The sequence below is a fragment of the Methylomonas sp. LWB genome, from assembly GCF_001856095.1.
Taxonomy (GTDB): Bacteria; Pseudomonadota; Gammaproteobacteria; order Methylococcales; family Methylomonadaceae; genus Methylomonas; species Methylomonas koyamae_A.
Window position 1 is genome coordinate 288,358 of record NZ_MKMC01000045.1, and the last position, 57,671, is coordinate 346,028.

Annotated in this window: 51 protein-coding genes (2 of these 51 only partly in view); 24 read left to right on the forward strand and 27 right to left on the reverse strand. The window is 53.5% G+C overall.

Going from position 1 to position 57,671, the window contains the following annotated elements; all coding sequences use genetic code 11:
- The 14 genes from BJL95_RS17555 to BJL95_RS17615 all read right to left on the reverse strand — a co-directional run.
- Window positions 1-1,302, reverse strand: partial view of a hypothetical protein gene (locus tag BJL95_RS17555; RefSeq protein WP_071159766.1) — the 5' portion only. The gene continues 567 nt to the left of window position 1, outside the view; 1,302 of the gene's 1,869 nt are visible here — the first part of the coding sequence; its start codon is at window positions 1,300-1,302; its stop codon lies beyond the left edge, outside the window.
- Between the two features lie 9 nt (window positions 1,303-1,311).
- Complete coding sequence (locus BJL95_RS17560) at window positions 1,312-3,069, reverse strand: glycosyltransferase family 4 protein (protein WP_083386135.1); 1,758 nt, start codon at window positions 3,067-3,069, stop codon at window positions 1,312-1,314.
- A gap of 3 nt (window positions 3,070-3,072) precedes the next feature.
- Window positions 3,073-4,029: a glycosyltransferase gene (locus BJL95_RS17565; RefSeq protein ID WP_071159769.1), complete on the reverse strand. Its 957-nt coding sequence runs from the start codon at window positions 4,027-4,029 to the stop codon at window positions 3,073-3,075.
- Window positions 4,026-6,005 (reverse strand): class I SAM-dependent methyltransferase, encoded by a 1,980-nt coding sequence (locus BJL95_RS24170; RefSeq protein WP_217631702.1) that lies wholly within the window; start codon window positions 6,003-6,005, stop codon window positions 4,026-4,028. Before BJL95_RS24170 ends, BJL95_RS17565 begins: the two co-directional genes overlap by 4 nt.
- 192 nt (window positions 6,006-6,197) lie before the next feature.
- Window positions 6,198-7,409, reverse strand: coding sequence for an ABC transporter ATP-binding protein (locus BJL95_RS17575; protein ID WP_071159773.1), 1,212 nt, complete (start codon window positions 7,407-7,409; stop codon window positions 6,198-6,200).
- 134 nt (window positions 7,410-7,543) lie between these two features.
- On the reverse strand, window positions 7,544-8,362 hold the full coding sequence (locus BJL95_RS17580; RefSeq protein WP_071159775.1) for an ABC transporter permease: 819 nt from the start codon (window positions 8,360-8,362) through the stop codon (window positions 7,544-7,546).
- 3 nt (window positions 8,363-8,365) lie between these two features.
- Entirely contained in the window at window positions 8,366-8,911 is a 546-nt protein-coding gene (gene rfbC / locus BJL95_RS17585; protein ID WP_071159776.1) for a dTDP-4-dehydrorhamnose 3,5-epimerase, read from the reverse strand.
- 23 nt (window positions 8,912-8,934) lie between these two features.
- Complete coding sequence (locus tag BJL95_RS25525; protein ID WP_217631703.1) at window positions 8,935-9,168, reverse strand: hypothetical protein; 234 nt, start codon at window positions 9,166-9,168, stop codon at window positions 8,935-8,937.
- A 100-nt stretch (window positions 9,169-9,268) separates the two neighbouring features.
- Window positions 9,269-9,451, reverse strand: coding sequence for a hypothetical protein (locus BJL95_RS25530; RefSeq protein ID WP_217631704.1), 183 nt, complete (start codon window positions 9,449-9,451; stop codon window positions 9,269-9,271).
- A 334-nt stretch (window positions 9,452-9,785) separates the two neighbouring features.
- Complete coding sequence (gene rfbA / locus BJL95_RS17595; RefSeq protein WP_071159778.1) at window positions 9,786-10,670, reverse strand: glucose-1-phosphate thymidylyltransferase RfbA; 885 nt, start codon at window positions 10,668-10,670, stop codon at window positions 9,786-9,788.
- A gap of 2 nt (window positions 10,671-10,672) precedes the next feature.
- The gene (rfbD, locus tag BJL95_RS17600) at window positions 10,673-11,569 is read right to left on the reverse strand and encodes a dTDP-4-dehydrorhamnose reductase (protein WP_071159780.1); all 897 of its coding nucleotides are present in this window, start codon (window positions 11,567-11,569) and stop codon (window positions 10,673-10,675) included.
- A 4-nt stretch (window positions 11,570-11,573) separates the two neighbouring features.
- Complete coding sequence (gene rfbB, locus BJL95_RS17605; RefSeq protein ID WP_071159782.1) at window positions 11,574-12,644, reverse strand: dTDP-glucose 4,6-dehydratase; 1,071 nt, start codon at window positions 12,642-12,644, stop codon at window positions 11,574-11,576.
- A gap of 271 nt (window positions 12,645-12,915) precedes the next feature.
- A complete protein-coding gene (locus BJL95_RS17610; protein ID WP_064030824.1) occupies window positions 12,916-13,599 on the reverse strand; it encodes a sensor histidine kinase KdpD in 684 nt (227 codons plus the stop codon).
- 3 nt (window positions 13,600-13,602) lie between these two features.
- Entirely contained in the window at window positions 13,603-15,231 is a 1,629-nt protein-coding gene (locus tag BJL95_RS17615; protein ID WP_071159784.1) for a tetratricopeptide repeat-containing response regulator, read from the reverse strand.
- 127 nt (window positions 15,232-15,358) lie between these two features.
- On the opposite strand from BJL95_RS17615, the gene htpG reads away from it, so the two are divergent.
- The 5 genes from htpG to BJL95_RS17640 all read left to right on the forward strand — a co-directional run bounded on the left by htpG (window position 15,359) and on the right by BJL95_RS17640 (window position 20,854).
- A complete protein-coding gene (htpG, locus tag BJL95_RS17620; RefSeq protein WP_071159785.1) occupies window positions 15,359-17,299 on the forward strand; it encodes a molecular chaperone HtpG in 1,941 nt (646 codons plus the stop codon).
- Between the two features lie 334 nt (window positions 17,300-17,633).
- Window positions 17,634-18,452 carry a hypothetical protein gene (locus BJL95_RS17625; protein ID WP_071159787.1) on the forward strand — a complete coding sequence of 273 codons (819 nt, stop codon included), beginning with the start codon at window positions 17,634-17,636 and terminating at the stop codon, window positions 18,450-18,452.
- A 186-nt stretch (window positions 18,453-18,638) separates the two neighbouring features.
- The gene (locus BJL95_RS17630; RefSeq protein ID WP_071159789.1) at window positions 18,639-19,190 is read left to right on the forward strand and encodes a transposase; all 552 of its coding nucleotides are present in this window, start codon (window positions 18,639-18,641) and stop codon (window positions 19,188-19,190) included.
- A gap of 264 nt (window positions 19,191-19,454) precedes the next feature.
- Window positions 19,455-19,937 carry a metallophosphoesterase family protein gene (locus BJL95_RS17635; RefSeq protein ID WP_071159791.1) on the forward strand — a complete coding sequence of 161 codons (483 nt, stop codon included), beginning with the start codon at window positions 19,455-19,457 and terminating at the stop codon, window positions 19,935-19,937.
- A 107-nt stretch (window positions 19,938-20,044) separates the two neighbouring features.
- Window positions 20,045-20,854, forward strand: coding sequence for an arylamine N-acetyltransferase (locus tag BJL95_RS17640; protein ID WP_071159793.1), 810 nt, complete (start codon window positions 20,045-20,047; stop codon window positions 20,852-20,854).
- 105 nt (window positions 20,855-20,959) lie between these two features.
- Here the strand turns inward: BJL95_RS17640 and BJL95_RS17645 are convergent, their stop codons facing one another.
- From BJL95_RS17645 to mutL, 6 genes are all read right to left on the reverse strand, one after another.
- A complete protein-coding gene (locus tag BJL95_RS17645) occupies window positions 20,960-22,990 on the reverse strand; it encodes a reprolysin-like metallopeptidase (RefSeq protein WP_071159795.1) in 2,031 nt (676 codons plus the stop codon).
- A gap of 219 nt (window positions 22,991-23,209) precedes the next feature.
- On the reverse strand, window positions 23,210-24,364 hold the full coding sequence (locus tag BJL95_RS17650; RefSeq protein ID WP_071159797.1) for a carboxynorspermidine decarboxylase: 1,155 nt from the start codon (window positions 24,362-24,364) through the stop codon (window positions 23,210-23,212).
- Between the two features lie 2 nt (window positions 24,365-24,366).
- Entirely contained in the window at window positions 24,367-24,615 is a 249-nt protein-coding gene (locus BJL95_RS25795; RefSeq protein WP_254786836.1) for a 5-formyltetrahydrofolate cyclo-ligase, read from the reverse strand.
- Between the two features lie 26 nt (window positions 24,616-24,641).
- Complete coding sequence (locus BJL95_RS25800) at window positions 24,642-24,959, reverse strand: 5-formyltetrahydrofolate cyclo-ligase (protein WP_254786837.1); 318 nt, start codon at window positions 24,957-24,959, stop codon at window positions 24,642-24,644.
- Window positions 24,952-25,887: a tRNA (adenosine(37)-N6)-dimethylallyltransferase MiaA gene (gene miaA / locus BJL95_RS17660; RefSeq protein WP_071159799.1), complete on the reverse strand. Its 936-nt coding sequence runs from the start codon at window positions 25,885-25,887 to the stop codon at window positions 24,952-24,954. The genes BJL95_RS25800 and miaA overlap by 8 nt, the downstream gene beginning before the upstream one ends.
- The gene (gene mutL / locus BJL95_RS17665; RefSeq protein ID WP_071159801.1) at window positions 25,887-27,737 is read right to left on the reverse strand and encodes a DNA mismatch repair endonuclease MutL; all 1,851 of its coding nucleotides are present in this window, start codon (window positions 27,735-27,737) and stop codon (window positions 25,887-25,889) included. The genes miaA and mutL overlap by 1 nt, the downstream gene beginning before the upstream one ends.
- A gap of 152 nt (window positions 27,738-27,889) precedes the next feature.
- Here mutL and BJL95_RS25265 point away from each other — a divergent pair, with 152 nt between their 5' ends.
- Window positions 27,890-28,036 carry a hypothetical protein gene (locus BJL95_RS25265; RefSeq protein WP_175463745.1) on the forward strand — a complete coding sequence of 49 codons (147 nt, stop codon included), beginning with the start codon at window positions 27,890-27,892 and terminating at the stop codon, window positions 28,034-28,036.
- 32 nt (window positions 28,037-28,068) lie between these two features.
- Here BJL95_RS25265 and BJL95_RS17675 read toward each other — a convergent pair whose 3' ends face one another.
- Window positions 28,069-28,527, reverse strand: a complete 459-nt coding sequence (locus tag BJL95_RS17675; protein WP_064030837.1) for a GNAT family N-acetyltransferase — start codon at window positions 28,525-28,527, stop codon at window positions 28,069-28,071.
- A 186-nt stretch (window positions 28,528-28,713) separates the two neighbouring features.
- On the reverse strand, window positions 28,714-29,613 hold the full coding sequence (locus BJL95_RS17680) for a MerR family transcriptional regulator (protein WP_064030838.1): 900 nt from the start codon (window positions 29,611-29,613) through the stop codon (window positions 28,714-28,716).
- Window positions 29,614-29,701: 88 nt separating this feature from the next.
- Between BJL95_RS17680 and BJL95_RS17685 the strand changes: the two genes are divergently transcribed.
- The 15 genes from BJL95_RS17685 to BJL95_RS17755 all read left to right on the forward strand — a co-directional run bounded on the left by BJL95_RS17685 (window position 29,702) and on the right by BJL95_RS17755 (window position 43,280).
- Window positions 29,702-30,946: an RNA polymerase sigma factor RpoD/SigA gene (locus BJL95_RS17685; RefSeq protein ID WP_071159805.1), complete on the forward strand. Its 1,245-nt coding sequence runs from the start codon at window positions 29,702-29,704 to the stop codon at window positions 30,944-30,946.
- Between the two features lie 52 nt (window positions 30,947-30,998).
- A complete protein-coding gene (gene hflK, locus BJL95_RS17690) occupies window positions 30,999-32,165 on the forward strand; it encodes an FtsH protease activity modulator HflK (protein ID WP_064030840.1) in 1,167 nt (388 codons plus the stop codon).
- Complete coding sequence (hflC, locus tag BJL95_RS17695; RefSeq protein ID WP_064030841.1) at window positions 32,162-33,025, forward strand: protease modulator HflC; 864 nt, start codon at window positions 32,162-32,164, stop codon at window positions 33,023-33,025. The genes hflK and hflC overlap by 4 nt, the downstream gene beginning before the upstream one ends.
- A gap of 15 nt (window positions 33,026-33,040) precedes the next feature.
- Window positions 33,041-34,939 carry an ATP-dependent zinc metalloprotease FtsH gene (ftsH, locus tag BJL95_RS17700; RefSeq protein WP_071159807.1) on the forward strand — a complete coding sequence of 633 codons (1,899 nt, stop codon included), beginning with the start codon at window positions 33,041-33,043 and terminating at the stop codon, window positions 34,937-34,939.
- Between the two features lie 67 nt (window positions 34,940-35,006).
- Window positions 35,007-35,453 carry a hypothetical protein gene (locus tag BJL95_RS17705; RefSeq protein ID WP_071159809.1) on the forward strand — a complete coding sequence of 149 codons (447 nt, stop codon included), beginning with the start codon at window positions 35,007-35,009 and terminating at the stop codon, window positions 35,451-35,453.
- A gap of 96 nt (window positions 35,454-35,549) precedes the next feature.
- Window positions 35,550-36,032, forward strand: a complete 483-nt coding sequence (locus BJL95_RS17710; protein ID WP_071159812.1) for an SRPBCC family protein — start codon at window positions 35,550-35,552, stop codon at window positions 36,030-36,032.
- 52 nt (window positions 36,033-36,084) lie between these two features.
- Window positions 36,085-36,546, forward strand: a complete 462-nt coding sequence (locus BJL95_RS17715) for a PAS domain-containing protein (protein ID WP_064030845.1) — start codon at window positions 36,085-36,087, stop codon at window positions 36,544-36,546.
- A 17-nt stretch (window positions 36,547-36,563) separates the two neighbouring features.
- Complete coding sequence (locus BJL95_RS17720; protein WP_071159814.1) at window positions 36,564-37,397, forward strand: sterol desaturase family protein; 834 nt, start codon at window positions 36,564-36,566, stop codon at window positions 37,395-37,397.
- 10 nt (window positions 37,398-37,407) lie between these two features.
- A complete protein-coding gene (msrP, locus tag BJL95_RS17725) occupies window positions 37,408-38,331 on the forward strand; it encodes a protein-methionine-sulfoxide reductase catalytic subunit MsrP (RefSeq protein WP_071159816.1) in 924 nt (307 codons plus the stop codon).
- Window positions 38,331-38,954 carry a sulfite oxidase heme-binding subunit YedZ gene (locus BJL95_RS17730; RefSeq protein ID WP_071159818.1) on the forward strand — a complete coding sequence of 208 codons (624 nt, stop codon included), beginning with the start codon at window positions 38,331-38,333 and terminating at the stop codon, window positions 38,952-38,954. The genes msrP and BJL95_RS17730 overlap by 1 nt, the downstream gene beginning before the upstream one ends.
- 24 nt (window positions 38,955-38,978) lie before the next feature.
- Entirely contained in the window at window positions 38,979-39,890 is a 912-nt protein-coding gene (locus BJL95_RS17735) for a TIGR01777 family oxidoreductase (RefSeq protein WP_071159820.1), read from the forward strand.
- Window positions 39,891-39,905: 15 nt separating this feature from the next.
- Window positions 39,906-40,415 carry a hypothetical protein gene (locus tag BJL95_RS17740; RefSeq protein WP_071159822.1) on the forward strand — a complete coding sequence of 170 codons (510 nt, stop codon included), beginning with the start codon at window positions 39,906-39,908 and terminating at the stop codon, window positions 40,413-40,415.
- 3 nt (window positions 40,416-40,418) lie between these two features.
- On the forward strand, window positions 40,419-41,819 hold the full coding sequence (locus BJL95_RS17745) for a deoxyribodipyrimidine photo-lyase (protein ID WP_071159824.1): 1,401 nt from the start codon (window positions 40,419-40,421) through the stop codon (window positions 41,817-41,819).
- Window positions 41,812-42,339, forward strand: a complete 528-nt coding sequence (locus BJL95_RS17750) for a lipocalin family protein (RefSeq protein WP_071159826.1) — start codon at window positions 41,812-41,814, stop codon at window positions 42,337-42,339. Before BJL95_RS17745 ends, BJL95_RS17750 begins: the two co-directional genes overlap by 8 nt.
- Window positions 42,336-43,280 (forward strand): DUF523 and DUF1722 domain-containing protein, encoded by a 945-nt coding sequence (locus BJL95_RS17755; protein WP_071159828.1) that lies wholly within the window; start codon window positions 42,336-42,338, stop codon window positions 43,278-43,280. Before BJL95_RS17750 ends, BJL95_RS17755 begins: the two co-directional genes overlap by 4 nt.
- A 111-nt stretch (window positions 43,281-43,391) precedes the next feature.
- Here the strand turns inward: BJL95_RS17755 and BJL95_RS17760 are convergent, their stop codons facing one another.
- From BJL95_RS17760 to BJL95_RS17770, 3 genes are all read right to left on the reverse strand, one after another.
- Window positions 43,392-45,812 (reverse strand): TonB-dependent receptor, encoded by a 2,421-nt coding sequence (locus BJL95_RS17760; protein ID WP_071159830.1) that lies wholly within the window; start codon window positions 45,810-45,812, stop codon window positions 43,392-43,394.
- 279 nt (window positions 45,813-46,091) lie between these two features.
- Window positions 46,092-47,069, reverse strand: a complete 978-nt coding sequence (locus tag BJL95_RS17765) for a FecR family protein (protein ID WP_071159832.1) — start codon at window positions 47,067-47,069, stop codon at window positions 46,092-46,094.
- Window positions 47,070-47,156: 87 nt separating this feature from the next.
- Entirely contained in the window at window positions 47,157-47,657 is a 501-nt protein-coding gene (locus BJL95_RS17770; RefSeq protein WP_071159926.1) for a sigma-70 family RNA polymerase sigma factor, read from the reverse strand.
- Between the two features lie 355 nt (window positions 47,658-48,012).
- Between BJL95_RS17770 and BJL95_RS17775 the strand changes: the two genes are divergently transcribed.
- Both BJL95_RS17775 and BJL95_RS17780 read left to right on the forward strand, forming a co-directional pair.
- A complete protein-coding gene (locus BJL95_RS17775; RefSeq protein WP_071159834.1) occupies window positions 48,013-48,567 on the forward strand; it encodes a PAS domain-containing protein in 555 nt (184 codons plus the stop codon).
- Window positions 48,568-48,944: 377 nt separating this feature from the next.
- Window positions 48,945-52,211, forward strand: coding sequence for a chemotaxis protein CheB (locus BJL95_RS17780; protein WP_071159836.1), 3,267 nt, complete (start codon window positions 48,945-48,947; stop codon window positions 52,209-52,211).
- An 804-nt stretch (window positions 52,212-53,015) separates the two neighbouring features.
- Here BJL95_RS17780 and BJL95_RS17785 read toward each other — a convergent pair.
- Window positions 53,016-56,186 (reverse strand): hypothetical protein, encoded by a 3,171-nt coding sequence (locus BJL95_RS17785; protein ID WP_071159838.1) that lies wholly within the window; start codon window positions 56,184-56,186, stop codon window positions 53,016-53,018.
- A gap of 301 nt (window positions 56,187-56,487) precedes the next feature.
- Here BJL95_RS17785 and BJL95_RS17790 point away from each other — a divergent pair, with 301 nt between their 5' ends.
- Window positions 56,488-57,174, forward strand: coding sequence for a lectin (locus BJL95_RS17790; RefSeq protein WP_071159840.1), 687 nt, complete (start codon window positions 56,488-56,490; stop codon window positions 57,172-57,174).
- 387 nt (window positions 57,175-57,561) lie between these two features.
- On the opposite strand, the gene BJL95_RS17795 is transcribed toward BJL95_RS17790, so the two are convergent.
- A protein-coding gene (locus tag BJL95_RS17795; protein WP_071159842.1) for a patatin-like phospholipase family protein crosses the window boundary here: on the reverse strand, window positions 57,562-57,671 show its 3' end. 2,404 nt of this gene lie beyond the right edge of the window; the window shows 110 of its 2,514 coding nt (coding positions 2,405-2,514); its start codon lies beyond the right edge, outside the window — the gene reads right to left on this strand; its stop codon occupies window positions 57,562-57,564.

A 57,671-nucleotide genomic window follows, 5' to 3' on the forward strand; every position in this document is an offset into this window, starting at 1 on the left:
CAATATAAGCACTTCCGGATGATATTTTTTTATTAAATCAGCATCCTCAAACTTTCTATTGAGAAAAGAGCCATCCAATACTTTTCGCTTCGAATAATAAGCTGGATTACCCCACATCGTATATACAACAAAAGTATCCGGTGTATTTTCCGCAACCCAACGCCCAGCCTCAGCTCGATCAAATTCATGATGTGAGGCAAACATCTTGATATTTGTAGTCCCAAATATTTCAGAACGAATAGTTGCGAAAAAGATTAAAATCAAAAACGACACGGCGATGATTTTTGCCCCCCAGGCTCTACCCAAAAAGTAATAACCCCCTATTTTTACTGGCAATCCCAATCCAATTGATGCAGCAACCAAAAGCGTAAAAAGTGCAGGCATCGCATACCAATTATATGGCTCAAAAGGATATTTGATGGTATAGGCTACCAAATGCACAATCAATATACCTCCCAAAAAAACCATAAGTGGCAGTAACTCACGACTTTTACGCCACAGAGTAAACACGGATAACCCTGTCAACCACTTATGAATTCCAACCCAAAACACGAAACCTGCAAACCAAGTCCAGTCGATAATTTTAGGTTGGTTATCTTGATGCAACGACTTAGTTAAAAATGAGTTGGGTACCGGCGCACCAAAATACCACCAGGCAAAGCCATACCAAGCCAGAGCGATAGCGGCAGCAATTATGACAGCGACTTTAGGAAATCTTTTGTCTTGCAGCCAATGAGACAATAACAGCAAGCCGCCAACAGGTACCAAGTCCAGTTTATTGACCATCAATAGGCCTGCAGCCAGCCCAACACCCCAAGCAGGTGATTCGTATAACAAAGTCCACAATGCAAACGTCAGTAAAGCCAAAGTAAGCGGAGTTTCCAAGCCGGCACCGGAAAAATACATTATTCCGGTATCCAGTGCGGAAAAAAGCAAGAAAGCCAAACCGACGATGACTCCAAATCGGTGACCCAACATCAACACTGTCGCCGCAAGGCTAACAGATGCGCAGGCTAACCCGGAGGCAACAATAGCCGCCTCCGGTGGCAGCCCTAGCGCCATCGGGATTGCAACAATCAACGGGTACAGAGGGGCAGAGGCGCCCCACACCGGCGCTTCGCCAGAGTTCCATACCCAAAACTGGCCTTTTAGCATGTTTTCTGCGTAACGCAGGAAGAAAGCACCATCATCGGCCACTTCCAATCCTAACCGACTATGCATGGCAAAAAGAAACACCAAAACAATGCCGGAAAACAAGGCGAGTATTTGCAGCGAGGATATACGATTAGTTTGTAAATTCATGATAAAAGGTCATTCTATGATATTCCGTATTAAGTATTCTTGATCCAACCCAAGCCATAACTGGCTTTCAAGAAAAACAGATTGCCCAATCTGGAGCGATTCATAGGGAACGCAATACGTGTTACCATCCATGGCCTCAATCTGTAAGAAAGTTAAATCGCCATCTACTGTTTGAGTAAGGTTAATAATGAACCCCAAATTAATCGCGTCAATCTTCACACCAGAATTTCTTAATCCATCTCGAACGTCAGGCCTAGGCAAAAATTGTGTTGTCTTACCTATTTCTTGATTATTACTGATCAAACCAATTCGCTTTGGTGCATTTGCACCGATGCTTGCCCAACCAACGACATAACCTCCCTGGTTAGCTGGTATATAGGCGTCAAGCTCTTGTTGTCCCACCAGTGGAAATTTAGGCGCATGCTGCTTCTTCTCGTACAGATCAAGCAGTTCATCGACGTAAGTAGCGATGGATTTCGGAGATTGACAATTATCGCTCAAGCTAATCAGCAACGTAGGCTCTTGATACAACCGTTTAAAACAGTCGGCAAGCGCTATACTGTTACTCGGCTCGAATAACAGACCATTCCATCCATCTCTCACCACTTCTGACATTCCCGGAAAATCAGAGGCAATCACCGGACATTTAGCCGCCAAAGCTGAATAGACAACCAGCGGAGTATTCTCGTACCAAACAGACGGCACAACCAAAATATCAATACCCGACAAAACATCAGCTATTTGATTATTCGGAAAAGTTCCACAAAACTCAATAGAATCATTACCCTTTGCAGTTGAATATAAGCCAGCCACATATTCAGGAAACTCCTTGGGGTTGCCATAAATTTTTAAAGACATTCCACAACGTTCTAGCCTTGTGAATGCATCAATCAGAATATGACATCCCTTATGAGGAGCGAGAGTGCCAATATATCCAATTGTGACAGAGCGATCGACAGAATACGAACGATTGAAATCTTCGAATCCTGTAATATTGATACCATAAGCTGATTGCGTAATCAGTTCCGGCTTCACCCCATTGCTTGTCAAAACATCAGCCATTAGTTTTGTTGGAGCAACGATACCTTGAAGAGCATTAAGCCGTTCGATATTAAAGTGTTTTCTGCCACTAAGTGCTGCAATCTCACGACTGAAAGGGAAATTTATATTAAGACCTGATTTTGCAAGGACAGCGATCTTATCTATCATGCCATCGGGCAAATAATGAACAATAGAGGAATAGTGTCTCCAATGTGTAATCATAGCCACATGCTTGATACAATTACCGCCTTGAGATGTGGGGCCTAAGCATGTTTGACCATCTGCAAGTAACAATTGACTGGTGGGACACACCGCCCAAAAATCGGTTGGTGTGTAATAAGCGGAGATGTCTAACTGCCTAATTACATCAACCAACGCTGCACCAAGCCTTGAAAAATGAAAGAAATGGACAATATCTGGCGCTAATTCATTGAGTAGACCTTTAAAATAAGACGCCGCCAATTGATTATTATATTCAATTTCTGACACAACCTGCTGCTGCCCCATTGGCACAAATCCATGATAAAAACGGTATACCTGTATGCCATTAATTTCGTATTTATCAAAACGTCGCGCATCAGTCATCAATTCCCGCGCTGGATAGCCCGTAAATACTGATACTTCGTGACCACGAGCCAATAATTCCCGCGCGACACTATAGGTCAGCACTTCTGTACCGGAAAAATATTCGGGATAAAATTGATGGACCGTAAGAAGAAATTTCAAAATTTAAACTCCATTAATTTTACGAACTTTACTAGCCATTTCATCCTTTGCAGCATAATACTGGGCTAGAACACTTAACAAACTTAATATGGGAATTTTTATCAATACCCGAAGCTTCTTTGGCAATTCATCTTCCTGAGATTCTATATATTTTGCATCTTGCCAAATATGATTTGGCCATGATCTCATGGCTATCCACAAATTAGGAACGAGTTGCAATCCAAATAGTTGAAATAACTTTCGATGACATACATATGTTCGCTTGAACTCATATGCAATAGATCTTTCATGAGAATGCACAACCACTGCTTTAGGTTCATAAACAATTTTTTTACCGGACTTTAGTATTCTTTCAGCCCAATCAATATCTTCCCCAAAGCTTATATTGCCAAACTTATGCTCTTTCCATACCGATTTTCGGATGGAAGAGCAGACATTATCAAAATTGCAGAAAAAGTATTTTTCAATCGGTTCCAACGATTCATACCATTCAAGACTTTTCATCTTACGAACTTCTGCAGTTGTTCGCCCAGTAAGCCAACAATTTAAGTTACGTTTAGTGAGTGAATCGGCATTCAGTTGAGGTAACTGGCGAGCATAAACTCCGGCAACCTCTGAATCGCCAAATGGTGCCAACATTGCATTTATCAATTCATTATCATATGGAACGGCATCCTGAACCAGAAGAATGACATGCTCGCTTGTGGCAAGCGATATTCCAAAATCGCGTGTCGCACCATGATTAAACTCCTCGGCTGAAATTTCAAATACTCTTGCGCCCGACGCACGGGCGATATCAACAGTATCATCCGTCGACCCAGAGTCGATGACAATTAATTCAACTTGCGACCAAAGTTTTTGAGTGGCTAATTTCTGAATGACACTCTTAAAAAGAGCGCCGCCATTTTTTGTGGGTATAACGATAGAGCAAAGTAAAGAATTACCATCAGAATGAATCATCTTGCTTTTCCTTCAAATTTTCCAGTAACTCTTGCTAATACAAGCCCAATCAATTGATTCCATAAAAAATAGATGCTGGATAATTCATGCAGACGCTCTGAAGTGATACGAAGGAGTTCACTAGCCTGTTGTGCGACTTGCGACTGAGCCTTTTTCAATTCATTTTCCTGATATGCAATGTGCGACTGGGCCTTTTCCATTTCATTTTGTAGCGCCGTTATTTGACGGGAAAACTCGGCAGCCTGTTCGCCATATTCTTGCAGTTCACTTTGTAGTTCGATTTTTTCAATAGCCTGATATTCAATATGGGACTGAGCCTTTTCCAATTTATTTTGTAACGAGGCAACCTGTCGGCTAAATTCTGCTGCCTGCGAGCGATAGTTATATAATTCAGAAGACAGCTTAACTGATGTCTGATAGACTAAAGACCGTGAAGCATTTATCACATTCTCCTTACTTGTGAATTCACGAATGTAATCAGTATCTTCAAAAGTTACGAATGAGCAAATATCTGGCAGACATGCATTCGAACAAATAGCTAAAAACGCTAATGGCTTAACCCCATTGTTACTTGAATCATGCCAATCATTAGCTATGTTTTTATATGATATAATAGCCTCTTGCTCTTCGAATGATATACCTAAGAGAACCTTTTGATTTATGACTTTAATGTATAAAAAATGCTCCGCAAGTATTTCAACAAACTCAAGCTCATTCATTTCTCTGAGATGATAAGGATTTTCACCATATAATTGCGTTACTTCAGGATTAGGTGTCGATATTATTAAAATACCGTCGCTTTGAAGCAATCTAGAAATGCTTTTGATTGTGGCAGTTTGCGTAATCTGATCTACATGCTCAATCATTTCAAAACAAGTTATCAGATCGAAGGAGCCTGATTTCAACCCCTCACCTAAATCGTCACACAAATGAAATTTCAAATTAGAATTATAATGCGTATTGCATGCCCATTTATTGGCATTAATATCTATATCTAAACCTATTACTTTTTCAGCCACTTCCGAAAGCATTGCGGCACCATATCCAGTACCACAACCAAAATCTAAAACGTTTTTCCCTTGTGCAAATAAACATGCAAACTTATAACGAGGAATGTGCTCGTATTGGGCCACTTTTGACCAAGTTCCTGGCACATATCGTTCACGCATAAACTCTGTAAAATTACTGCCAAGCGCTTGCGCTTCTAATCCAGCAAATGAAAGAAAATCATCATCATTTTTCGAGCCATCAATTGGATGACTACCTTTTACCAAAATATTAGTAAACTGTAGCCTTTCTAGCACAAACCGAAGTGAATTTGCAGTATAAAAAACCAAGTGTGAAGGCGGATGTCTATATTCCCATTGCACTGGATTGTCACAAGCTAACTTTGAGCCCGCATTGGGAGTGGTAATTATAACCCGAGTTTTTGGAACAATTGCTCCCATAGAAAATAGATCATAAAACAATTCGTATGGGGAACACACATGCTCGATAACATCAAACATCAGTATTAAATCAAACTCATGTGGAATTAGTTCAGAAAGCGAACTGACAATCATCGCGGCGCCTTCAAGCCGTGATGACGCCACTTGACGTGCATGTGTGCTTGGCTCAACTCCAAAGCATTTCCAACCAAAACGAGCAGCCAGAGCCAAGTGATTGCCATAGCCACAACCAATATCAAGCACAGACAAACCTGTTCGCCCTGCATATTCTTCTAGCAATGATCGGAAGGTAATAAGACTACCTTCAGTTTGGCTATCATAGTTATCGTAACCACCATGCTCCCCTCCTTCAAACCACTCAGGTCGGTTGTAATAAGCAGTTAGCTCTTCGGACGTTGGCGGGTTATCAACGAAATCAGTATTACAATTTTCGCAAGTAAGTATCTGAAAATTATCCACCAGACAAAGTTGAATGATAGAATCTCGATGCATACAGATGGGGCAAGCGTGAACTTTACGGTCATTCAAAGGCTTTGTGATCATTATTTACTTAGAAAAATATAATTCAGGCAAGAGAGCTTGAGGTTTTTATGCCAGGACTTTACCGGCCGCCCAATATTCTTCGATGTATTACTTGAAATATAGGACTTGGTCAGCAGCTATTTATCTCTCATGTATGAGGTTTGATTAATATCTCATGAATATGAAGAAATATTTCAATTACACAACCGTCCATGTACAGGGATGGATAAGCTTCCCCCATGAAGGTAGATTGGAACGCACTGAAAATCGAAGATAAGCGTCCGTCAATGCCAAGCATAAACTATAATCAGGCGAATAAGCACCTAAAGCCAGATAATAGTCGCCAGGCGCTAAGCATAAAGGTGACAAGTCAATTTCTCCACAAGACTCCTCACCAGTAGCTAAGGCGGGCCAAAGCATACCTTTATCGAGACTAGTTAGTCCAATTAACCAATCACCATCGGCACGATAAACACTAAGTCCAAACACTTGCATCGGCAAATCTTCTATTGCTTGCAGGCGGAACCGAATAGTAAAATTTCCTCCAGGGCAATAATTTCCGGCATTTTGACTAGCTGACAGACTGATTTCGGTAAAATAAGCTTTACCGGTTTTTTGCTGCTGAATCTGCGAAATAGCTGCCGGTGCCGCATTACCTAGAAGTTGGACATAATATTCTTGAGCAATCTGCACTGAATCACCCTGAGCAATGAGATGCCCTTTGTCTAGCCAAAAAACATGCGAACATATCATCTGCAAAGTACTCAGATCATGCGAGACAAAAAGGATCGTAACCCCTCTACTCGTCAAAAATTTGAGACGCTCTATACATTTATTTTGGAACGCGATATCACCTACCGACAGCGCCTCATCAACAATGAGAATTTCCGGCTCCCCATTGATAGCGACTGAAAACGCCAACCTGACCATCATGCCACTGGAATAGGTTTTTACGGGTTGCTCGATAAATTCGCCAATATCGGCAAAGGCAATAATGTCATCAAAGCGAGCATCGATTTCTTCTTTGCTCAATCCAAGCACAGCGGCATTCATATAAACGTTCTCCCGCCCAGTAAATTCCGGATTGAACCCGGAACCCAGTTCGAGTAACGCGGCTATGCGCCCTTGCGTTTGAATATTGCCGCTCGTCGGATTAAGCGTGCCGCAGATCATTTGTAGCAATGTTGATTTACCACTACCATTACGACCGATGATGCCAACCGTTTCCCCTTTCTTGATTTCAAAAGACACATCCTTCAGCGCCCAAAACTCGCGAAAGTATTGTCTAGGTTGTTGTCCGATTAATCGTTGCAGGCGCGGGTAGATCGATTGTTTTAACCGATCATGGGGTTGATTATATATCTGATAACACTTACTGAGATTTTCAACTTTAATGGCGATATCAGACATACTCAAATAGCGAATTATTAAACACAGTATTCAGTGATATAAATTTTGAGGATTGATGTTGGCATGTGTTGTTCAATGTGATTATTAATCATAATAAAGAGCAAACTGCAATATTATTCGAGCCCAGTCAGTTCTTAAAGCACGTCGGCAAACCCTTTCCTAGTTTTCTGAAACCAGGCAAAGCCAAGCCAGGCGACAAGCAAGGAAATAAAAAAATCCATGATAAACAATTGCCAGTCGGGCAAGGTGCCCCAAACCAGCAGGGCGCGTCCTTGTTCAATTACTGGTGTTAACGGATTGAGTAGTAACAAGGGTTGATAATCCAACGGTAATGCAGACACTGGATAAAAAATTGGCGAGAGGAACATTAGCGAGGTGGTTACCAAGCCGATGATTTGAGCAATGTCCCGCAGGTAAACACCCAAGGCGGCGAGAAACCAGGACAGACCCATGGTCAGTAGTAACAAAGGAGAAACCAAAATTGGGAATAATGCTGCTTCGGGATGCGGCACGCCAAACAGGATTGCATAAAAAATTAGCCAAACCAACAAGCTGATCATACCGTGAAACAAGGCCGAGCCCATGCTGACCCAGGGCAAGATTTCCAGCGGAAACACCACTTTTTTTACATAGTTCACATTAGCCAAGACCAAGCTTGGTGCCCGATTGAAGCATTCGGCAAATAAATTAAAAATCGTCAATCCGGCAAACAATATCAAGGCAAACTCGGTTTTTGAGTCACCACCGCCGCTCCAGCGGGCCTTGAAAACCACGCTAAAGACGAAGGTGTATATCAGCAGCATGAATACCGGGTTGAAAAACGACCACAAGATACCCAGCATCGAGCCGCGATAACGGCCTATGACTTCGCGCTTGATCAATACTTTGGTCAATTGGCGATTACGCCATAAACTGACCACCATTTCACGGGGGGATATGCTGAAATTTTGCATCAATCAAAAAATCTCGGCACCTATGAATGCTTGACCTTGCAGGTCTTTGCCAGACAGCGCTGGAGTAGCCGTAATCTGCCATTGGATTGCTAAATCTGCGTCATTCCAGGCTATGCACCGCTCATATTCGGGTGCATAGTAATCCGTGGTTTTATAGAGGAATTCAGCACTATCGGACAGCGTTAAAAATCCGTGCGCAAAACCTTCAGGTATCCACAGCTGCTGTTTGTTATCCGCCGATAGAATCTGACCGACCCATTGACCGAATGTCGGCGAGCTTTTGCGAATATCGACGGCGACATCAAACACTTCGCCCTGAACAACTCGAACCAGTTTACCTTGGCTTTTTGGAGGTAATTGGTAGTGCAACCCACGCAATACGCCTTTTTGAGATTTGGAGTGGTTATCCTGGACAAAATTAACGGTTAGGCCGGTCAATTCCTTAAATACTTTTTCATTGAAGCTTTCAAAGAAAAAACCGCGCTCGTCACCAAATACTTTTGGAGTAAATAAAATTATATCGGGTATTGCTAATCGCTTGGCTTCCATAAGTTTTTTGTTAAGAATATAAATTAAATCCCGGCAATGTTCTTAAAGTCATCGGTAAAGTCATTGCCGCTGGGCTGAATTGAAAGCGCTTGTCGACAATATTCCATAAAGCGCCCAGCAACCTGATAAAGAACAGGGGCTAGTTCATGTAACGTACTAAAATGTTCGGTAATTTCCGCGTAATCGATTTCGTAATCATGAGCCATCAAATTGCGTGCGGCCCGACACAAATGCCAAACTTCCACCGATTTTTTCATAGAAACTCAGTACCTTAAGAAAACGGTCGTTCGATTCTCCCAATAGCAAACTGGCATAGCGCATGGCTGCGGCAAGCGTATCCTGTAGCTTGGCAAACCTCTAATTGATTGCCGCCAGAGCTTCAAACAACGCCACGTTCTTTTTCTCCAATTGCAACGTGTCTGCAAGTAGCGGCCAATCAATTTTCCGGCTGGGGGCATTCAGAAAATACGCACAGCGCTGTATGGCCTCCAATAAATCAGCCAGACGTTGTTGCTCTGCTAACAGTGCGGCTTGGCTCATTGCCGAGCTTCCAATTTTACCGATTTGGCTTTAGCTATCACTTCAAATGGTTTGGCTTCGGCGTTTCTGGATTTGCAAACCAGATCGACGGGCAATCACAATGCGCGCTCCAACTGCATTTTTATTTGCGCACGCCGAAGCGAAGACGGCAACAAATTGGACTCCAAGAACAGATCTAATCGCCGCCTTTGGGCCTATCATCAAGCCTGGAACAGAACAAATAAACGTCTGTGTCCTCTCCGGCAATTTGCCAAATAGTTCGCAAGATCAAATATTTCTGCTGCTCGTTCAAACTCATGGCCTGGCATTTTATTTTCGAATATCAACCCGTTTGTTAAAACACCTGCTTATCGAGCAGTCCAAGCAGGTATTTTCCATAGCCGTTTTTTGCAAGTGGCTTCGCCAGTTCTTCGATTTTTTCATCGCCAATCCAACCATTGCGCCAAGCGATTTCCTCGGGGCAGGAGATTTTCAGGCCTTGCCGGGATTCTATGGTCTCGATGAAATTGCTGGCTTCAATAAGGCTGGCATGGGTACCGGTATCCAGCCAAGCGTAACCCCGTCCCATGATTTCGACGCTCAACTGCTGCTCGGCCAAATAGATTTTATTAACGTCGGTGATTTCCAATTCGCCGCGCGGCGACGGCTTTAATTCCGCGGCGATATCGACAACCCGATTGTCGTAGAAATACAGACCGGTAACGGCGTAATTACTTTGCGGCTTGATCGGCTTTTCTTCCAACGATGTGGCCTTGCCGGCGGCATCGAAGGCAACGACGCCATAGCGTTCCGGATCGTTGACGTGGTAGGCGAACACCGTGGCTCCGTTAGCCTGTTCCGTGGCGCCTCTTAGCTGAACGTGCAAATCGTGACCGTAAAAAATATTGTCGCCCAACACCAATGCACTCGGACTGGTCCCGATGAATTCTCGACCGATAATGAAGGCTTGCGCCAAGCCATCCGGACTGGGTTGCACCGCGTATTGCAGGTTGATACCCCAATCGCTGCCGTCGCCCAGCAATTGCCGAAACAGCGGCGTGTCCTGGGGCGTGGAAATCACCAGAATATCGCGTATGCCGGCCAGCATCAGCGTACTGAGCGGGTAGTAAATCATCGGCTTATCGTAAATCGGCAACAACTGTTTCGAGACGGCCTTGGTGACCGGATACAGCCGCGTACCTGAGCCGCCGGCGAGAATAATGCCTTTGCGATTTGCCATGACTAATTTCCTAAAATTTCCGCCAACATCCGCTCCACACCCATTTGCCAGTCGGGCATTTGGAGATTGAACGTGGTTTGCAGTTTTTGGGTGTTCAAACGCGAGTTGAGCGGACGTTGGGCCGCCGTTGGATATTCGCTAGTCGCAATCGCCTTGACGTCGGCTTCGGCGGCTTTCAGGATTTCGCCGTGTTGGCGGGCAACACTAAACACGTGTTGGGCATAGGCATGCCAACTAGTGGCACCAGCGCTGGCCAAATGATAAACCCCGGAGACATCGGGTTTGCAGACGGTAGCTCTTAGCGCATGGGCAGTCACGTCGGCGATCAATTCCGCGCCGGTCGGCGCGCCGATCTGGTCAGCTATCACCGCCAATTGCTCGCGTTCCCGCGCCAAACGCAACATGGTTTTCGCAAAATTGTTACCGCGCGCGGCGTACACCCAACTGGTTCGGAATATCAGATGTTTGGCGCCGGACGCTTGAATCGCCTGTTCGCCGGCCAACTTGCTGCGGCCGTAGATGCCGAGCGGATTGACCGCATCGTCCTCTAGCCAAGGACGTTCGCCGCTGCCGTCGAAGACGTAATCGGTCGAGTAGTGCACTAGCCAGGCGCCGCATAAACGGGCCTGTTCGGCGATGACTTGCGGGGCTGAGGCGTTAATCGACTGGGCCGTTTCGGCGTCGCTCTCGGCTTTATCGACGGCGGTATAGGCAGCGGCGTTGACGATCGCGTCCGGAGCGAGCCGGCGAATCGTGTCGGCGATGCCCGCCGCATCGGCCAAATCGCCGCAGTAGTCGCGGCTGTGTCTGTCCAAGGCCACCAGCTCGCCAAGCGGTGCCAGGCTACGCTGTAGTTCCCAGCCGACTTGGCCGTTTTTACCAAACAGCAGAATCTTCATAGTATTAGGCTTGGCGCTCCGCGTAGTTTTTGTCGAGCCAGGATTGGTATTCGCCGGACATCACGTTTTGCACCCAATCCTGATTCGCCAAATACCATTCCACCGTCTTGCGGATGCCGGTTTCGAAAGATTCGGCCGGCTTCCAGCCCAGTTCGCGTTCCAGCTTGCCGGCGTCGATCGCGTAGCGGCGGTCGTGACCGGGGCGATCGGTGACGTAGGTAATTTGCTCGGCATAGGACTTGCCATCGGCTCGCGCCTGCAGTTCGTCGAGTATCGCGCACAGCACGTTGACCACGTCGAGATTGGCCTTTTCGTTCCAACCACCCACGTTATACACCTCGCCAACCTTGCCGGCTGCCAGCACTCGGCGAATCGCGCTGCAATGATCCTTGACGTACAACCAATCGCGAATTTGCTGGCCGTCGCCATAGATCGGCAAAGGCTTGCCGGCCAATGCATTCTGGATGCACAGCGGAATCAACTTTTCCGGAAAATGATACGGGCCGTAATTGTTGGAACAATTGGTGGTCAGCACCGGCAGGCCATAGGTATGGTGATAAGCGCGCACTAAATGGTCGCTGGCGGCCTTGCTAGCCGAATAGGGACTGTTAGGTTGATACTGGTTGGTCTCGGCAAACGGCTGATCGATTTTTTCCAGCGATCCGTAGACCTCGTCGGTGGACACGTGCAATAAGCGAAACCCGCTTTTGCCGGCTTCATCCAGACCGCCCCAGTAGGCCCTGATTGCTTCGAGCAGGCGGAAACTGCCGAGCACGTTGGTTTGAATGAAATCTTCCGGACCGTGTATCGAACGATCGACGTGCGATTCGGCGGCGAAATTGACGACGGCCCGGATTTGATACTGCTTCAACAAATCCAACACCAAGCCGTAATCGCCGATGTCGCCCCTGACGAAGACGTGCCGGCCGTCGCCTTGCAACGTCGCCAAATTTTCCAGGTTACCGGCATAGGTCAGCTTGTCCAGATTCACGACGGCTTCGTCGTGTTGCGCCAACCAATCCAAAACGAAATTGCTACCGATAAATCCGGCGCCGCCGGTCACTAATAAAGTCATGAGTTGCAAATCAGCAAGTTATTAAAGACGTCAACCTATCCGAACCCGCCGGCTCCCCAAGCTACAACAAACTGACCAACCAAACCGGAAAGTTCACTTTGCATTGCCTGCCGCCATGCAAAATCCACCGACGCTCCTAACGAGGATACAATATTGTTCGCTTTGCTACATCCCTACATCAGTAGGGTGTCCTTAACGGATAAGAAAACTGTTTTGTCGGTATTGTACCTTAGAACTACTGTTAGCTGTCCAGCTGCTGACAATTTCCGGACTAAGGCAAAAACAAACAAAACCGCGCTCCGCCCAGCCGACTGCGGTTATCGACGCGGACATAGCCACTCTGCTCGCCGTTTTTATGTAAAGCGGCAATCACCGACACAAAAAACAAACCCAGACCGGTATTGCCGCCGATCCAATCCAAATCAACGCTGCCGCTCAGATCGGCGTCGAGTATCTCGGATGGATACCCCTTGCCGTCATCCTCGATCGCCAACCGCAAATAGCCATCCTGCTCGACGGCGCTGACCAATATCTTCTCCCGCGTATAACGTAGCGCGTTGTTCAAAATCGTCGCCAACGCATTGGTTATCTGTGGGTAATCGCAAAAACACAGCAGATCGTCCGGACATTCGATAACCACCTCGACATGGTTCAAGCGCGACAAACGGCTTTGTTGGTCTCTGGCCTCATTCAGAATATCGATGACTGGATAGGCGTCGATCATCAGGCAAAACTTATCGGCATCGATTTTATACAGTACCAACAACTGCATCAGCGTGTGATTGATATGGGTCGCCTCGAACTCCAACTGGTTGATGTCCTCGGCCCGATCCTGATACTTCACGGCCAATTGCCGGGTCAGTTCCAACAAAATGCCCAACGAATTCTTAATATCGTGGACGGTGGACGCCAGCACCGCCGGAAACATCCCGGCCTGATCCGCCCGCGCCGTCATCGATTAGATCCGTTCCGAATGGGCGTGCAGCAACTTGGCGTACTCGATCTGCAAAATGCCCAATTTATGCGGGTCCACTCCGACCTGTTTGGCTTTCTTGAATAAGGCCTTGGTGCGGCGATTTTTCTCCTCGTCGAAATCGTTGGCTTTCAGATCGTGGATCATGATTTTCAGCATATTCAAGATGATGGTTTTATTGTCCGGCAAGTTGACGATGGCCTGCTCGAACAAATCCAGGGCCTCCTTGAACTTGCCCTGCTTGTACAAGGCCACGCCGCGGTTATTGGCGGCAATCAACGCCTGTTTGGTTTTTTGAATCAGGATTTCCGAATGATTGTGCAGACCAATGTCGCTCTGCATCTTGCGGACGGCGTTGAGAAACGCGTCGTCGTCGATGTGGTATTTGATCAAATCGTACAAAATTTCCTCGGCCTTGCCGTGCTGGTCGTTCTGGAAACAGGCCTTGACCACCTCCAACTGCAATTCCCTGGGCGCCTTGTTGCCGAGCAAGCCCGCCAGCTGGACGGTGCGTTGCAATGCCTTGTCCGCCGCCTCCTCGTTACCCAGTGCCTTGAACACCTCGATTTCCAGCGCGCTAGCCCGCAAATCGGCCTCGGGCTGGTTTGCGTATTCCTTACGCATTTCTTCCAGGACTTGCAGGGCCTGAGTACCCGCATTGCTTCGCGCATAAAGCCTTGCCAACCCGGCATAATCGGCGCTGGAACGATGCACCGAATGCTTCCCCAATTTAACAACGTTTTTATAGGCTTTTTCGGCGGTTTCCAGATTGCCGTTTTTGTCGGCGGTTTCGGCCAATTTTTTCTGCCGCAGTATCGATTGCGGCGACAACTCCAAGGCTTGATGCATCACGTTCTCGACGTCGCCGTACTGGTCCAGCGCCTCGTAGGCCTTGCCCAACCAATCGTAACATTCCATCAGCATCGGATTTTCGGCCATCAAGCTACGGAATCCGGCAATCGCCTGTTCGATGTTATTGTTCTGAAAATCGATGACGCCCAAGCCTATCCTGGCCCAGGACAGCTCGCGCTGGTGCAGCACTTCCTGATAAATCGCCCTGGCCTTGTCGAAATCGCCGACGGAAATCGCCAATTCGGCGCGCAATTTCAGCAAATTCAGATGCATCTTCTTATCGTTCTGGGCCAGCAAGTGGTCGCACTGCTGTATCGCCAGCGGCAGATTGCCCTTGTCGATGGCTCGCTCGACCGGCGCCAAAAAATCCTTGCGGGCGAAATTGCGACTTAGCCGGCTGATCAATTGCTGCGCGTTGAACGGCTTGGTTAGGTATTCGTCGGGCTTGCCTTCCATCGCGCCCAAGACCGCGGCGGTGGATTGTTCGGCGCTGATCATCACGAACACGCAGCGATAGTCGATCAAGCGGCGGAAGCGCGCCTCCTCCAACACCTGCTGGCCATTCTTGCCGGGTCCAAGGTTGTAATCGCACAAGACGACGTCGAAACGGGTTTTAGTCATTGCCACGATCGCAGCCTGACCACTGTCGGCCTCGCTGACCTGATCGGCATCCAGCGCGTACAACATCTCCCTGATCGCCTTACGCATCACCGGATTGTCGTCGACGAGCAAGGTCGCCTTGCCTAATAAACTAAATTTCATTGCCGGTTAAACATCAACAAACGGTTCAATCGCACGCTCCGTCAAACTTTATCGTTAGGGTCTTGAAAAAATTCGTCGGCATCCCCAAGTCGCCCCAGTCCGTTTCACAACCTAATTGAGTATAGACATGAGCACTGTTGAAGCCAATAAACAAACCCTGGGTTTCCAAACCGAAGTCAAACACCTGCTGCATTTGATGATTCACTCCTTGTACAGCAACAAGGAAATCTTTTTGCGCGAGCTGATCTCCAACGGCTCCGACGCCGCCGACAAATTACGCTTCGAGGCGCTGGCCAACGACGGCCTGTACGAAGGCGACGCCGAATTGAAAATCCGCGTCGATTTCGACGAAAAAGCCAAGACCATCACCGTCACCGATAACGGCATCGGCATGACCCGCGAGGAAGTCCAAGACCATATCGGCACGATCGCCAAGTCCGGCACCAAAGCCTTCTTCGAAAAACTCACCGGCGACCAAGCCAAGGACAGCGAACTGATCGGCCAATTCGGCGTCGGCTTTTATTCCTCGTTCATCGTCGCCGACAAAGTCACGCTGACCACCCGCAAGGCCGGCGCGCCGCACGACCAAGGCGTGCGCTGGGAATCCGACGGCCTGGGCGAATACACCATCGCCTCGGTCGAAAAAGCCGATCGCGGCACCGAAATCGTGCTGCACCTGAAAGACGGCGAAGACGAATTCTTGAGCGAATGGAAACTGCGCTCCATCATCAAAAAATACTCGGATCACATCAACCTGCCCATCATCATGAGCAAGGAAGTCCCGGCCGAGAAAGACGACGACGGCAACGAAACCGCGCCGGCCCGCGTCGAGGACGACACCGTCAACAGCGCATCGGCCTTGTGGACCAAGTCCAAGGACGACATCAGCGAAGAACAATACAACGAATTCTATAAACACGTCGCCCACGATTTCCAAGACCCGCTGGTCCACGTCCACAGCAAGGTCGAAGGCACCAACGAATACAGCCTACTGTTGTTCGTGCCAGGCCGCGCGCCGTTCGACTTGTGGGACCGCGACGCCAAGCACGGCGTCAAACTGTACATCAAGAAAGTCTTCATCACCGACGACCCGGAACAACTGATGCCGCGCTATCTGCGCTTCGTTCGCGGCGTGATCGACGCCGACAGCCTGCCGCTGAACGTTTCGCGGGAAATCCTGCAACAAAGCAAGCAAATCAGCAATATCAAAGCCGGCGCTGTGAAAAAAGTATTGGGTCTGCTGGAAGACCTGGCCGAAAACGACGCCGAAAAATACCAAAACTTTTGGGAAATGTTCGGCAACGTCATCAAGGAAGGCCCGATCGAAGACCACAAAAACAAGGACCGCGTCGCCGGTCTGCTGCGCTTCTCGTCCACCCACACCAACGACAAAACCCAAAACGTGTCGCTGGCCGATTATGTCAGCCGGATGAAGGAAGGCCAGGAAAAAATCTACTACATCACCGCCGACAGCTTCGCCGCCGCCAAAAGCAGCCCGCATCTGGAAGTATTCCGCAAGAAAGGCATCGAAGTCTTATTGCTGACCGACCGCATCGACGAATGGCTGGTATCCAGCCTGACCGAATTCGACGGCAAGCATATGCAATCGATTGCCAAGGGTGAGCTGGACCTGGACAAATTCGACAGCGAAGAAGAGAAAAAACACCAGGAAGAAGTCAGCAAGGACTTCGAAGCGGTGGTCAAGCAAATCCAGGAAGTGCTGGACGACAAAGTCAGCGAAGTCAAGATCAGCCACCGCCTGACCGACTCCCCGGCCTGCCTGGTCACCGGCGCCTACGACATGAGTTTGCACATGGAGCGGATCATGAAGGAAGCCGGCCAATCCGGCGGGATGTTCGGCATGGGCGGCAACAGCAAGCCGATCTTCGAAATCAACCCGGACCACGCCATCGTTCAGGCCCTGAAAAACGAGCAGGACGATGCCCGCTTTGCCGACATCAGCCATATTTTGTTCGACCAAGCCATCCTCAGCGAAGGCGGCCAATTGGACGATCCGGCGGCGTTCGTGCATAAGTTGAATGGGTTGTTGCAAAACCTATTGAAGTAGGTTGGGTTTACCCGTAGGGCATAAAAGGCGCCAGCCGTAACCCAACACGTTGGCTTTCGATAGGGTTTGTTGATCAAACGAGCCATAAGCTTGGAAAAGGCCGGGAAACCGGCCTTTTTTAGTAGACCCGATTGTCAAGCGTCCACAATGAGGTTTTAGTCTAAACTACAACAGTCCTTGGCATGGCGGATTTATTATTTTCGTTAGGACAGCCTAAATTTTTATAGAATCATTTGTGTTTTTTCAATTAAAACCGATTTTTAACACCTTATAACGCAATGTTTTTCGTCATTTAAGATGGCTAATTCTAGTTATACATCATAAGGCATCAGCAATGGCTGAAAAGATAAAAAGACTTACTCCAAAACCGGATGTGCTAAGGGAGCTTTTTCTAAAATCAGGAAATGTTTGTGCTTTCCCTGGATGTCTTCACCCAATTGTCGATACAAATGGTGTATATGTAGCTCAACTTTGTCATATTGAAGCAGCCAATGAAGGTGGCCAGAGATTTAACCCCGAACAAACGAACGAGGAGAGAAGGCAGTTTGAAAATCTCCTACTTATGTGTCATAGGCATCACAAAGAAACGGATGATGTTTCTCGATTTCCTGTCGAGAAACTCAAACAGATCAAGAAGCAACATGAAGCGAAATTCGAGAAAGTTCTTGATTCACTAGCGAATGATGTTTACGACGTTGCGCTGGCGTATGAACCCACGCCACCAGAGTCAGCTGAAGTGTTTGTTAAAGAGGGATGGATTGTCGAAGAAGAAAAACCAATTTTCATGGAAGAAATGAATGAGCTTATTCGTCTGCTTAACCAACTTTCACCAACAACTAGAAAAATATTTTTGTTAGTGGTTAATCGCGTTGACTTAACCTCGAGAGAATTTTCTATCAACGAATTTCAGTATGTCGTTAGCATGGAAACTCGAGAAGCTTATAACCATATAGCCATCTTAGAACGATACGGACTTCTCTTTGATAACGAGGACACAGATTTTTACGAAAGGAAGATCACAGTATCTTCTCTTACCAAAGAGTCTCCGCATCCTGTTGTTCTTTTGCTGAGGGAGTTTTGTGAGAAACATTCAGCAGATCTTTCGTCAATGCTCGTGGATCTAAATTTTGAGGCATTAAAAAGCAATGTATAACAGTGCAAATGCAATCGGACTGCCAAAAGCTGCGAGAGTCCCGTAGGGTACGCACCGCGTACCTTCTGGCTTTTATCGCCGGGAACGGCCCTCGTTCGGTACGTGATGCGTACCCTACCTTGAATTGCCGATTGGTTTAAATCGGTCCAAAATTCGCAACGTACATTTGAGCAAACGGGGTTTGCGATGGCGAATTATCGGCGCTGTTATATACCGGGCGGTTCCTACTTTTTTACCGTGGTCACGGAACGGCGGGCGCCGATTTTGGCAAACGATGCGGCTCGAGATTTACTGCGCTCGGCCATTCGCGCTTGCCAACAACAATGGCCATTTGCGGTGGATGCATTGGTGTTGTTGCCGGACCACCTACACGCGATTTGGACACTGCCGCCTGGCGATGCCGATTATTCCAAACGCTGGGGCTTTATCAAAAAATATTTCACTCAACACTGGTTGGCGGTGAACGGCAATGAGCAACCGATCACGCTATCGAAACAACGCCAACGGCGGCGGGGCGTTTGGCAACGTCGTTTCTGGGAACATGCGATACGCGACGAACGCGACTACGCCCGACATTTGGATTACCTGCATTACAATCCGGTTAAACACGGTCTGGTGGCCTCGGTGACCGATTGGCCTTACTCCTCGTTTCATCGTTTCGTAACCGAGGGGCTTTATCCCGCGCAATGGGGTTCGGATATAGCCAATCAGTTTGATACGTTCGACGGCGGTGAATAAGTCAGAAGCAAGCCTCGATGAAATCGAGGATTCGAAGGCCAACTCCCTATAATTTGCCGACATTTCCGCGATGATCTGATGGCGGATTTCCCCAATTTCCAGCGTGGGCTTGATAACCGAAGGTCGTCGCCCTCGATTCCGCTAACGCTCCATCGAGGCTACACTGGGTTGATCTCAAATCGATTCAGGAATGGTCATGGTGGCGTATCGGCGCAATTTAGCCCGGTTATTTCCGCGTGGTGCCGAACGCCGCCATAATGAACCATGACTAACGTACCCGCGCGCCCTACCCGCCTTGGCATCCTCTCCGACACCCACGGCCTGCTGCGGCCGCAAGCGCTGGCCGCGCTTCGCGGCTGCGAGCGGATTTTGCATGCTGGTGACGTCGGCAAGCCGGAGGTGTTGCATGCGCTGAACGCGTTGGCACCGGTAACGGCGGTACGAGGCAATAACGATAAAGGTGTCTGGGCCGACGAATTGCCAGTCTGCGCGCGCGTCGAGGCGGGGCAAATCGGAATCCACCTGATCCACGATCTAGCCGAACTTGACTTCGATCCCGCGGCAGCCGGAATTCGCGTCGTCATTTCCGGCCATTCGCACCAGCCGTCGATTTCGGAACGGAACGGCGTGTGGTATGTAAACCCCGGCAGCGCCGGTCCACGTCGGTTTAAGTTGCCGATCGCCGTCGCCGAATTGATTGTCGACGCTTCGGTGGTAAAGGCCGAAATCATCGCACTACAGATTTGAAGCACGTTGTTTTAACGATTGCTGCGTAAAACACAGCACACTTGCCACGCCATATTGCTTGCAAGCTAACCTATTCGTCTCGACTAACCGCTATAAAACCAACGCCCATGAGTTTTGACTTCAACGCTTACCTTAACCGCATCGGCATCGCTAAACCGGAAACCACCCTCGCCGGCCTGAGCGAACTACAACAGGCGCAGCTCAGTGCTATTCCGTTCGAAAACATCAATCCGCTGTTGGGCCTACTCCCGGATTTAGAAACCGTTGCATTGATGGACAAAATTATCGCCAAACGGCGCGGCGGTTATTGCTTCGAATTGAACAGTCTGTTCGGGCACGCGCTGGATGAACTGAGATTCGCCTATCGCCCCATCCTGGCGCGGGTGCGGATGGGTCGTAGCGAAGGCGGACCGCGTCTACATCTGGCGTTTATCGTCGAAGCCGAAGGCGAACCCTGGTTGGTGGATGTCGGCTTCGGCGGTCCCAGCCACTATCGGCCGCTGCGGTTGAACACCGAACAGGAACAAATACAGGACCATAACCGCTTCCGCTTGCGCCGGGAAGCGGATTCCGGAGAAACCGTGCTGGAGCGGCTACAAGACGACGGCTGGTTTGCGTTGTACAGTTTCGATCTGTCCAGAGTCCAACGTTGCGACTTGGAAGCGGCCAATCTGGTATGTACGACTTGGGACCAATCGCTACTGTCGCAAAATCTGTTGGTTTGCCGCAATACCTGCGCAGGTTGGGTGCAGTTGTTCAATACCCGGTTTTCCCAATTCATCGGCGGCGAGCAAATCAGTACTGCGGTGGAAGGCGCCTCGCACTTACAAGCCTTGCTAAACGAGCAATTCGACATCGAAATCGACGATAACCAATTGGTCCTTCTCGCCAACCGCTTAGCGTTGGCTGGCCACTAACCGCCTCGTAGCGATAATTAGCCGACGTGACGATATTCAACTCGAGCCGAAAAACAAAAAGCCCCGTCGAGTGTCCCCGACGGGGCCTGGACCGAGACGAATCGTTTATTGAATAACCGGTACGGTGGTCGTGGTGGAGCGGTAGTTGGCGACCAATGGCGCGGTGTAATTCGTCGTTCTGGTTTGGTCGGACGAATTGGTATCGCCTTCCGCGAAACCGCAAGCGCTGCCGGCGCATTGCGTGCTCAAATTTGGCGTCGCGAACAACATCACGGACGGACCGTAGTAGCTCATCACGGTACCGAATTTGCCGCTGATACCCCATGCATAGGAATATGAAAATTTACCTTGGAAACTGCTGTAAGTACGATCGTGAACATTACCTAAGGTGTGGCCGATTTCATGAGTGAAGGTATTGGCTCCGCAATAGTAATTGGTCATCGAGTCTTTGGAGTAGCCGTCGCCAATAGTTCCGAAACCGAATTTGGCGTTCGCCGCGCCGCCGTTGGCAAAGCCGACGTAGGTGGTGCCGCAGCTGCCGGCGGTTTTCGCGTAGAGCGGTCTAAATAGCATCACCAAATCGGCGCCGTACTTGTTACGGAGCGCGGCAGTGCCGGCAAACGCGCCTTTGTCGTACGCCAAATCGGACAGGGCTTGCGAGTTGGAATTACTCTCCACATAGGTGGTTGGTCTCGCGTGTACCAATCTCAAGCTCATATTAATTCCCGAATCTTTGTAAGATTGGTTGGATACGTCGACCAAATAGGCAATCCGTTGTTTCGCGTACGTTGCGGTTTGGTTGACGGTGGTGTAAAGCACCATCAAATCGACCACCGCATTGCTGGAACTTGTCGTGGTACTGACCGTAGCGTTAGCCGTCGTTTGCACGCTAGCCGCCGCATACGTGGCTTCGGCGGTTTTCGCCTTGGTTTCCGCCGCGACCGCGAGCGCATATTTTTTATCGTAAGACGACTTCAATTGTGTCGTATTGCTTTGGGTGGACTTATAAGCTGAATTCGCTTGGCGCAGTTGACCGTTCAGGTTGTTGACATTGGCTTGCGCCGAATTCACCGCCGCTTTTAAAGCCGAATTTTTTTTGTCCTTGTTCAACGCGGTTTTCGCATTTGCCAAAGCGGTTTTGGCGGCATTTAATGCGTTGCTTAGCGAAGCGACGGTTTGCGCTCCGGCGTCTGCTTGAGATTTTGCAACCAGATATTGTTGATACAGCGCGTTGGCTTCGGCGGTTAAGGCATTCGCCGTTGCCCTGGCAGTTTCGGCCGCAGTCCGCAGTGCGTCCAAATTGCTGGAGTTTCCAACAGCGTCGTTCATCGTCACCGATTCGTCGGCCGTGGCTTCCTGTTGATCGCCCTCGAAACCGGCGGTTTGCAAGCCGGATTTATCCAAATCAACCACGACCGTTTTACCGTCGACCGTTTCGATATTGTAGGCGCCATCCGGTGTGAATACATTGCCGATTACACCGGCATCGCCTTGGGAGAGATAAACGCGATAACCTTTACCTTCGTCGTCCAAATAACCGATCCAGGTTGAACTGCCATCCGCATGCTCTACGGCATTATCGTGAACTACGTTGTATTGGCCTATCGGTAAATCCAGCGTAAAGGTTTTTCCGATCGGTACCTCAGCTAATTGATCCATCGGCAAATTAACATTCATGACCGAGCCTGGTTTAAAATTTTTATATCGCTCCGGAAGATTATTCGCATAATCCGGTGCGACTACGATCATTTCGGCACCCAGTGAATTGTCCGCGGATTTATTTAAACCACTACCGTTGCGTCCGGTAATGACTACGGTTTTAATAATTCCACTTTCGGCGATTATGCTGTGATTATAGCCGGCGAGTAATTGATGCAATCCCATATTCCAATCGTCGCCAACAATTTTATGCGTAATGGCGTCATTCTCGAGATCGGCATTGATTTTAAAGGTTATACCGGTACGGTTGGCCAATTGATCGGCGGCATCCCGTAAGGTTTTGTTTTGAATAACGTGATAGACGTTGTGGGGCAATTCTTTAATCAATGGCGCTTGGCTGGCCATTGCATTGGCGGACACCACGGCCAAAATCGCGGTCGCAAGTGTTCTTATCTTTTTATATTCTGTCGCTTTCATTTCGGTCACCTTTTAAATTATCATCAGCAGGCACACCAACCGAGCCAACTCTGCTGAATCCGAGAGTTTCCGCTATATTCGGAAATCTCCCAACCAATAAGTATCATCTTTTAAGATGGACACTCCCTTTATTTGAAACACGAAGTTATTGTAGGAATTCACCGAACCGAATTTGTGAAACCGGTCCGGTTTAGCGGGATACACGGAAAAATCGGCCGATTAATCCGCGGGTCTTAGAGACGGCTCACAATTGGCGGAATGCCATTGTTCGCGATAGACATCGTAGGCATATTGCTGGCGAATTTGCAGGCTACCGGCCGACAATGAATGGACATCCGGCAAGTTATAGCCGTTAAAACGATTGGCCTTGATCAGACTGTAGGCGCCGAGCTCGGCGAACACCAATTTTTCGCCCACCTCCGGCACACGCCGAAAACGGTAAGTACCGAATACGTCACCGGCCAAACAGGTAGACCCGGCCACTATCGCCGAATGCAAGCCGTATTCATCGCTATCCAACAATCGGGGTTGGCGTTGGTACTCGAAGACTTCCGGATGATGGTTGATCGACGTATCCACGATCAGCACGGTTTTGCCGTCGCTGTCGAAGCGATCCAGCACTGTAGTCACCAAATAACCGGCATCGCCGACCAAGGCCTTGCCCGGTTCCAAAAACACCGACAATCCAAAGCTTTCGCGCAAGCGTCGCAAGACCTGAACCAACTGGCCGGGTGCGTCGCGGTAACGATAGCCGCCACCCAGATTCAGCCAGTGTAAGGTTGGCGCCTTCATCAGCAACGGCTGGATCACGGCCAGGGTTTTCATCAGCGGGGTAAAATCCGCGCTGTCGAATACGTTATGAAAGTGCAAACCCTTAACGCCCGGCGGCAAGCCGCCGCTCAATTCGGCGACATCCACGCCCAGCTTGGAATGCGGCCGACACGGGTCGAAGCGCGGGTCGTCGATAAACGAAAGTTTCGGGTTGATCCGCAATCCCTTGGAGGCATACAAGGAGTTATCGGCCAGGCGCTGATACTGGCTCAAGGAGTTGAAGCTGATATGGGTGCAAATTTTGCGCAATTCGGCGATTTCGGCCGGGCGTAGACCCGGTGAAGTCAAATGCACGGTGCCGGACCCGCCCAGAATTTCGTAAGCCCATCGCGCCTCGAACAAGGAACTGACCGAAAAACCGTCGATCCGCCCGCGCAACGATTCCATTAAAAAGCCCAAGGGCAAGGCCTTGATCGAATACAGCACGTGACAGCCGGCCATATCCCGCAAGGCCAACAACGGTCGCAAATTTTCGGCGACTTTGTCCATGTCCAACACAAAAGCCGGCGTCGTCTCGACGCTCTCCAAACACGCTCTAAACATCGTCACCCCTCTCTCCCCCTGCCACGGTAAAGCGCGGCTTCGGTTATCACATAATCCATAAACACATCGTGCGGCTCGGTCACGACGGCGGACACCAATTGCGACTCGTAGCAAATGCCGACCAATAAACAATCGGCTCGAACCTGACTCAACAAACGATCGTAGTACCCGGCGCCGTTGCCCAAACGCCCGCCGCGCTTATCGAAAGCCACGCCTGGCACCAGTACCAAATCCAGATCGGTGACCGCCACTTTCCGCTCGGGTTGGTAGCGTCTTTCTANGGTTCCGGAATCCGCCAGGTACCGGGCCGCAACTCGGTTAAATCGTTTAAGCGCCACAAACCCAAGCAGCGCACGCCGCCGGCGTCCTCGGTGCAATAAGGCACGACCACCGACTTTTCCAGCGCCAAGGTGTCGTTAATCGCCGTATGGGTCTGGACTTCGGAACGACAACCGACATACCACAGCACCGTAACGGCGGTCTGAAACCAGATCTGATTCATTAAGCGACATTGGATTGCCGCGCTATGCAAAGCCGGCTCGCGTTGCGCCGCTCTGGCTCGATACGCTTGCCGGCGCTGATCGGCTTTAGTCATGTTCAACCGCCGCCAGCGCTTGCGCCAATAAATCCGGTGTCTCGCTCAACAAATGCAGCACGTCCTGTTCCTTACGCAGCCAAGTGAATTGGCGCTTGGCAAGTTGACGGGTGGCAACGATGGCTTTCTCCCGAAAGGTCGCGAAGTCGTATTCGCCGTCCAGATAGCTCCAGGCCTGGCGATAGCCGACACAACGCACCGACGGCATCGCCGTATCCAGGTCGCCGCGCGCGCGCAACGCCCGTACTTCGTCGATAAACCCGCCGGCCAGCATTGCGTCGAAACGCCGTGCGATCTTGTCGTGCAAGGTAGCTCGGTGTTCGGGCGCCACGATCAATTTGACGTAGCGGTAAGGCGTTTCGACCTCGCCGGCCGCACCGAAAAAACTGCTCAGCGGCCGGCCGCTGAGTTGGTAAACCTCCAGCGCCCGCTGTACCCGTTGCGGATCGTTGGCGTGGATGCGCGCCGCCGCTTGCGGATCGATTTGCGCTAGGCGGGCGTGCATCGCCGCCTTGCCGAATTCAGCCAACTCGCTGTCCAGCCGGCGCCGCAGGTCGGCATCGGCGGCCGGCAATCGAGCCAAACCTTGGGTTAACGCGCTGAAATACAGCATCGTGCCGCCGACCAGAATCGGCAACCGACCGCGTTGCAGGATGTCGTCGATCGCGGCCAGGGCTCGATCGCGGAATTGGCCGGTCGAAAAGCTATCGCGAGGATCGAGGATGTCGATCAAATGATGCGGGATTCCGCCGCGTTCGGCCGGCGTCGGTTTAGCGGTGCCTATGTCCATGTCGCGATACACCAGCGCCGAATCGACGCTGACGATTTCGCCCTTCATCGCTTGCGCCATGGCCACCGCCAACGCCGACTTGCCGGATGCGGTCGGCCCCATCAACAAGACCACCTTGGCTTTGCTCGGCTGCTCCATCATTGACCGCGCATGAAAAAGCGGTCCAGATCCTGGTGGCTCAAGCGTACCCAAGTCGGTCTGCCGTGATTGCATTGACCAATACGCTCGGTTTGCTCCATGTCGCGCAGCAAGGCATTCATTTCGTCGATACTGAGCTTGCGGCGGGCTCTGACCGAACCGTGGCAAGCCATCGTCGCCAATACCGCATTGATTTTCTCCTCGACTTGGCGACTGAAGCCGTCGTTGAGCAAATCGGCCAACAAGTCGCGCACCAACCGATCGACATCGGTCTTCGCCAGCAAGGCCGGGGTCGCCCGCAGCACCACGGTTTCCGGTCCGGAGCGGGTCAATTCGAAGCCCAAGTCGTGAAAAAACGCGTGCTCGCGTTCGGCAAGATCGGCCTCGGCGGCCGTCACCTGCAACTTGATCGGCAGCAACAATGGCTGGGAGACGATGGCGGACTGATGGTAATGCTGCTTCAAGCGCTCGTAAGTCACTCGCTCGTGGGCGGCATGCGCATCGACCAGAATTATGCCGTCGGCCGTTTCGGCCAGAATGTAGATATTGTGGAGATGCGCCACCGCGAAACCCAGCGGCGGCATCGCCGAGGACGGCGCGGTGGCGGGCGGCGTATCGTCGCTCGGATAGAGCTTGGCATAGGCCAGGATTTGCTCCGGCACGTTAACCGCCGGCCGCGCCGTTGGTCGGTAAGCGCTTGGCGCCGGCTGTCCGGTCCGCGCCGGCGGCTCGGCCAAATCCAACGGCAACGAGGCTTGCAACGGCGCGGGCGCGACAGCCGGCTTCGGAACTTGCACTTGGGCATCCGGCAAGGATTGATGGTCTATCGCGATGTTCCCCTCGCCGCCGGGGCGCTGAGCCGCGAGACTGCGATGCAAGGCCTGAAACAAAAAGTCGTGGACCAACCGGCCTTCCCGAAACCTCACCTCCAGTTTGGTCGGATGGGCATTGACGTCCACCAACGCCGGGTCCAGCGTTAAATACAACACGAACACCGGGTGGCGACCGTGATACAGGACGTCCTGATAGGCTTGCTTGACCGCGTGCGCGACCAACCTGTCCTTGATCAAGCGGCCGTTGACGTAAAAAAACTGTTGATCCTGCTGGCCGCGCGAGAAAGTCGGCAAGCCGACCCAGCCATGCAGTTGCAGACCGGACGCGGCGTAATCGATCTTCACCGACTGCTCGATAAACGCCGAGCCGCAGATCGCGGCGATGCGTTTTTCCTGCTCGGTCAGGCTGGTGGCCGGCTTCAGATGCAGAATCTCGCGCTGATTGTGGTTCAACACGAAACCGACATCGAAACGGGCCAAGGCGAGTTTTTGGATCAGGCTTTCGATATGAGCAAACTCGGTTTTCTCGGCTTTTAGAAATTTGCGGCGGGCCGGGGTGTTGTAGAACAAATCGCGGACATCCACTGTGGTCCCGGCTGGATGCGGATCGGGTTGCGGATCGAAGTTTTTTTCGGTGCCGTCCGCACTGACCAGCCAGGCGCATTCGGCCTCCGGGGTGCGGGAAATCAAGGTCAACCGCGCCACCGAACTGATGCTGGGCAAGGCCTCGCCGCGAAACCCCATGGTCCCGACCTGCTCCAGATCGTCCAAGGATGCGATTTTGCTGGTGGCGTGGCGAGATAACGCCAGCGCCAGATCGTCCTTGACGATGCCGCAGCCGTTGTCGCGAATCCGAATTTGGCGGATACCGCCCTGCTCGATGTCTATCGTGACTTGGTTGGCGCCAGCGTCGAAGCAGTTCTCGACCAATTCCTTAACCACCGACGCCGGACGCTCGACGACCTCGCCGGCGGCGATCTGGTTGACCAGTTGAGGAGGTAAAGCGTGTATCCGCATGGCAAGCGCCCAAAAAGCGCGTATTTTAACGGATAGCGACTCGAACGGGGATTTGGAGCCTTGTCCAATGACACATAAGCCTAGACGAGGGGATGTATGTCCAGTGCGAGATGCGCCTGATGCTGCAAAAGTTGGGATGTGGAGACATGATCGTGACTATACATACTCAAGCACTCAACACGCAGGCTCAAGTGCAAGGCTTCGTTTCCAACAACGAAGCCATCTGGTCTCCGCTGACGGATCGGGCAGCGGCTTACGGCTGGATGACCGATACGCTCAAGCTGTTTCGTTTTTCATAAAAAATATCAAAGACTTGTCAGCATAAATCAATTCAAAAATCCACCCGCATCACCGTCACGGCGTGGCCTCGGTAAAATTCCTCGGCCACGCTCCGCCAACCTAGACGGCGGTAAAAACTCGCGCGATCCGGCGTGAACAAATATAAAGCGCCGACGCCGGCCGCCTCGACTTGCGCCATCGCATGGCGCACTAGTGCCGAACCGACGCCGCGATCGCGAAATTCCGGCGCCACGTAGACGCTGGCCAACCACGGACTCAGTTCCGGCCGGGTATCCATGTCGGATTCGATGATAGCGGCGGAGCCAGCCAGCCTACCCTGCCACTTGCCGACAAAAGTACTCGGCACCAAGTCCGCGCCTAGATAAGCCTGCATTCGAGCGACCCGCTCACTCAGAACGAAGCCGGGGTTTAAGTCGGCCCACTGCTGATGGTGCCAAGCAGCCAAGGTTGGCAGATGCTCGGGCTCGGCCGCTAAATCGATAATGTGCATCGCTGGTCTGTGGCGTTTTTACAAATACCCGAGTGCGCTCGATGACGCGGAAGGCGGCAATTTTAAAACAAAATCGGCTCGGCGAGGTTCGCGGCCGAAACGGTTCCGGTAACGCGCCCGGAAACGCGCTTCGACGCCATTCGGTGCATGCCCGATCCTCGGCGGCCCTCTCTGTCTGGCGCCCCGCTAACTCAGCACCCGTTGCTGTTTGATCTTGGCGTCGAAATGATCGATGTCGCCGATCAATTCGCACCGGGACAAATCCGCCAGGGCGTGTGAGGCGATGTAATCCGCACCGCTGCCGCCCAACCAAAGCTTGCTGTCGAGACTGGCGCCGAGTATCTGTTTTAGTTCCAAGAGCGTCGCTGTTTCCGGCGGCGTCTTCACCAGCCCCATGACCAGCGCGTCCGGACGTAAATGCGCGGCGGCGGCGACAATATCGGCCGCCGGCAAATCGGCGCCGAGGTAATAACATTGGTATTGCTGGGCCGAAGCCACCAGGCAACACAACAGGATTCCGAATTCATGCGGCTCGCCGCTCGGGGTCGCGAACATGATGGACGGGTTGTTAGGCGAGGGTCGGTGCAAATTGTTGACCATCGTCAGCACGATACGCTGCACGCAACTCGAAAACATATGTTCCTGGGCAATGTTCAATCGGCCCTGCTCCCACAAATAACCGACTTTATGCAACGCCGGCAACAAAACGTCTCTGGCGTAGTCCAACGGCTCGCTTGCCAACAGCGCCCGTTTCAACAGTTGCTCGCAACGCTCGATCCGATACTCGGCTAATGCATCGACGATTTGCTCGATCAGCGGCAAAGTGCGCGGCTCGGCCACCGTCGGCGCAGCTTGTTCCTGGAACGCCCGTAATTGCGGGCAATCCATGCCGGCGATCTTACTGATCGGATGGCCGTTGCGAGTCAGATTGACCAGCAAGGTCAGTTTTTCCAGGTCTTGCTGGGAATAATAGCGCCGACCGGTACCGGTGCGGGACGGCGTGATACACGAATAGCGTCTCTCCCAGGCCCTAAGGGTCTCGGGGGTCAAGCCGGTCAACGAGGTAATGGCCTTGATTGAGTACATTGTTCACGTTTTGTACATTATTTTCTTTGACAAATATTCTACAAGGTAGTAACGTTATTGCCAACTTAAAAATAAAAAAAGAAACGCTATGTCAGAGCTCACCGCTTCCAATGCATTCGAAGAGATTCAACCGACGCAAGAATCGGAAACCTCTCGGCTGGCCGGCAAACTGGAACATGCCCGGCAACATCTGTCCGTCCTGATTCGGAACGACCGGAGCGCCGCACAAGCCCTGGCCGAACAATTGATCAGGCAACTGCAAAAAGGCAGCGATTGTTCCGAGCTGGTGGCCTCCAGAAGTCAGCAAGACTACAAAGCCTTGTTGGACACGCTCGCCATCGGTTTGAACGTCGATTGCAGCCACTGCCCCGATCAAATCGACCAGATTGTCGATGACGAACTTGTACAAGAAGATTACTTTGTACAACTTTTCGAACCGCAAAGGCTCAATCAATGCGACGCCATCCGAACTCTGTTACCGCTATTGGACAAACTGCACTTCATGCCCGTATTTTTATTGGCCGTCGCCGCCAGCGCCGAAGCCTTGATCGAGGATACGGCGTACAAGGCGCGATTGACGGCGGCCAGAAAGGAATTGAAAACCGCCCGTCAACAAATGATCAGCGCCAACACCGGCCTGGTGGCCTTCGTCGCCCACAAATACAAAACCAGCAATCTGAGTTTCGACGATTTGATGCAGGAGGGGCTGGTGGGACTCATCAAGGCGGTCGACCGTTTCGATCCGGATCGGGGTATCTGCTTTTCCACGTATGCGATTTACTGGATCAAACAAGCGATTTCCCGCTTGATCGTCAAGCAGGAGCGCATCGTTCGCCTGCCGGTCGCGCTGGCCGAAAAAGCCAACACGGTGTTCGACGCGATGCGTACCTGTTATTTAAAGAACGAACGTTGGCCGACGCTTGAAGAACTGAAAGCGGGTTGTGATCTGTCGGAACAGGAGATCAAGACCATCAGCAGCTACTACCAAGCGACTCATTCGCTGGACGCGGCGGTCAACGACGACGAAGACGGCCTGGATCTGATGGCGAAAATGCAACAGCACCAATTCAGTTTACCGCTGGATGAACTAATAGAAAGGGATTTGGCTCAATACGTCGACAAAGCGGTGGCATCCTTGCCGGAGAAGCAAGCGGCCATTCTGACGATGCGTTTCGGATTGCGCGATCATACCGAAATGACCTTACAGGCCGTCGCGGACCAACTGCATGTCACCCGGGAAAGAGTTCGGCAAATTCAGAACGATGCCTTAAAAAAACTGAAACAACAGTTTGGTTTTGACCTTATGCTATTTCTCGAGCCCAGGGATGGCTAACTATAACAAGTAACGACGCAGGTCAGGCTAACACTTAACAAGAGGAGTGATTATGTCATCAGAAAAACAAAATACCGGTAAACACGAGCCGCAGCCGGACTGGAAGCTGGAGGTGGATAAGCAATGGCGACAGTTTTCGGGCAAGGCCAACGATTTTTATAACGATCACAAACACCTGTTTTCCATGTCCAAGGTGGCTTCGATGCTCGGCGGCACACTGGTCGTCGCTTGGCTGGGCAGCGGCTTTTACATCGTTGGAGAAGGCAATCGCGGCGTGGTTGCCCGTTTCGGCGCCTATGCCGACACGACGCTACCGGGCCCGCATTGGCACTTTCCGCTGCCGATCGAAGAGGTCACCATCGTCAACGTCGAGCAACAACGCTTCATCGAAATCGGCTACCGCGATTCCAGCCGATTGAGCAAATCGTCGTTGATTCCGGCGGAATCCTTAATGTTGACCGCGGACGAAAACATCATCAATGTCCGTCTGGCGGTGCAATATCAGGTCAACAACGCCAAAAACTACTTGTACAGCGTCAAGGATAACGAAAACACGTTGAAGCAAGTCACCGAGAGCGTCGAACGCGCGGTGATCGGCCGTAACAACATGGACTTCGTACTGACCGAGGGCCGCAGCCAAATCGTCGCCGAACTAAAGGAACAGATTCAACAAGCGATGGACGACTACCGCACCGGCATCACGATCGCCAGCGTCAACTTGCAAGACGCTCAACCGCCAGAAGAAGTTCAAGGCGCGTTCGAGGACGCGATTCGGGCTCGGGAGGACAAGCAACGCTTGATCAACGAAGCCGAAGCCTATTCCAACGAGATTATCCCCAAGGCCCGCGGTGCCGCGTCTCGAATCATCCAGGAGGCCGAGGCTTACGAGGCTGAGAAACTCGCCAAAGCCAAGGGCGAAACCGAACGTTTCGATCAGTTATTGGTGGAATACGAGAAAAACCCGGCGATTACCCGCAAGCGTCTCTATCTGGAAGCCAAGGAAAAACTGTACAGCAGTACCAATAAAATCATGTTGGGCGCCGACGGCGCCAACCCGATGCTGTACATGCCGCTACCGCAAACCGCCGGCCATCCGGCCAGTTCGGCGACCACCGGCGGAGTAGAAGCCGAGCATAACATCGAACCGTCCGCAAAAGATAAAAATGCCGCCCGCAAAAGCAGCGGCGGCGATTTACGCCCAAGCAGGAGCAAACCATGAGCAGCCGAATCCAAGTCCTGATTCCCAGCAGTCTGTTGTTACTGATTTTGGCCTACATGTCCGTGTTTTACGTCCGCGAACATGAAAAAGCCATCCTGTTCCGTCTCGGTGAAATGGTTAGCGCCGATTACAAGCCGGGACTCCATTTTAAGACCCCCATCATCAATAACGTCAGCACGTTTGATGCGCGCGTGCTGACCTTGGACGCCAAGTCCGAGCGTTTTCTTACCTCCGAAAAGAAGAACGTTATAGTCGACTCGTTCGCCAAGTGGCGAATCGGTGATGTGGGTCTTTTTTACACCACGGTCGGCGGCGACGAGTTTCAAGCGAACCTGCGCCTGGACCAAATCATGAAGGACGCGATGCGTAGCGAGTTCGGCGTCAGGACCATCAAACAACTGATCTCCGAAGACCGCAGCGAGTTGCGCAACACTTTGCTGCAAAAACTGGCGCCGACCGCGGCCAAGTTCGGTATCGAGCTGATCGACATCCGCGTCAAACGCATCGATTTGCCACCGGAAGTCAGTAGCTCGGTTTATCAAAGGATGCGCGCCGAACGGGAACGGGTCGCCCGCGAATTCCGTTCGCAAGGCGCCGAAAGCGCCGAACAAATCAGCGCCGAGGCCGACAAGCAGCGGCAAGTCATCGTCGCCAACGCCCAGCGGGATGCCGAAAACATTCGCGGCCGCGGCGACGCCGGCTCCGCCGAAATCTATGCGAAAAGTTTCGGCCGCAATCCGGAGTTCTACGCCTTTTACCGCTCGCTGCAGGCGTACCAAACCTCGTTCGAGAAAACTCAGGATACCCTGGTGTTGAAACCGGATTCGGACTTTTTCAAATACTTCTCCAGCGAAAAATAAACGGGGAACCGCGCCATGAAAAAATTCTTAATCTTCATTACGATCATCGCGGCGATCGGTATCGTGGTATCGGCGGTGCTCAACCGCAGCCTGCCCGATTACGATCCGCATTACGAAATCTCTTATTCGGATTTCATCGAGGATGTCCGCAACAAAGTCGTTACCGAAGTCGTGATTAGCGGTTACGACGTCGAGGGCCGCCGTCAGAACGGCACCCGCTTCGTCACCTATAACCCGAATGACGCCCGGATGATCGACGAATTGTTGGAATACGGCGTCAAGATCAAAGTCGAAAAACCGCAACCGCCGTCAACCTTATTTCAAATACTGATGTCGTGGGCGCCAACCTTGCTATTGATCGCGGTGCTGGTTTATTTCATGCGCCGTCAGCAAGGCGCGGGTCCCGGCGGCCAAATGGGCTTCGGCAAGAGCCGCGCCAAATTGATGGCCGAGGATCAAGTCAAGGTTCGCTTCGGCGACGTGGCCGGCGTCGAGGAAGCCAAGGAAGACGTCAAGGAGATGGTCGACTTCCTGAAAGACCCCAGCAAATACGAAGCCCTGGGCGGTAAAATCCCACGTGGCGTGCTGATGGTCGGCCCTCCCGGAACCGGTAAAACTCTGCTGGCCAGAGCCATCGCCGGCGAAGCGGGCGTACCATTCTTCTCGATCTCCGGTTCGGACTTCGTCGAAATGTTCGTCGGGGTCGGCGCGGCCAGGGTCCGCGACATGTTCGAGCAAGCCAAAAAGCGCGCGCCTTGCATCATCTTCATCGACGAGATCGACGCGGTCGGCCGTCAGCGCGGCAGCGGCAATCTGGGCAACGACGAACGCGAGCAAACCCTGAACCAATTACTGGTGGAAATGGACGGTTTCAGCGGCAACGAAGGCATCATCGTCATCGCCGCCACCAACCGCGCCGACGTGCTGGATAAGGCGCTGCTGCGTCCCGGCCGGTTCGACCGTCAAGTGCAAGTCGGCTTGCCGGACATCAAGGGCCGCGAGCAAATCCTCAAGGTCCACGGCGCACGGGTACCGCTGGCCGAGGACGTCAACATCAACGATCTGGCCCGCGGCACGCCGGGATTTTCCGGCGCCGAACTGGCCAACCTGATTAACGAGGGCGCCCTGTTCGCCGCTCGCAACAACAAGAAAGTGGTGTCGATGGCCGAACTCGACAAAGCCCGCGACAAAATGATCATGGGCGCCGAGAAACGCACGATGGTGATGAGCCGTGACGATTTGCTGATGACCGCCTACCACGAAGCCGGCCACGCGATTGTCGGCCGCTTGGTGCCCGAGCACGACCCGGTTTACAAGGTCAGCATTATGCCGCGCGGCGGCGCGTTGGGCATCACGATGTTCCTACCCGAGCGCGATCAGTACAGCGCCAGTAAGGACAAATTGGAGAGCCAAATCTCCAGTCTGTTCGGCGGCCGGGTCGCCGAAGCGTTGATCTACGGTAAGAACAAGGTCACCACCGGCGCTTCGAACGACATCATGCGCGCCACTCAACTGGCCCGGAATATGGTGACCAAATGGGGCTTGTCGGAACGACTGGGGCCAATGGACTACGGCGACAGCGAAGGCGGTTACATGGGTCCGCAATCCAAGCCGATGTCGGAAAAAATGGCGCAAGTGATCGACGACGAGATTCGTGCGGTGGTCGATACGAATTACAACCGCGCGGAGACCATTTTGAAGGAAAACATCGAAATCCTGCACAACATGGCGCACGCCCTGCTGGACTGGGAAACCCTGGATAAATTTCAAATCGACCAACTGATGCGCGGCCACCAAATCGCACCGCCGGAACCTGAGCCGGAACCGGTGGTTGCCGAGGACGCGGATGCGGAGCCCGCCGACGCAAACCCAATAGACGGAAGCCTGGAACCGGGACCGGCCCTGGCGTCTTAACCTTCCTCCTCTATATACCCTCCAAACCTGCAACACTCTTGGAGGGTATCTTTTTCGAGGTGTCGCGATGCAGACCAAAACCCTAGCGGGCAAAACCCTCGACATCGTGGAATTGCTGCTGCAAGTCAACTTTAACGCCGCGGTGTTGCTGGTTCTGATCAGCTCGGCGTTGTCGATGTTCGGCGGTGCCATCTATTTCGAGGATAACAGCGACCTTTACGGTCCGCTCGCCAACAATCTGCGCTTGATGATGTTTTACTTGAGTCTGGTGCAGATTGCCGTCTACAGCTTTTATTTATACGGCAACAGCCCGGCCGCGGTCGCCGGTCTGGGCGTGTTTCTATTATTGTTGACCGCGTCGTTGGGGTTTTACGCTTCGATCAACCAGATCGAAATCGACGAGAAATACGCCGAGCTATTCCTGTACGCCGGCGCATCTCACCTGGTGTACGGCGGTCTAGCGGCATTCCGCCAAGATCGACACGGCGGATCTTCCGCTTCGAGAGGACATTAATTGATGACTACGCAAAGTTAATCGACCAACGGCCGGCACCACAATAACGACAAACCGGCCGACTTCACCAAGCTTGCATTCAGAGAGGGGGACTCCATGCCTATCAAGCTACCGTTCGACGCCACCAGACCGGTCGCCGGCCAAGCCAGTGTCGAGATCGAAAAACCGATCACTGAAGTGTTCGATTTCGTCGGCACCCGCTTTTTCGACAATTACCCGAAATGGGCCGAAGAGTTATTGGCGTTTCAAGCCCTGGACGGCGAGGAGGTCTTCGTCGGCGCCAAAGCTCGACAATGCATACTCGAAAACGGCGAGCCCATCGAATCGGTGTTCGAAATCACCGAATACCAACCCGAAGACACCCTGATTTTTCGCGGCTTGACGTCACCGTATCGGCATAGTTATTTACTCCAAGGTCTCAACGACCGCAGCCCGACTCGCCTGACCTTTCGCTTCGAGTTGCTCAATCTCGACGTGTTCATGCGGCCCTTCGAGAAACTGATCCGAGCCGCGATAGAAGACGGCGCCGAAAATACCGTGGAAAACATTCGCAACCTGATCGTCGCCGAGTCGCCTTAGTCTGGCGTCAAGTTCGACCATAAAAATAAAACGCTTACCGGGAGTAACTAACATGCCTTTCGTAGTCAAAAAAGACAGCGGCATCATTCCGCAAATTCTATCGGCGATACTCGACGAATGCGTCAACGGCGTGACGTTGGCCGATCCCGATCTCGACGATGCCCCCATCGTTTACGCCAACAAGGCCTTCGAGCGCCTGACCGGATACGGTAGCGATGAAATCGTCGGCCACAATTGCCGGTTTTTGCAAGGTGAAGACCGCGATCAGCCGGCCCGCCGCCAAATTGCGGAAGCGATGCGTAAGCATGAATCGGTCGAAGTCGAACTGCGGAATTACAAGAAAGACGGCACCCTGTTTCACAATCGGCTACGCATTATCCCGCTGTTCGATAACAAACAACGGGTGATGTACTACCTCGGCGTGCAATACGACATTACCCAGCAAGTCAACGCCGACCACGAAATCCAGGCCCTCTCCGCCCTGCTGGGCAGCACGCCCGGCCAAACCGGTTAATCCGACGGAGGTGTCCAATGAACGCCGCAATCGATACCCAACCCGCCGCCGCGATCGCTTTTAACCAAGCCTTGTTCGGGCTCGCCATTCTGGCCTTCGTGGCTTTACTGGTTTTGGAAAAACGTCAGCCCCATTTGCCGTTTTCGACCAAAATCTACAAAGAGTCGCTGGTGACCAACACCGCCGCCTTTTTAATCAACAATCTGATATTGACGGTATTGCGCGCCTCGTCGCTATTTCTGGTCGCGCAACAATTCGCCGATTTCGGTCTACTTGGCAAGTTGGACAACGGTCCGGTGAAATGGCTGTTGGCCTTCGCCTTTTTCGATTTGGCGATTTACGCTTGGCACTATGCCAGTCATCGCTTCGAATGGCTGTGGCGGTTCCACAAAATCCACCATAGCGACAAGTGTTTCAACGTCTCGACCGGCTTTCGCTTCCACGTCTTCGACCTGTTGCTGGAAATCCTTTACAAATGCGTGTTCGTGGTATTGATTGGGGTGGATGCCTATCTAGTGCTATCGATTGAAATCATCGAACTGTTTTTCATCTTTTTTCACCACGCCAACCTGCGCGTGCCGCACGAGCAGACCCTGTCGCAACTGATTATCACCCCGTCGCTGCACCGCACCCACCACTCTAAATTGCGTAGCGAACACGACAGTAACTACGGCATCGTGCTGGCAATATGGGACCGGCTGTTCGGCACCCGGCTGGAATTGGCGCCGGCCCAGATCGGACTGGATTTGATCGAAGCGGAAAATTTCATTCAATTGTTTTCGCTGGCCTTCATTACCGAACGCCAGTTTCGCAAGTTGCTGCGTTGGATACCCAACAGCAAAAAGCCGTGAGGTCCCGGCCATGTTGATTAAAACCCGCCCGGCCTTTCGCGATCACGACGTGACCGACCCAGCCACATTCCAAGCCCGCCGCGTTCTGCTGAAAGCCATGGGGCTGGCCGCCGCCGCGCCGTGGACCTTGGCCGCCGCGACCCAAACCCGGCAATCGATAGCCGACGCCAACGCCGTTACCCCAGCCAGGCTGGTCGAGCAATACAACAATTACTACGAGCTAGCTTTCGACAAGGAAAGCGTCGCGCAATTGGCTAGACATATCGCCGTCGAGCCTTGGCAAATCGAAATCGCCGGCGAAGTCGAAAAGCCCGGCGTCTACCGCCTCGAGGACATACTGCGCGACCATCCCCTCCAGGAACGCATCTACCGCTTACGCTGCGTGGAAGGTTGGTCGGCGGTAATTCCTTGGCAAGGCTTTCCGTTGGCGGACTTGCTGAAACGCGCTCAACCGCTGTCCGCCGCCCGTTTCGTCAAGTTCACCTCGGCCGCGCAACCCGAGGCCATGCCCAAATTGCGGGCCGGCGCGATGTTGGACTGGCCTTATGTCGAAGGACTACGCCTGGACGAAGCGATGCATCCGTTAACGATTTTGGCCAGCGGCATGTACGGACGGGATCTACCCAAGCAAAATGGCGCGCCGCTGCGCTTGGTCGTACCCTGGAAATATGGCTTCAAAAGCATCAAAGCCATCGTCAAAATCGAATTGACCCGGCGAGCGCCGTTGACGTCCTGGAGCCGCTACGCGCCGAACGAATACGGCTTTTACGCCAACGTCAACCCGGCGGTGGCTCATCCGCGCTGGACCCAAACCAGCGAGCGCGTGCTCGGCTCGGATTTTTTCACGCCGCGCCGCAAAACCGAATTGTTCAACGGCTATGCCGACCAAGTCGGCCAACTTTATAGCCAGATGGACTTAAAGCATTTTTTCTAATGTCCGCGTTCATCCTCCGCCATTTAAAGTCGATCACACTCGCGGTCTGCTTGCTGCCGCTGTTGTGGCTGATCGCCGATATCGAACTGGATCGTTTGGGCGCCAATCCAATTCAGGCCGTGCACATTCGGCTCGGCGATTGGGCCATGCGGTTTTTATGGATCACGTTGACGATTACCCCCGTACAAAGCATATCCAAATGGCGCGGCATGGCCGATTACCGGCAGATTTTCGGACTGTACAGTTTCCTTTACGCCAGCCTGCATTTATTGGCCTATTTGTGGGTCGATCACGCGCTGGCCTGGGACGCCATCGTGCCGGATGTCCTGCAAAGCAACTATTTGTGGATGGGACTGATCGCGTACAGCCTGATCCTGTTGATGGCAATCACCTCGTCGAAATGGGCGATGAAACGGATGGGCAAACAGTGGAAGCGGCTGCACCGCTACATCTATCTGGCCTCGGTATTGGTGATTCTGCACTACTATTGGCAACTCAAGGGCAATCTGGCCGAACCCGGTTTTTATCTGGTCATCCTCGGTTTGCTGCTGGGCTTTAGACTGGTTGGCTGGTTGAAGAGCCTGCGGCAAGCCTTGGTGCTTGGCGCCGGCCAGCGCGACTGACGATCCGACGACGAGGCGACGAAGATGGCAAATCCAGCGATATTAATCACCGGCGGAACCGGCTTTTTGGGCAGCGCCTTAACCGAGGTCCTGCTCAAGCAAGGCTATTCGGTCCACATCTTCAGCCGCGACGCCGAAAAAGTCCGCGCCCGCTTCGGCGATCGGGTCGCGCCCGTGGTTGCGCTAACAGACTTGCCGGATGCCGGCGAATTCCGCGCCATCGTCAATCTGGCCGGTGCCGGCATTCTGGATCGGCGCTGGAGCCAGGACCGCAAGCGGGAATTGCGCGACAGCCGGATCGGCCCCACCCGGCAACTGGCCGACTGGATTAATGCCTCCAAGCAGCCGCCCGGCGTCCTGATTAGTGGTTCGGCGATCGGCATATACGGCGACCAGGGCGAGCGTCGATTGGAAGAGACCAGCCCACCCAAGCCCGACTTCGCGCAGCAGCTATGCGCCGATTGGGAGGCGGCGGCCATTGTCGCCGGATCGTCCGGTTGCCGGGTCTGTTTGCTGCGTACCGGCTTGGTATTGGGCAACGGCGGCGGCCTGCTGCAACGCCTGTTGCCGGTTTATCGCCTGGGGCTGGGCGGCACGATCGGCGACGGCAGGCAATGGATGTCCTGGATACATTTGGCGGATTGGCTGGCGATCGTCGAAACCTTAATGAACGATAGCAACCTGGTCGGACCGTATAATGCCACCGCGCCGACGCCTGTCGACAATCGTCAATTCAGCCAAGCGCTGGCCAGAACTCTGGGTCGGCCGATGCTGTTGCCGCTGCCGGCGTGGCTGCTACGGCCATTAATGGGCGAAATGGCCGAACTGTTGCTGGGCGGCCAACGCGTGTTGCCAACCCGCTTATCGAATCACGGCTTCGGTTTTCGCTATCCGCGTTTGGACGACGCTTTAAACCAACTTTTACTCCGCCACTGACCATCCCGACCGTCTATGCTCTTCAACAGTCTGGCTTTATTACTGGAATTCACCACCTTCATTGCTTGGTGGGAGGCACTCGCCGTCGGCGTTGCGCTGACCATCCTGCTGTACTCGCTGACGCCGCCGCCACCCGCTTACTGGGAAGTCAAGCTGCCGAATACGTTATACCTCTACCTACAATGGAGTTGGCTGGGCTATACCAGGCTAAGTAGCGCGTTCTGGCCGTTCTTCCTGATTTACAATCCGATCCTGTTCGGCGTCGATTATCGACTTCAGGAAGGTTCGTTCACGGCCGCCAGCTGGATCACGATCCACATTATTTGTTTGATGCCGTTGATTTACTGGACTGGCGCGGTCTGGCGCTGCTCGGCGCATTGCACGGCAAGACATTGGGCGGTACTGGCCCGGCTGGCGACGGTCGCGGCGTTTGCCGATTTGGCGTTGCGCTGGGTGATTTATCAGTACTATCCCAACATTTTGTTCAATTGCCAGCAGATGATTGCGCAGTTCGGCGACTGCTAAGCCATGGCCGACAAGCCCTATCGCAACGCGCTGTTCCTGTTTCGGCGAGACCTGCGTCTGGACGACAATACCGCGCTGAATGCCGCGCGGCGCGGCGCGGACCGAGTGATAACGGCCTTCGCGTTCGATCCGCGGCAAATCGAAGCCCATCCCTATCAAAGCCAGCCCGGCCTGCAATACATGCTGGAGGCCGTCGCCGGTCTGCAACGCGATTTAGTTAACCGCGGCGGCAAGCTGTACTGCTTCGCAACCCTGCCCCACGATTTGATTGCCCGGCTCCGCGAAACGCTCGGCCTCGATGCGGTCTACATCAACCGCGATTACACGCCGTTCAGTCTGCGTCGCGATGCCGAAATCCGCGAATGCTGCAATGCGTTGGGCGTGGCCTTGCACATCACCAACGACCTGCTGCTGACCGAGCCGGAACAAATCGCCAGTGCTAAAGGTAATCCCATTCAGGTATTCACCCCGTTTTACCGGCGAGCCCGGCAAATACCGGTCGCTGCGCCGGCCGCGCTGGCCGACGGGGGTTGGTATACCGACACTCTGGCCGGCGACGATGCCGATTTACCGGAACGCTACCGGCGTCCGCATCGCAACCCGATTGCCGGCGGCCGCGCCAGCGCGTTGCAAAGTCTGCAAGCCGTGTCGAGCTGTCGCGACTACGCGCAAAACCGCGATTTCCCGGCACTGGCCCAAACCAGCCGGTTGTCGGTACACCTAAAATTCGGCACCTGCTCGGTCCGCGAGGCATACGCCGCGATTCAGCATCAATTAGGGCCGGAACATCCGTTGCTGCGACAATTGTATTGGCGCGATTTTTTCAGCCACATCGCCTATCGCTTTCCGCACGTGTTCGGGCAGGCTTTCGACCGCCGCTACGACGCCGTGCCCTGGCGCAATAATCTTGACGACTTCACGGCCTGGACCAAGGGCTTGACCGGCTTCCCGATCGTCGACGCGGCGATGCGCGAATTGAAGCAAACCGGCTGGATGCACAACCGCTTACGGATGGTGGTCTCGTCCTTTCTGGTCAAGGATTTACATATTTCCTGGCGCTGGGGCGAACGCTATTTCGCCCAACATCTGCTGGATTACGATCCCTGCGTCAACAACGGCAATTGGCAGTGGGCGGCGTCCACCGGATGCGACGCCCAACCCTATTTCCGGATCTTCAACCCCTGGCTGCAACAGCAAAAATTCGATCCGCAATGCGACTACATCAAAACCTGGTTGCCGGAATTGCGGGCTTATTCGGCGAAGGTGATACACCAATGGGCCAGCCAACCGCTGGCCGGCGCTTATCCGCCACCGATCGTCGAGCACGGCACCCAAAGCCGGTTAATCAAAGCCCAATTCAAGGCGCTGACCACGCTGCCGATCCAAGAGAACTCCGATGCGTAAAACCTGTTTACTGTTACTGACTCTGGCCGGCTGCACCGGCATCCCGGACGGCGTCGTCGCGGTCGAGGATTTCGAATTGTCCCGATACCTCGGCACCTGGTACGAAATCGCCCGGCTGGACCACCGCTTCGAACGCGGCCTGAGCGACATTCGCGCCGACTACAGTCTGAATTCCGACGGTAGCGTCAAGGTGTTGAACAGCGGTTATTCGGCGGAAGCCGGAGAGCGGGAGAGCGCCGAAGGCCGGGCCGAATTCGTCGAGACGCCCACTGTCGGCCGCTTGCAAGTGTCGTTTTTCGGGCCGTTTTACGGCGCCTACAACATCATCGCCTTGGATAAACCGGGCTATCGTTACGCGATGATCGCCGGCCCGGACCGAGACTATTTGTGGATACTGGCCCGCGATCCGCAATTACCCGCCGCGACGTTAAAAGCCTTGGTGGACCAAGCTCGAACCCTGGGCTTTGCCACCGATCAACTGATTTACGACCGGCACCCACCATCCGAGCAAATCCCATGACGAAAATTCCAGTCGGTATCAGCAGCTGTCTATTGGGCCACGAAGTCCGTTACGACGGCGCTCACAAATACCACAGCTACATTGAACGCACGCTGGGCCAGTACTTCGAATTCCGCGCCTTCTGCCCGGAAGTGGAAGCCGGCCTGGGCATCCCTCGCCCTTGCGTGCAACTGCGAGAAACCGCGCCCGGCGTGATACGTTGCGTCGGCGTCAAGGATCACGGATTCGACGTCACCGAGCGTTTGGAACAAGCCTCGGCAAAGCAGGCCGACTGGTTGGCCGAACTATGCGGCTATATATTGAAGAAGGATTCGCCGAGTTGCGGCATGGAGCGGGTCAAGGTCTACAAAAACGACATACCGGCGCGTTGCGGTACCGGCATTTTCGCCGGATTTATCCAACGCCGGTTTCCCTATTTGCCGATCGAAGAGGAAGGCCGGCTCGGCGACCCGGCCTTGCGCGAGAACTTTATCCAGCGCGTATTCGTGTTGCGGCGTTGGCGGGAGCTGACAGAGGCCGGCCTCAATGTTCACGGCCTGATGAGCTTCCACAGCCGGCATAAACTGATCGCGATGAGCCACGACCAAAATCAGGCCCGCGCACTGGGCCGGCTGGTCGCCGACGCCAATGCCGCGAATCTGACCGAAATCGCCGACGCCTACCTGGCGGCCTTGATGGCCTGTTTGAAGGTCGTCGCTACCCGAGGCAACCACGTCAACGTATTGCAACATATCCAGGGCTATTTGAAGCTGAAACTGGACAGCGACGCCAAGCAGGAGTTGGTCGAAACTATCGAAGCTTATCGAACCGGCCTGCTCCCGCTGATCGTGCCGCTAACGCTGCTGAAACACCACTTCCGCCGCGAACCCGACCCGTTCATCGACCAATCGTTTTACCTGTCGCCGCACCCGGCGGAATTGGCGCTGTTGAACGCGATATAGCGGGTCTCCACAGCCAAGCCCACGCGCTGTCGGTAACCAGGAAACGCTGTGCCTACCCGATGGTCGACCGGTCGTCGACGCCCGATGGGCCACCCCTCCTCGTTGTCCGCGCTAAAATTCCACCTTGATCGAACCCAAAAATGCCCTGGGCGTGCCTATGGTGCGGCTACTGCTGGCCCCGCTGATATAAGCATCGGTGAAATAGCTTTTATCAAGCAAATTGTAAACATTGAGCTGCGCGGTCAATTTGGATTTATCGACCTTCCAGGAATAAGCGGCCAGCAAGTCCACGGTCGCGTAGCCGGCGGTCTGGTAGTTGTCGCCGGTGCCGTCGGTGGAGCCGTCGCGCATGGTCACCCCGCCACCGACTTTCACGCCTCGCAATTCGCCATCCAGAACGTCGTAAGTTGACCATAAACTGCCGACATTGCGCGGCACCGCGTATAGGCGGTTGCCCTGCAAACCGTTGTTGTCCTTGGTCACACGAGTATCGAAGTTGGAATAGGTGGCGATCAGGTTCCAACCAGGCAGCAATTCGCCGCGGATGTCCACTTCCGGCCCGCGACTACGCACTTCGCCGGCGGCGATACTGAAGTTGCTGTTGAACGGAGAATTCGGGTCGCGGGTTACGACGTTTTGTTTGGTGATGTCGTAATACGCCAATGTGGCGCTGAATTTACCGTCGAAAAATTCGAACTTACTGCCGATCTCCCACTGCTGGGCACTCTCTGGCGGTAACGGTTTGCCGCTGGCCGAGATGGCCCACTGATTGGACACCCCGAAGTTTTCGATGTAGTTACCGTAAAAACTCAACCAATCTTGCGCTTGCCAAAGCACGCCGACCCTGGGCGTCACATCGTCGTCCACCGGTTGGGCGGTGTGGCTTAAATTATCCCACTGCTTGACGTACTGGTAACGAAATCCGCCCAGCACATGCAGGCCGTGCGGCAGCTTGATCTGATCCTGGGCGTAAATCCCGATGTAATCGGCGCTATTATTGCCGCCCCAGCCAGCGGAAACCCAAGGGCTGACAATATCGGCGTTGTGGACGGGGTGGTAAACGTCGATGTTCGCCAACTCGGCCGAGTACGGGTCGCTAATATGATCGACGCGGTAATAGTCGCCGCCCAACAACAAGGTATGCTCCAACGGACCGGTCGCGAACCGACCGGTCAAGTCCAGGGTCGTAAAGTAGGTGTTGTGAGTGCCGTCTATCAAAGTTTGGCTGCGCGGCAGCAAGTTGCCGGGTAACAACGTATCGGCCGCCGCGCTGGTCCAATGCTGAACGTTATCCAGCAAATCGGCGACAAAGCGCTGCTTGATGCTCCAATCGTCGTTAAATTGGTGCGACCAATTCAGCCCGATCAGTTTTTCCTCGACCCGGACTTTACCCGCTTCCATCAAATTGCGGGAACGCGGCATGTTGATGAAGCCGCCGTTCAAATACGGCCAAGTATTGTTATCGTCAATCAGATTGTCGTGGCGATATTCCATTTCCAGACTGATTTGCGTACGCGGGCTGACGTTCCAGGTCAGCATCGGCGCGATGAAGGTGCGCTCGCTGTCGACCAAATCGCGAAACGAAGCGCTGCTTTCAAACGAACCGTTGAAACGGTACAGCAAGGTGTCGTCGTCGGTCAGCGGGCCGGTAGCGTCCAAGCTCGTGCGGTATAAATCGAAGGATCCGAACTGCTGTTGCAGCGCGTAATACGGTGTCGCCAACGGCTGTTTGGTGACGACGTTGACCATGCCGCCCGGCTCCATCCGCCCGTACATGATCGCGGCCGGACCTTTGATGACCTCCAGGCGTTCGACGTTGGCCATTTGCCGGGTACCGATCGACGCGAATTGGCTATCGATGCGAAAGCCGTTGCGAAAAAAGGTACTGCTGCGAAACCCGCGCAGAAAGATGTCGTCCGACAAGCCGCCGGACCCGTGGCTGACCGTGGCGCCGGCCACGTTCTTCAACGCATCGGTCATCTGGATGATTTGTTGATCGTTCAAGACCGCTTTCGGGATGATCTGGATGTTGACCGGCGTTTCCATCAACGGTGTATCGGTTTTGGTGGCGCTGGCGGCGGTGCGCACGGCGTAGTCCCGATTGTCCGGCGAGTTAAGATCGTAGACCGCTTCGCCGACCACCGAGACCGCCGGCATCGTCGCCGCCGATTGCGGTTCGGCCGACTGCTTGGCCGGCGCGGCTTCCACGGTAAAGGTGTGTTCGGCGGTCTTCCGAGCGCTCAAGCCCGAAGCGTGCAGCAGGATTTGCAACGCCTGTTCCGGCGCATGGCGACCGGTCAGCGGCTGCGAACGCAATTTGGCGACCAACTCGGCCGGATACAGCAAACGCAGATCGGCCTGATCGGCCAGTTGGGTCAACGCGCCGTCCAAGGCTTGCGCCGGAATATCGAATTGCCGAAGCTCGTCGGCCAGCGCCGCCAGGCTGACGCAGCCGGCCATCAGGGCCGAGGCCGTCCTACGGAGCCGGAACGCGCGCTCGGCGGCAGTGAGGGTTTGCGGATGAAGTTTCATGTCGATTCCTTAACGTTAAGGCGGCGCCTATGCCGCGTCTTCGTTAAGACGGACGAGCGGAACGATCTTGTAACGAACACCGAAATTTTTTGCGAGGAGCCGCGTCTGCCTGTTGCAGAAGCGGCAGGCCATACCGCCGATCGCCGGCAACGTAAGCCAGCCAGGTCGTTAACCAAACGCAGCCTCCGCGCGTTGATGCGTTTGGCTAGCGAGCCGATCGATCGTCTGCATCGGACGTTCCGGCTATCGCCCCGGCGTTCACCCAAGCAAAGTCCGCGCTCAGCCGTGCAACACCGCCAACCAAGGCGTCAATCGGCTGACTTTAATCGCCAGGATGTGCTCTATCATCCCCAGCGCGGCGTCGGCATCGTTCAGCGGGAACACGCCGCTGACCCGAAATTGCGCTAGCTTGGCGTCCGCGATCAGGATGGTGCCGGGAAAATAACGGTCCAACTCCGCCACTACTTCAGCCAAGCTCCGGTTTTTGAACACCAGCTTGCCGCGCTGCCAGGCAGACACTTGCCCGGCATCGACGCCCAAATCCGCTTGCAGACCGGTTTGCGCGCGATAAACCGCCTGATTTCCGGCCTCGACGCGGCTATCGGCGCGGTAATCGGCGTCCGCCAAGCCTTTAACCGCGACGGCGTGTTCGCTTACGCTAATCCGAGTAGCGGCGTCCTGTTGCCAGACTTCGAACACGGTACCCAAGGCCTTGACCACCGCCGAGTCGGTCGCCACCTCGAACGGCCTGCCGACATCGGCGGCAACCCGAAACAAGGCTTGGCCGCGCTTCAAGGTCAATTGGCGGCCGCTAGCGGTATAGCGCACATCCAACGCGGTATCGGTGTTCAAAAACACAACGCTGCCGTCGGCCAACCTGACGGTTTGCTGCTCGCCAACGCCGGTGTGGTAATCGCTAAACCAGGCATCGGCCATGCCCAAGAACGGAAGCACGGCGACGAATGCCAATACCGCAGCGACGGCCAAGACCCGCAAAGCCCCGAAAGTACCTGGTTTGACGTCATCCGGCCGCGTCGGCGGGCGCGCCGAGTCTTCCGCCGGTCTCGCGGCCAGACCCATTTCCAACCATAACCTTTCAGCGTCGCGAAATGCACGTAGATGGGCAGCACTCCGATTGCACCACTCGGCGGCCAGCCGTCGCTCGCGGTCACCGGCATTACCGGCATGCAAGCGAATCACCCAATCGATCGCTTGATCGGATAATACGGTGATTTCGGAAACGGACGCTTTAGTCATCGGTGCTGGATCGCGGTTCGAACAGTATTATGACGGGATTGCCTAGCCATCTTGCCGCAAAATTCGAGTTCGGTGGCCGGCAGGCGTCTAATAGCCTTTCAGGCGGTCCCGACAATGTCGCATGGCTCTGGCCAGGTGCTTGGCCACCATGCTTTCCGAGATATTCAGGCGCGCGGCGACTTCCGCATGACCGAGGCCCTCGACGCGATTCCAATAAAACGCCAAGCGGCAATCGTCGGGCAATTCGGCCATTGCTTGCTGCATCGCTTGCAAGCGTTGCTGGTGTTCGTATCTAAGTTCCGGCCCCGGTGCCGGAGCGGCGATAGCGTGCAGATTGACTTCGTCGATATCCTGCATCAAGCGATTTGCACTCAGCCGCTGATAATCGATCACCAAATTGCCGATGACCCGATACACAAAAGCGCGCGGGTTCTCGATGCGTTCCGGCGCGCCGTGCCGGCTTAGGCGCAGATAGGCTTCTTGCAGGATATCCGCCGACATCTCTTCCGATCCCAGCCTGCGCAGGATAAAACGGCTGAGCTGATCGCGATGCTGGTCGAGAAATTCGGCAATCCGCGCGGCTGTCAAGCTGGTTTGATGCGTTAACGTTTTCGATGATTTTGTCGGAACGGAATGGTCTGCCATGGCGGTGTGTGAGTTACCGGTCGTGCTGTCGGCAAGCACAAGTCGCACCTGAAAGCATTACTCGATAGAAATCAACATTCTCTGGTCAATCGCCGCCCCGTGTTTCGGGTAACAAATACGTGATTTGGCCCAATATATGTTAAATAACACAGTTCTATTCAGCGACCCGTCCTTACTCCCACGCCCGTTCCAGACTTCGTTCGTTCATTAACAGTCGTTGTAACTTTATTGCTTTCTGGTAAGCTTTCGGATCAGTCACGAACTGGAAAACGTGTATTACTTCAATAGGAGAATTGCCATGGCGGATTATTTGCTGAAGATTAACGACAGGGCCGAAGACATCATCGATTTCACGCCGGAAGAAATTAGCCAGATCACGCCAGATGAAATTCAACGCATTTTCTATGATCTGCAAATTCATCAGATCGAGCTCAAAATGCAAAATCAGGAATTGCGTACCGCTCAAGAAGAACTTACCCGTTCAAGAAACAATTACCACTACTTGTTCCATCAACTCCCGGTCGGCATTGTGATTGTGAACTCGACCGGCTTTGTGGAACAGGTCAATGACACCCTCCTGGAATGGCTCGGTATTGAAAAAGGGCGACTTGTTAAAAAACACTTGTCATCGGTCATACTCGAAGACGATAAAGTGCTTTTCAATTCGCGCTTCGACAGCTTTTTCAAGAACCCTGACGGCAAGTCGCTGGTGTTGAGCGTGAACGGCAGAAAAAACGTAGCGTTGAAAGTCAAAATGTCGGGCAAAAAAATCGGCGGCGACGATGTGGTCGCGCTAATGAACCAACCCGACCAAACATTGATCATCACCGTCGCGGACGTCAACGATTTATAGCGTCTTGTTCGCGCGGCTTAGTCCATGGCGCCACCGTAGGTATCGTTGCGAATCAACGCTTTCCACCATCGGCGCTCTCGGTTTCGTTTAGACTCCGCGGCCCGAGAACAACCAAAATCGAATTGCCGTGATGATTTACCTCGATGACAGTGTAAAGCCAACCACGATACCTTTCCGCTGGAATTCCGCTTTCCGCCTTGCAAGGCTGGAAAGAAAACGCCGTTTAAGCATCGATAGACTCAGCGCGGCGCGCCTGACAGCCATGACAAGCAATCTGTTCCGACGGAGTCGCCTAATCCCGACCTAAGCCTAATACCGCGCCTTCCGCCCAGCCTTGGAAACTACTCCCGCCACCGATTACTCCGCGCCGTGAACCGATGAAGACACCCAATGACAAGAAGGAGCCGCAATACGTCGTAGGCATCGGCGCCTCCGCCGGCGGTTTGGAAGCCATCGAAAGTTTCTTTAAAAAAATGCCGCCGGATACCGGCATGGCCTTTATCGTCGTCCAACATCTGTCGCCCGACTATAAAAGTTTGATGGTGGAGCTGTTATCGAAGCACACCCTAATGCCGGTGCTGAGAATCGAAGAAGGCATGAAGGTGGAGCCGAATCATGTTTACCTGATTCCACCGCGCAAAAACCTGACGATGTTTCACGGCCATCTGCTGTTGAACAATCAAAACCACACCAACGAACTCAATCTTCCGATCGATATCTTCATGCGCTCGTTGGCCGAGGATGTTTCCGAATTCGCGGTCGGCATCATTCTCTCCGGCACCGGCAGCGACGGCACTCGCGGCATTCGCGCCATCAAGGAACATGGCGGCATGGTCATGGTTCAGGATGAGGAGAGCGCTAAATTCGACGGTATGCCGCGCAACGCCATCGCCACCGGCCTGGTCGACTTTATAATGCCGCCCGAAGACATGCCGAAACAGTTGATGGCATTCGTCAAGCATCCCTATGCCGTTCAAGAAGCCACCATCCACTCGGAAGACAGCGATTTGACGCGGATATTCGCGTTGCTGCGCGACAAGCACAAAGTCGATTTCACGTTTTATAAACCCAACACCATAGTCCGCCGCATTGAACGCCGCATCTCGATCAACCAATGCCGCGACCTCAAGGAATACCGCAATCTATTGGAAGATAATTCGCAAGAAGTGTCCGCGCTATTTCAAGAGTTGCTGATCGGCGTCACCAACTTCTTCCGCGACGACTTTGTATTCGAAGAAATCCGCGGCAAATGGCTGACGCCCTTGGTCAAATCGCTGACCAACAACGAAATTCGGATTTGGATCGCCGGCTGCTCGACTGGCGAGGAAGCCTATTCGCTGGCGATTATGTTGGCGGAGTATCGAGAATATTCCGGGCATTTCTTCCGAATGAAATTATTTGCCACCGATGTCGATGCCAAAGCCGTGGAAAAAGCCAGCACCGGTTTATACCCCGAGAGTATCGCCGCCGATGTGCCTTCGCATTTGCTGGTCAAATATTTTTCGCGCAAGGAAGACAGCTTTCAAATTTCGCAATCGATCCGCGAAATGGTGGTATTTGCCCAACACAACCTGATCAAGGACCCGCCGTTCACGAATATTCATTTGTTGAGTTGCCGAAACTTATTGATTTATCTACAGCCGGTCCTGCAAAAAAAGATACTCGAGCTGTTTAATTTTTCACTGGTCAAAGACGGCCTGTTGATGCTCGGCACCAGCGAATCCATCGGCGAAATGGTCGATTATTTCGACATGATCAGTCCGAAAGGCAAGATATACCGGGCCCGAGGTAAATATCGGACCTTGGGCATTAGCAGCATGGACCCGCCGCCGGCACTGATGACCTCTTTCCGCGCGAATTCGCCACAATCGGGTCGCAACTTCGCCAATCGCTATCAAGACGACAAGATTCTGGAACGCTTTTTCAACGCGCTGACCAAAGACATACTGCCGTTCACGATGATCGTCAACGAAAACATGGAAATATCCCACATCTTTGGCGACGCTCAGCGCTACCTGAGCTATCCCAGCGGCAAGCTAGTCACCGATATTACCAAACTGGTCAGCAAGGATTTGTCGATTCCAATTGCGACCGGTGTGCGGAAAGCGCTGAAAAGCGGCGACAGCATCAACATGTCCAACATCAAATTACGCGAAAAAGACAAAGCTCGGACGCTGAATATTCATATTAGGTTGCTTCCCGGCCGCAAAAGCCAAGAAACCCTGATTGCCATTCTGATCTTCGAGGCTGATCATCATGCCACCCAGGATATAGGCTTCGTCGCCGACAATTTCGATATTAACCAGGATGCCGCCCAGCGTATCAATGATCTGGAGCATGAACTGCAACTGACTCGCGAAAACCTGCAAGCCACCGTTGAAGAGTTGGAAACCTCCAACGAGGAATTGCAGGCGACCAACGAAGAATTGCTGGCCAGTAACGAAGAATTGCAGAGCACCAACGAAGAACTGCAATCCGTTAACGAAGAGTTGTATACGGTCAACGCCGAACATCAGAGCAAAATTACCGAATTGACCATTCTGAACAACGATCTCGACAACTTGTTCAATAGCACCAATATCGGGATCTTGTTTCTGGACGAAAATCTGGATATTCGCCGCTTCACCCACAAGCTGCAAAGCCTGTTCCATATTGTCGAAAACGACATCGGCCGGCCGTTCTTTCACCTGACCCATTCGATTCGCGATATCGACCTCGAGGATTTAATCGGCAAGGTTGTCGAAAAAAAGATTATTTTGGAATCCGAGGTTCAAAATCAACACGGCAATTGGTACTTCATGCGGATTATTCCCTACGCCGTATCCGACCGAATCTATTCCGGCGTCATTCTGACCTTTGTCGATATCGATCTGTTAAAGCAAACTCAACTGAGTCTGCGCCAACAAACCGAATTGGAAACCCAACGTTTGGCCAGTTTTGTCAATGATTCGGCGGACGCGATTACTCTGCTGGACGATACGGGCAAATTTATTACCTGGAATCGCGGCGCGGAAAATTTATACGGCTGGAGCTCGCAGGAAGCGCTGCAAATGCGTTTCGAAAGTCTGGTGCCGTTGGCTGAACGTCCGCGCATGCGCGGCGTCTTCGATAAGCTCCAACAGGGCGAACAAGTTACCCAATTCGATAGCAAACGTCTGAACCGCCACGGAGAAGTCATTGATGTCTCGGTGTCGGCCACCTTGCTTTCATCGCAAAACGATGCCGGCCAAATCTTTGCATTGACCGAACGCGATCTCAGAAGCCATCTTTTAATAGACAAACGCCATTGCATCAGCTGCATTCAAAAATTGGCCACGCTTCTGATGGATGTTGACGAAGCGATCATCGTCATTGATTTCGAGGGGAGTATCGTCGCTTGGAATACCGGTGCGGAATCGCTGTACGGATGGAGCCGATCGGAGGCCATTGGCATGAAGTTTGACAGCTTGGTGCCGGATTATCTCCGCACTGAAGCCCGCGAAATGTTTCAAAGTATCACGTCCGGCAAATCCAACTATCAGGTTACGCAAAGCCAGCGCCTGACACGCAATAAGCAAATACTGGACATTACGATGATTGCGTCGGTACTCGGTTATCAAGACGGCGATACCATCTTGGTCGTTACCACAGAAAAACCGGTTTAGCCTTGCTTAGTCTTTGAGCCCATTGTGCGTGGGAAGCCCGCTTCCAAGTACGGAGTTTTTTCCGATTCGCGGTCATTTCGAGCATATTTCGCCTGAAACCGTCGCGCTCAGTAAATGAAACCTGCGGTCGGCTGGGTTTTTAGTGTAGACTGCAAGCTTTCCACAAATGAAGTAATGCAATGCCTCAAATCAAAACCCCGCCTCCACCCAGAATCAACTGGAACTACCAAACCTATTTTCTAGCGCAATTGAACAAAGCCAAAGAACCGCCAAAAACGGCATTAAGCTGATCTCAATTAGCTGTTTGTAATCGACGACCAACGCTGCTTTCGTGTTCCGCGCTTAATAGCCACGCTGTCAATCGGCGTTTCATCCGCAGCCTAATTGCCAAGTCGTCATCGGCCCCCGTCTAAACAGCATGCGGCAATCGATCCCAACCCCAGAATTGCTCAGGCTCCATAGCGTCGGAAGGTTTAATTTTCCTGGCGTCTTTACGCCCGCCAACTTTAATCGGTTAGCGCTCCGGAACTCGCGGTGATTTTGGCCCCTACATCGCTTGTCGTTGGCCGCGCCGAATGTCGAGGTCTACTGAGCTGGCGAACAGCATGTCGGCCACCGTATTCGTCTCGGCGTACCCCAGCCCGAGTAAGATAGGCTGGCAGAGTGAAAGCAACTGATTTCGAAAACCGGCAAATTCGCCAGAAAACGCCGGACCTTGATGCGCCAGTCAGGCTTAGGCCCGACCGTAGCGACGACCAACGCAACCCGAAGCGGCGGCATTTCGAATCGGCCGAGAACTTTCCATTAGCCCAATTCGACGTCCACTCGCCGAATTTGCCCATCCCGCAGCGCTTGCGCCATACTGGCCGGCAAGCTACCGCCTTCGACGATCCTCGAGCCCCGATTCCCGTCATACAAGCGATAGCGTAGCGGCTGAACGGCGCTGATTCCGAAACTGTCCCGCCGACTTGGATTGATATATACCAGCAGCGTGCTTCCAAACAAGACCATCGCTGCGCTGTCGGCCGGCAGAATCTCGTCGTACCCAAATGGGCTCACGGTTCGCGAATTGGCGGCGAACATCGTCCCGGCCAGTAGCGGCGCCGGCGCGAAACAGAGTTCCCCGTTCCGACACGCAAAGGGCTGGGGACCGAGAAACAAGTGCGTCCACAGATGCAATAATTCGACGGTCGAACCGGACAAGCGGGCCACGCAGCCGCGACCGTGTTGACGTGGATCGACGTCGAAGCCGCTGGAGACCAGGAAGCTGGAGTTTTCGATGGGACTGCGCTGATACTCCGCTGGATCGCGGAAGGCCACCAGCAGTTTTTCGAGGTCGGCATAGAATTCGTCGACCAGCCCGGCCCTGAGCATTTCCAACACAAATTTATAGTGCATGTGCAGAAAAATCGAGCCGTTTTCCAGCCAACCATCATTGAACACGCCGATCCGTCCCAAGGCCAACGCATCGTCGCCCAGCGGTGCATTCAAGCGGTACATGCCCAGTTTGCTATCGAACAGCGCGGAAGCGCGCGCGGCGCGGTACAAGCGGCGCGCCTCGTCCGGCCCGGCGATCCGCAAGGCATGCACGAAGCCTTCCAGGAACAGGGGCAAGGTATGCTGTTCGAAGCCAAGCACTTCGGCCTTGTCGCCTTCCAGCGCTCGGTAATCGCTGGCTTCGTATGAGTAATAAGTGTGTATGCCTTGCGGCATCCGAGCTTTTTCGATCGCGGCGGTCAGATGCCGGCTGGCCTCGGCCAGAAACTCGCGCAATTCGGCCAAGCCTACCGTCCTGAGTTCGCCGGCAAAGCCCATGAATACGCGCGCCCGATAAACTTCCTTTAGATTGCCGCTGTCGCGCCAAAACCACTCGGCGCTGGGTTCCGGCTCCGCCAGCAAGCCTTGTAAGCCGGCGATGAATTCCGCCAGTTCCATCGGCAAATCGCAGCTTCCGTCCAGGCTGTCCAGCGCCAGCCGGGTGAAATCCACCAAGCGCAGCAGTTCTATCGTCTCGTTGACCGCAGAACCGAAAATGCCGGGCAGACCGTTCAACGCGTCGCACCAGCCAGGCCGGTCGGCCTCCATTTCGATGCCGATGCCGGCCGGGTCCAGCGTTGCCAGCTTGTTGGCGACCAAGGTCAAAATCTTGCCCAGCAAGCTGGTATAGACGACCTCACCCAAGCCGTGCCGGTCGCGAACCCGATGCTTATCGGCAGCTCGCGCGGCGATGATCGCTTGCTTGTCGGCGCTGAATCGCACCGCGCCGTATTGGCGAACCCCGTGGGCGGTCAGTACGCTCTTTTGGGTACGCGGCGCGACAAAGTGGCTGGCCTCGAAAAAGCTATAGCCGGTTTCCAGCAACAAGTCGGTCAGCCGCTCCGGAAAGATCGCCCGGTAGGCGATCAACAAATCGACCAGATAAGTCCAATGGTCGGACCAGTAGCCGCGGTCGAATTCGGCATCCTCCACTTCGCGGGCCTCGACCAGGATCGCGGCGATCAAGTCTTCGACATCGGCGCCAGCCTCGCTCAGCACTTGCCAAAGTTCCGCGTATTTGAACTCGGTGGCCAACAGTGCCGCCACGGCCGGCAGACCGGCGAAGCGCTCCGCCAGACGCTCCGGCGCATCGACCACGAAGCGGCTGTTGCGTAACGCGCAAGGGTTGTAACCGTCCGGCTGGATCAGGTTGAAAAAATAGCGAATGTTGCGGGTACCCAGTGCCGGTTCAAAGAACAGATCGACCCGGCGGTTTTGCAGCACGTCGCGAAAATCGCCGTTCCCCTCGGAATACGGCGAGTCCTGCAATAAAAAGTCGTTGTAATCGCGCTCCAGGTCGCCGTGTTTACGGCCGAACAAATACAGCAACGCCCCGCCCGGCACCGCTGTCGGGAAGCCGCCGCGCAAACCGTTGTCCAGGTAACACTGGCGGACGTGCGCGTCGAACAGAGGCTTAGCGGTGGCCGTAAACGCCTTTTGACCGATTCTATCCAGCAAACGCCGGTTGGCCTCGCGCTTAGCTTCAAAATAGCCGGCCTCGGCGGCCTCGGCGACAAAGGATAGGCAAACCTCGGGCGAAGCGGCATGGCCGTAGACCCCGTAAAACACGTGGCTGGCACCGGGCGGCACCTCTAACCTCAGGGTTTGGAAGGCCGACGGGGTGCGGTTACCGGCCACTTGACGATCCAAATCCAGCGCGGAGTCGGCGAAGAAGCGTTCCGCCTTCGAGAAATCCCCGGCCAAGCCAAACACCCGTTCCGGATCGACGATGACCGGAGTCAACAGGCCGTCCCGGAATCCGGCAAAGAAATTGCCGGCCACGACCGGCTCGACTTGCGGACTGTCGGTCGGCCACACTCGTAGCCGATAAAAGGCTACCCGGCTGGCGACGTCCTCGACGCGCATAAAGGCTTCCGAGGTGCGGCTCATGAATTTGAGTATCCATTGATTCATCGCGTAAGGCAGCACTTGCGGCAAGCCGTCGACGACTTCGATATGCACACTGACCGGCGAGGTGTTGGTGATTTCGACTCGGCGCAGCAACCCGGCCACCGCTGCTTCCGGCAGAGTCGCCATATCGGCGCGGATGCGCAAGCCCAGGCGCGGGTGAGATTCCTCGACACCGACTTCGTGCTCCGACACATATAAACGTTGCCGCACATCGGTGCCGGCGTTGCGCTGGAAAGGCTCGTGGCGAATCGCGGTCGGACCGTCACCTATCTTCAGAAAGGTACGAAAACCGCGCGATGCGGTCAGTTGATAGGCTTTGTCGGCCGGAAAAAACTCCAGAAACGCGCCGTCCTTGTTGCGAACACCGAAACTGGCGATGGCCTGACCTCGATTGACGTAAAACGCCCAGGCCGGACGACCCGAAACGCCGGCGATGCCCGGCAGAAAACTAGCGAACGGCGCTTGGTCGTTGTATTGCTCGACGACGAAAGCGCCGTCCGAGTCGAAGAAATAAGCGGACTGGTTCAAAGGACTGACCTCGGATGTCGCGGTGAAAACGCTGTCCAGCTTAGTACAGACTCCGGGTTTTCACTCGGCGTTTCCGCCTGTACGCACGTTGGCGGGCAACGCTCGATCGCGGCCAACCACTGCTGATTTTTCAGCATGTCGCCAGCAATACCTGCTCGAGTAACAACAGCCCAACACCCTCGGAAACTGGTTTCCGCCTGTCACCGCGCGATTCGAGCAGTTGGCACGATAACTGCCGCCGTGCCTGGCTGTAGGCTTAACAGTGAGCCTGCCGTATTCATTCCAATTGAGAGAACATCACATGAAGAAAACTTGTTTCGTTGCCGGCCTGTGGCTTTTAGGCAGTCAAGCCGCCCTTGCTCAACAAGCGCCGGAAGCTCCCAAACCTCCCTTAGGCTTTTTCGTGACCAGTACCGGACTGGGCAAGGGCGCCGACCTGGGCGGCTTAGCCGGCGCCGATGCTCATTGCCAACAACTGGCCGGCGCGGTCGGTGCCGGCCACCGAACCTGGCATGCATATCTCAGCACTCAGCCCAGCGGCGGCCAGCCCGCCGTCAATGCCCGCGACCGCATCGGTAAAGGCCCTTGGGCCAATGCCGCCGGCGTCATCGTCGCGAACGACGTCGCGCATTTGCACGGCGATACCTTGGAACTGGCGCAACTGGGTAACAATCTGCATAAAAAGACCGCGTACACCGAAAAAGGCGAAGCGCTGAAAGGCGTCGGCGACACGCCGAACGAGCACGATATCCTGACTGGGTCTAAACCGGACGGCACCGCGTATACCGATGCCGCCGACCACACCTGCAAAAATTACACGAGCAGCGGCGAAGGCACGGTCCGCGTCGGCCATTTCGACCGCACCAACGGCGGCCGCACCGGCGGTAACGTGTCGTGGAACTCAACCCACGACAGCCGGGGTTGCAGCCAGGAAAACCTGGTCGCTACCGGCGGGGCCGGCTATTTCTATTGTTTTGCCGCCGACTAGCTCTACTTTGCCGGATTCTCGGTAGTGCTCGTCGTTTCGGTGGGGACTGGCTTTCGCGCGGCTACGGGTAAATGCCCCGGATGGATCGAAGCTTGCCATCCGTGACACTGAATGCCCGCTTCCCAGCGGGCATGACGGCGGTTGCGTTGAAGACCCGGTCGCGTCTTCGGCTTGGTCGTGGAGCGGAGCCGAAGCGCCCGCCGGCTTCGGCTCCGCTCAGCCAGCGCTTCGCTTATTACTTAAGGAAATCGTTGGGCAACGTATGGGCGTACCAATGTCGGAACGCCCTCGATCGCGGCTAAAGCCGCACCCACGCCCATCGTTTTCATTTTCCGGGGCGAAAATCTTTTCAAGAACGCTAGGATGTAACTCCATTCAAACCAAGCGCTACCGCGCGCGACTTGGTAGCAACAAATTCCCCGCCAAGCGTTCGAACCAAGCGGCGATGGTCTCGGGTGGCGTATCGCCAACCAACGCGCTGGAAAACAAACCTTCGG

Excerpts from the sequence above, each read along its gene's own strand:
- BJL95_RS17720 (WP_071159814.1), top strand. The coding sequence starts at position 36,564 with ATGAACGCCGCAATCGATACCCAACCCGCCGCCGCGATCGCTTTTAAC.
- BJL95_RS17645 (WP_071159795.1), bottom strand. The coding sequence starts at position 22,990 with ATGAAAGCGACAGAATATAAAAAGATAAGAACACTTGCGACCGCGATT.
- htpG (WP_071159785.1), top strand. The coding sequence starts at position 15,359 with ATGAGCACTGTTGAAGCCAATAAACAAACCCTGGGTTTCCAAACCGAA.
- BJL95_RS17715 (WP_064030845.1), top strand. The coding sequence starts at position 36,085 with ATGCCTTTCGTAGTCAAAAAAGACAGCGGCATCATTCCGCAAATTCTA.
- BJL95_RS17640 (WP_071159793.1), top strand. The coding sequence starts at position 20,045 with ATGAGTTTTGACTTCAACGCTTACCTTAACCGCATCGGCATCGCTAAA.
- BJL95_RS17705 (WP_071159809.1), top strand. The coding sequence starts at position 35,007 with ATGCAGACCAAAACCCTAGCGGGCAAAACCCTCGACATCGTGGAATTG.
- BJL95_RS17775 (WP_071159834.1), top strand. The coding sequence starts at position 48,013 with ATGGCGGATTATTTGCTGAAGATTAACGACAGGGCCGAAGACATCATC.
- BJL95_RS17650 (WP_071159797.1), bottom strand. The coding sequence starts at position 24,364 with ATGTTTAGAGCGTGTTTGGAGAGCGTCGAGACGACGCCGGCTTTTGTG.
- miaA (WP_071159799.1), bottom strand. The coding sequence starts at position 25,887 with ATGGAGCAGCCGAGCAAAGCCAAGGTGGTCTTGTTGATGGGGCCGACC.
- BJL95_RS17625 (WP_071159787.1), top strand. The coding sequence starts at position 17,634 with ATGGCTGAAAAGATAAAAAGACTTACTCCAAAACCGGATGTGCTAAGG.
- ftsH (WP_071159807.1), top strand. The coding sequence starts at position 33,041 with ATGAAAAAATTCTTAATCTTCATTACGATCATCGCGGCGATCGGTATC.
- BJL95_RS17765 (WP_071159832.1), bottom strand. The coding sequence starts at position 47,069 with ATGACTAAAGCGTCCGTTTCCGAAATCACCGTATTATCCGATCAAGCG.
- BJL95_RS17740 (WP_071159822.1), top strand. The coding sequence starts at position 39,906 with ATGCTCTTCAACAGTCTGGCTTTATTACTGGAATTCACCACCTTCATT.
- BJL95_RS17675 (WP_064030837.1), bottom strand. The coding sequence starts at position 28,527 with ATGCACATTATCGATTTAGCGGCCGAGCCCGAGCATCTGCCAACCTTG.
- BJL95_RS17565 (WP_071159769.1), bottom strand. The coding sequence starts at position 4,029 with ATGATTCATTCTGATGGTAATTCTTTACTTTGCTCTATCGTTATACCC.
- rfbA (WP_071159778.1), bottom strand. The coding sequence starts at position 10,670 with ATGGCAAATCGCAAAGGCATTATTCTCGCCGGCGGCTCAGGTACGCGG.
- BJL95_RS17610 (WP_064030824.1), bottom strand. The coding sequence starts at position 13,599 with ATGACGGCGCGGGCGGATCAGGCCGGGATGTTTCCGGCGGTGCTGGCG.
- BJL95_RS17615 (WP_071159784.1), bottom strand. The coding sequence starts at position 15,231 with ATGAAATTTAGTTTATTAGGCAAGGCGACCTTGCTCGTCGACGACAAT.
- rfbB (WP_071159782.1), bottom strand. The coding sequence starts at position 12,644 with ATGACTTTATTAGTGACCGGCGGCGCCGGATTTATCGGTAGCAATTTC.
- BJL95_RS17745 (WP_071159824.1), top strand. The coding sequence starts at position 40,419 with ATGGCCGACAAGCCCTATCGCAACGCGCTGTTCCTGTTTCGGCGAGAC.
- BJL95_RS17790 (WP_071159840.1), top strand. The coding sequence starts at position 56,488 with ATGAAGAAAACTTGTTTCGTTGCCGGCCTGTGGCTTTTAGGCAGTCAA.
- mutL (WP_071159801.1), bottom strand. The coding sequence starts at position 27,737 with ATGCGGATACACGCTTTACCTCCTCAACTGGTCAACCAGATCGCCGCC.
- BJL95_RS17680 (WP_064030838.1), bottom strand. The coding sequence starts at position 29,613 with ATGTACTCAATCAAGGCCATTACCTCGTTGACCGGCTTGACCCCCGAG.
- BJL95_RS17685 (WP_071159805.1), top strand. The coding sequence starts at position 29,702 with ATGTCAGAGCTCACCGCTTCCAATGCATTCGAAGAGATTCAACCGACG.
- msrP (WP_071159816.1), top strand. The coding sequence starts at position 37,408 with ATGTTGATTAAAACCCGCCCGGCCTTTCGCGATCACGACGTGACCGAC.
- BJL95_RS17710 (WP_071159812.1), top strand. The coding sequence starts at position 35,550 with ATGCCTATCAAGCTACCGTTCGACGCCACCAGACCGGTCGCCGGCCAA.
- hflC (WP_064030841.1), top strand. The coding sequence starts at position 32,162 with ATGAGCAGCCGAATCCAAGTCCTGATTCCCAGCAGTCTGTTGTTACTG.
- BJL95_RS25530 (WP_217631704.1), bottom strand. The coding sequence starts at position 9,451 with ATGAGCCAAGCCGCACTGTTAGCAGAGCAACAACGTCTGGCTGATTTA.
- BJL95_RS17580 (WP_071159775.1), bottom strand. The coding sequence starts at position 8,362 with ATGCAAAATTTCAGCATATCCCCCCGTGAAATGGTGGTCAGTTTATGG.
- BJL95_RS17750 (WP_071159826.1), top strand. The coding sequence starts at position 41,812 with ATGCGTAAAACCTGTTTACTGTTACTGACTCTGGCCGGCTGCACCGGC.
- rfbD (WP_071159780.1), bottom strand. The coding sequence starts at position 11,569 with ATGAAGATTCTGCTGTTTGGTAAAAACGGCCAAGTCGGCTGGGAACTA.
- BJL95_RS17755 (WP_071159828.1), top strand. The coding sequence starts at position 42,336 with ATGACGAAAATTCCAGTCGGTATCAGCAGCTGTCTATTGGGCCACGAA.
- BJL95_RS17730 (WP_071159818.1), top strand. The coding sequence starts at position 38,331 with ATGTCCGCGTTCATCCTCCGCCATTTAAAGTCGATCACACTCGCGGTC.
- BJL95_RS17780 (WP_071159836.1), top strand. The coding sequence starts at position 48,945 with ATGAAGACACCCAATGACAAGAAGGAGCCGCAATACGTCGTAGGCATC.
- BJL95_RS17635 (WP_071159791.1), top strand. The coding sequence starts at position 19,455 with ATGACTAACGTACCCGCGCGCCCTACCCGCCTTGGCATCCTCTCCGAC.
- BJL95_RS17760 (WP_071159830.1), bottom strand. The coding sequence starts at position 45,812 with ATGAAACTTCATCCGCAAACCCTCACTGCCGCCGAGCGCGCGTTCCGG.
- BJL95_RS17735 (WP_071159820.1), top strand. The coding sequence starts at position 38,979 with ATGGCAAATCCAGCGATATTAATCACCGGCGGAACCGGCTTTTTGGGC.
- BJL95_RS17575 (WP_071159773.1), bottom strand. The coding sequence starts at position 7,409 with ATGTCTGATATCGCCATTAAAGTTGAAAATCTCAGTAAGTGTTATCAG.
- BJL95_RS25525 (WP_217631703.1), bottom strand. The coding sequence starts at position 9,168 with ATGAAAAAATCGGTGGAAGTTTGGCATTTGTGTCGGGCCGCACGCAAT.
- BJL95_RS17630 (WP_071159789.1), top strand. The coding sequence starts at position 18,639 with ATGGCGAATTATCGGCGCTGTTATATACCGGGCGGTTCCTACTTTTTT.
- hflK (WP_064030840.1), top strand. The coding sequence starts at position 30,999 with ATGTCATCAGAAAAACAAAATACCGGTAAACACGAGCCGCAGCCGGAC.
- rfbC (WP_071159776.1), bottom strand. The coding sequence starts at position 8,911 with ATGGAAGCCAAGCGATTAGCAATACCCGATATAATTTTATTTACTCCA.